Source organism: Amorphoplanes digitatis (assembly GCF_014205335.1).
Classification (GTDB): domain Bacteria; phylum Actinomycetota; class Actinomycetes; order Mycobacteriales; family Micromonosporaceae; genus Actinoplanes; species Actinoplanes digitatus.
Genome location: NZ_JACHNH010000001.1, coordinates 8,868,638 through 8,926,308, shown reverse-complemented (window position 1 = coordinate 8,926,308; position 57,671 = coordinate 8,868,638). Strand labels below are relative to the sequence as shown.

The 57,671-nt window shown below is 71.5% G+C and carries 45 protein-coding genes (2 of these 45 running past the window's edge); 22 read left to right on the top strand and 23 right to left on the bottom strand.

Annotated features, from left to right (window positions below; all coding sequences use genetic code 11):
• Positions 1–305, bottom strand: partial view of a dimethylargininase gene (gene ddaH, locus BJ971_RS39480; RefSeq protein ID WP_184998366.1) — the start only. 523 nt of this gene lie to the left of the window's left edge; 305 of the gene's 828 nt are visible here — the first part of the coding sequence; the start codon lies at positions 303–305; its stop codon lies beyond the left edge, outside the window.
• Positions 306–372: 67 nt separating this feature from the next.
• Between ddaH and BJ971_RS39475 the strand changes: the two genes are divergently transcribed.
• Positions 373–831 (top strand): Lrp/AsnC family transcriptional regulator, encoded by a 459-nt coding sequence (locus BJ971_RS39475; RefSeq protein ID WP_184998365.1) that lies wholly within the window; start codon positions 373–375, stop codon positions 829–831.
• Positions 832–868: 37 nt separating this feature from the next.
• Entirely contained in the window at positions 869–2,764 is a 1,896-nt protein-coding gene (locus BJ971_RS39470) for a beta-propeller domain-containing protein (RefSeq protein WP_239087761.1), read from the top strand.
• Positions 2,765–2,770: 6 nt separating this feature from the next.
• On the opposite strand, the gene BJ971_RS39465 is transcribed toward BJ971_RS39470, so the two are convergent.
• From BJ971_RS39465 to mobA, 3 genes are read right to left on the bottom strand one after another with little or no spacing between them, the layout of a single operon-like run.
• Positions 2,771–3,859 carry a T3SS (YopN, CesT) and YbjN peptide-binding chaperone 1 gene (locus BJ971_RS39465; RefSeq protein WP_184998364.1) on the bottom strand — a complete coding sequence of 363 codons (1,089 nt, stop codon included), beginning with the start codon at positions 3,857–3,859 and terminating at the stop codon, positions 2,771–2,773.
• Between the two features lie 59 nt (positions 3,860–3,918).
• Positions 3,919–4,161: a DUF6457 domain-containing protein gene (locus tag BJ971_RS39460; RefSeq protein ID WP_239087762.1), complete on the bottom strand. Its 243-nt coding sequence runs from the start codon at positions 4,159–4,161 to the stop codon at positions 3,919–3,921.
• Positions 4,158–4,757: a molybdenum cofactor guanylyltransferase gene (gene mobA / locus BJ971_RS39455; protein WP_275411403.1), complete on the bottom strand. Its 600-nt coding sequence runs from the start codon at positions 4,755–4,757 to the stop codon at positions 4,158–4,160. Before mobA ends, BJ971_RS39460 begins: the two co-directional genes overlap by 4 nt.
• A 402-nt stretch (positions 4,758–5,159) precedes the next feature.
• Here mobA and fdhD point away from each other — a divergent pair, with 402 nt between their 5' ends.
• Together fdhD and BJ971_RS39445 are read left to right on the top strand one after the other, a co-directional pair.
• The gene (gene fdhD / locus BJ971_RS39450) at positions 5,160–5,987 is read left to right on the top strand and encodes a formate dehydrogenase accessory sulfurtransferase FdhD (RefSeq protein WP_184998362.1); all 828 of its coding nucleotides are present in this window, start codon (positions 5,160–5,162) and stop codon (positions 5,985–5,987) included.
• Between the two features lie 104 nt (positions 5,988–6,091).
• Positions 6,092–7,753: an alkaline phosphatase D family protein gene (locus BJ971_RS39445; protein ID WP_184998361.1), complete on the top strand. Its 1,662-nt coding sequence runs from the start codon at positions 6,092–6,094 to the stop codon at positions 7,751–7,753.
• A 66-nt stretch (positions 7,754–7,819) separates the two neighbouring features.
• On the opposite strand, the gene BJ971_RS39440 is transcribed toward BJ971_RS39445, so the two are convergent.
• Together BJ971_RS39440 and BJ971_RS39435 are read right to left on the bottom strand one after the other, a co-directional pair.
• Positions 7,820–9,493 carry a DUF4192 domain-containing protein gene (locus BJ971_RS39440; RefSeq protein WP_184998360.1) on the bottom strand — a complete coding sequence of 558 codons (1,674 nt, stop codon included), beginning with the start codon at positions 9,491–9,493 and terminating at the stop codon, positions 7,820–7,822.
• Between the two features lie 97 nt (positions 9,494–9,590).
• Positions 9,591–10,094: a GNAT family N-acetyltransferase gene (locus BJ971_RS39435; protein WP_184998359.1), complete on the bottom strand. Its 504-nt coding sequence runs from the start codon at positions 10,092–10,094 to the stop codon at positions 9,591–9,593.
• 56 nt (positions 10,095–10,150) lie between these two features.
• Between BJ971_RS39435 and BJ971_RS39430 the strand changes: the two genes are divergently transcribed.
• The 5 genes from BJ971_RS39430 to BJ971_RS39410 all read left to right on the top strand — a co-directional run bounded on the left by BJ971_RS39430 (position 10,151) and on the right by BJ971_RS39410 (position 17,817).
• Positions 10,151–11,032 (top strand): fructosamine kinase family protein, encoded by an 882-nt coding sequence (locus tag BJ971_RS39430; RefSeq protein WP_184998358.1) that lies wholly within the window; start codon positions 10,151–10,153, stop codon positions 11,030–11,032.
• Positions 11,033–11,505: 473 nt separating this feature from the next.
• A complete protein-coding gene (moaA, locus tag BJ971_RS39425) occupies positions 11,506–12,513 on the top strand; it encodes a GTP 3',8-cyclase MoaA (protein ID WP_239087903.1) in 1,008 nt (335 codons plus the stop codon).
• A gap of 354 nt (positions 12,514–12,867) precedes the next feature.
• Positions 12,868–13,116 carry a MoaD/ThiS family protein gene (locus BJ971_RS39420; protein WP_184998356.1) on the top strand — a complete coding sequence of 83 codons (249 nt, stop codon included), beginning with the start codon at positions 12,868–12,870 and terminating at the stop codon, positions 13,114–13,116.
• Positions 13,117–13,184: 68 nt separating this feature from the next.
• Complete coding sequence (locus BJ971_RS39415; protein WP_417281807.1) at positions 13,185–14,531, top strand: metallophosphoesterase; 1,347 nt, start codon at positions 13,185–13,187, stop codon at positions 14,529–14,531.
• Between the two features lie 67 nt (positions 14,532–14,598).
• Positions 14,599–17,817 carry a UvrD-helicase domain-containing protein gene (locus BJ971_RS39410; protein WP_184998354.1) on the top strand — a complete coding sequence of 1,073 codons (3,219 nt, stop codon included), beginning with the start codon at positions 14,599–14,601 and terminating at the stop codon, positions 17,815–17,817.
• On the opposite strand, the gene BJ971_RS39405 is transcribed toward BJ971_RS39410, so the two are convergent.
• Positions 17,814–18,464: a prepilin peptidase gene (locus BJ971_RS39405; RefSeq protein WP_239087906.1), complete on the bottom strand. Its 651-nt coding sequence runs from the start codon at positions 18,462–18,464 to the stop codon at positions 17,814–17,816. The genes BJ971_RS39410 and BJ971_RS39405 overlap by 4 nt on opposite strands.
• 323 nt (positions 18,465–18,787) lie before the next feature.
• On the opposite strand from BJ971_RS39405, the gene BJ971_RS40785 reads away from it, so the two are divergent.
• Entirely contained in the window at positions 18,788–19,315 is a 528-nt protein-coding gene (locus tag BJ971_RS40785) for an LppU/SCO3897 family protein (RefSeq protein WP_239087907.1), read from the top strand.
• A 91-nt stretch (positions 19,316–19,406) separates the two neighbouring features.
• Entirely contained in the window at positions 19,407–20,609 is a 1,203-nt protein-coding gene (locus tag BJ971_RS39395; protein ID WP_184998353.1) for an ATP-binding protein, read from the top strand.
• Positions 20,610–20,618: 9 nt separating this feature from the next.
• Here the strand turns inward: BJ971_RS39395 and BJ971_RS39390 are convergent, their stop codons facing one another.
• On the bottom strand, positions 20,619–21,107 hold the full coding sequence (locus BJ971_RS39390) for a GNAT family N-acetyltransferase (protein ID WP_184998352.1): 489 nt from the start codon (positions 21,105–21,107) through the stop codon (positions 20,619–20,621).
• Positions 21,108–21,141: 34 nt separating this feature from the next.
• On the opposite strand from BJ971_RS39390, the gene BJ971_RS39385 reads away from it, so the two are divergent.
• Positions 21,142–21,684, top strand: a complete 543-nt coding sequence (locus tag BJ971_RS39385; protein ID WP_184998351.1) for a DoxX family membrane protein — start codon at positions 21,142–21,144, stop codon at positions 21,682–21,684.
• Between the two features lie 126 nt (positions 21,685–21,810).
• On the top strand, positions 21,811–23,250 hold the full coding sequence (locus BJ971_RS39380; protein WP_184998350.1) for a glycosyltransferase 87 family protein: 1,440 nt from the start codon (positions 21,811–21,813) through the stop codon (positions 23,248–23,250).
• 22 nt (positions 23,251–23,272) lie between these two features.
• On the opposite strand, the gene BJ971_RS39375 is transcribed toward BJ971_RS39380, so the two are convergent.
• The 4 genes from BJ971_RS39375 to moaC are packed head-to-tail and all read right to left on the bottom strand — an operon-like array spanning position 23,273 to position 25,879.
• Complete coding sequence (locus BJ971_RS39375; protein ID WP_184998349.1) at positions 23,273–23,704, bottom strand: molybdenum cofactor biosynthesis protein MoaE; 432 nt, start codon at positions 23,702–23,704, stop codon at positions 23,273–23,275.
• On the bottom strand, positions 23,701–24,882 hold the full coding sequence (locus tag BJ971_RS39370) for a molybdopterin molybdotransferase MoeA (RefSeq protein ID WP_184999342.1): 1,182 nt from the start codon (positions 24,880–24,882) through the stop codon (positions 23,701–23,703). The genes BJ971_RS39375 and BJ971_RS39370 overlap by 4 nt, the downstream gene beginning before the upstream one ends.
• 41 nt (positions 24,883–24,923) lie before the next feature.
• Positions 24,924–25,433: a MogA/MoaB family molybdenum cofactor biosynthesis protein gene (locus tag BJ971_RS39365; protein WP_184998348.1), complete on the bottom strand. Its 510-nt coding sequence runs from the start codon at positions 25,431–25,433 to the stop codon at positions 24,924–24,926.
• The gene (gene moaC / locus BJ971_RS39360) at positions 25,406–25,879 is read right to left on the bottom strand and encodes a cyclic pyranopterin monophosphate synthase MoaC (RefSeq protein WP_221478944.1); all 474 of its coding nucleotides are present in this window, start codon (positions 25,877–25,879) and stop codon (positions 25,406–25,408) included. The genes BJ971_RS39365 and moaC overlap by 28 nt, the downstream gene beginning before the upstream one ends.
• A gap of 605 nt (positions 25,880–26,484) precedes the next feature.
• Between moaC and BJ971_RS39355 the strand changes: the two genes are divergently transcribed.
• Genes BJ971_RS39355 through BJ971_RS39345 form a run of 3 tightly spaced genes read left to right on the top strand, consistent with a single transcriptional unit; the run spans position 26,485 to position 30,663 of the window.
• Positions 26,485–29,001, top strand: coding sequence for a putative bifunctional diguanylate cyclase/phosphodiesterase (locus tag BJ971_RS39355; RefSeq protein WP_184998346.1), 2,517 nt, complete (start codon positions 26,485–26,487; stop codon positions 28,999–29,001).
• Positions 28,998–30,257, top strand: coding sequence for a glycosyltransferase 87 family protein (locus BJ971_RS39350; RefSeq protein WP_239087897.1), 1,260 nt, complete (start codon positions 28,998–29,000; stop codon positions 30,255–30,257). Before BJ971_RS39355 ends, BJ971_RS39350 begins: the two co-directional genes overlap by 4 nt.
• A gap of 1 nt (position 30,258) precedes the next feature.
• Positions 30,259–30,663, top strand: coding sequence for a TFIIB-type zinc ribbon-containing protein (locus BJ971_RS39345; RefSeq protein ID WP_377885068.1), 405 nt, complete (start codon positions 30,259–30,261; stop codon positions 30,661–30,663).
• 100 nt (positions 30,664–30,763) lie between these two features.
• Here BJ971_RS39345 and BJ971_RS39340 read toward each other — a convergent pair whose 3' ends face one another.
• Positions 30,764–31,996, bottom strand: a complete 1,233-nt coding sequence (locus tag BJ971_RS39340) for an SUKH-3 domain-containing protein (protein WP_184998345.1) — start codon at positions 31,994–31,996, stop codon at positions 30,764–30,766.
• Between the two features lie 123 nt (positions 31,997–32,119).
• Here BJ971_RS39340 and BJ971_RS39335 point away from each other — a divergent pair, with 123 nt between their 5' ends.
• From BJ971_RS39335 to BJ971_RS39325, 3 genes are read left to right on the top strand one after another with little or no spacing between them, the layout of a single operon-like run.
• A complete protein-coding gene (locus tag BJ971_RS39335; RefSeq protein ID WP_307837435.1) occupies positions 32,120–32,533 on the top strand; it encodes a YbaB/EbfC family nucleoid-associated protein in 414 nt (137 codons plus the stop codon).
• Positions 32,526–32,861 carry a hypothetical protein gene (locus BJ971_RS39330; RefSeq protein WP_184998343.1) on the top strand — a complete coding sequence of 112 codons (336 nt, stop codon included), beginning with the start codon at positions 32,526–32,528 and terminating at the stop codon, positions 32,859–32,861. The genes BJ971_RS39335 and BJ971_RS39330 overlap by 8 nt, the downstream gene beginning before the upstream one ends.
• Positions 32,858–40,390 carry a toxin glutamine deamidase domain-containing protein gene (locus BJ971_RS39325; RefSeq protein ID WP_184998342.1) on the top strand — a complete coding sequence of 2,511 codons (7,533 nt, stop codon included), beginning with the start codon at positions 32,858–32,860 and terminating at the stop codon, positions 40,388–40,390. The genes BJ971_RS39330 and BJ971_RS39325 overlap by 4 nt, the downstream gene beginning before the upstream one ends.
• Before the next feature lie 151 nt (positions 40,391–40,541).
• Here BJ971_RS39325 and dnaB read toward each other — a convergent pair whose 3' ends face one another.
• Complete coding sequence (gene dnaB / locus BJ971_RS39320) at positions 40,542–41,981, bottom strand: replicative DNA helicase (RefSeq protein WP_184998341.1); 1,440 nt, start codon at positions 41,979–41,981, stop codon at positions 40,542–40,544.
• Positions 41,982–42,552: 571 nt separating this feature from the next.
• On the opposite strand from dnaB, the gene BJ971_RS39315 reads away from it, so the two are divergent.
• A complete protein-coding gene (locus BJ971_RS39315; protein ID WP_184998340.1) occupies positions 42,553–46,884 on the top strand; it encodes a hypothetical protein in 4,332 nt (1,443 codons plus the stop codon).
• Positions 46,885–46,953: 69 nt separating this feature from the next.
• Here BJ971_RS39315 and rplI read toward each other — a convergent pair whose 3' ends face one another.
• The 5 genes from rplI to BJ971_RS39290 all read right to left on the bottom strand — a co-directional run bounded on the left by rplI (position 46,954) and on the right by BJ971_RS39290 (position 49,874).
• Positions 46,954–47,403, bottom strand: a complete 450-nt coding sequence (gene rplI, locus BJ971_RS39310) for a 50S ribosomal protein L9 (RefSeq protein WP_184998339.1) — start codon at positions 47,401–47,403, stop codon at positions 46,954–46,956.
• Between the two features lie 14 nt (positions 47,404–47,417).
• A complete protein-coding gene (gene rpsR / locus BJ971_RS39305) occupies positions 47,418–47,657 on the bottom strand; it encodes a 30S ribosomal protein S18 (protein WP_007073789.1) in 240 nt (79 codons plus the stop codon).
• 35 nt (positions 47,658–47,692) lie between these two features.
• Positions 47,693–48,256 carry a single-stranded DNA-binding protein gene (locus BJ971_RS39300; RefSeq protein ID WP_184998338.1) on the bottom strand — a complete coding sequence of 188 codons (564 nt, stop codon included), beginning with the start codon at positions 48,254–48,256 and terminating at the stop codon, positions 47,693–47,695.
• A 68-nt stretch (positions 48,257–48,324) separates the two neighbouring features.
• The gene (gene rpsF / locus BJ971_RS39295; protein WP_023563150.1) at positions 48,325–48,615 is read right to left on the bottom strand and encodes a 30S ribosomal protein S6; all 291 of its coding nucleotides are present in this window, start codon (positions 48,613–48,615) and stop codon (positions 48,325–48,327) included.
• Between the two features lie 287 nt (positions 48,616–48,902).
• On the bottom strand, positions 48,903–49,874 hold the full coding sequence (locus BJ971_RS39290; RefSeq protein ID WP_184998337.1) for a hypothetical protein: 972 nt from the start codon (positions 49,872–49,874) through the stop codon (positions 48,903–48,905).
• Between the two features lie 149 nt (positions 49,875–50,023).
• Between BJ971_RS39290 and BJ971_RS39285 the strand changes: the two genes are divergently transcribed.
• Together BJ971_RS39285 and BJ971_RS39280 are read left to right on the top strand one after the other, a co-directional pair.
• The gene (locus BJ971_RS39285; protein ID WP_184998336.1) at positions 50,024–50,800 is read left to right on the top strand and encodes a deoxyribonuclease IV; all 777 of its coding nucleotides are present in this window, start codon (positions 50,024–50,026) and stop codon (positions 50,798–50,800) included.
• Between the two features lie 810 nt (positions 50,801–51,610).
• Positions 51,611–53,821, top strand: a complete 2,211-nt coding sequence (locus BJ971_RS39280) for an NADH-quinone oxidoreductase subunit E (protein WP_184998335.1) — start codon at positions 51,611–51,613, stop codon at positions 53,819–53,821.
• Between the two features lie 173 nt (positions 53,822–53,994).
• Here the strand turns inward: BJ971_RS39280 and BJ971_RS39275 are convergent, their stop codons facing one another.
• The 4 genes from BJ971_RS39275 to BJ971_RS39260 all read right to left on the bottom strand — a co-directional run.
• On the bottom strand, positions 53,995–54,492 hold the full coding sequence (locus tag BJ971_RS39275; RefSeq protein ID WP_239087867.1) for a hypothetical protein: 498 nt from the start codon (positions 54,490–54,492) through the stop codon (positions 53,995–53,997).
• Complete coding sequence (locus BJ971_RS39270) at positions 54,489–54,920, bottom strand: MarR family winged helix-turn-helix transcriptional regulator (RefSeq protein ID WP_184998334.1); 432 nt, start codon at positions 54,918–54,920, stop codon at positions 54,489–54,491. Before BJ971_RS39270 ends, BJ971_RS39275 begins: the two co-directional genes overlap by 4 nt.
• 72 nt (positions 54,921–54,992) lie before the next feature.
• On the bottom strand, positions 54,993–56,528 hold the full coding sequence (locus BJ971_RS39265) for a glycosyltransferase family 87 protein (RefSeq protein ID WP_184998333.1): 1,536 nt from the start codon (positions 56,526–56,528) through the stop codon (positions 54,993–54,995).
• A gap of 129 nt (positions 56,529–56,657) precedes the next feature.
• Positions 56,658–57,671: the 3' portion of a transglycosylase domain-containing protein gene (locus BJ971_RS39260; protein ID WP_184998332.1), read on the bottom strand. The gene runs 1,785 nt beyond the window's last position; the window shows 1,014 of its 2,799 coding nt (coding positions 1,786–2,799); its start codon lies off the right edge, out of view — the gene reads right to left on this strand; its stop codon occupies positions 56,658–56,660.

The window sequence follows — 57,671 nt, the reverse complement described above, 5'->3', positions numbered from 1 at the left end:
GCGATCGCCTCGGCGGCGCGCTCCGGGTGCTTGAAGCGGGCGCCGTACACCGTGCCGTCGACGGAGAAGGCGCCGTTGGCCGCGTACACCATGTCGGGGAGGCCGGGGCGCGCGTCCAGGACGTGGACCGTGTGGCCGAGGTCCGTCAGGGTGTTCCGGAGCAGTTCCCACTGCTTGAGCGCGAGAGCCGGATCGACCGGGACGGTCGTGTCCATCCAGGGGTTGATCGCGTATTCAACCGTGAAGTGCTCAGGCGGACACATCAGATATGTCCTGATACGCGGCAAGCGCTCCGTGTAGCTCATGAGGTAAAGGGTAGGTAGGCTGGAACGACCGAAACAGCTCGAAGTCTTGCTCGTCGGAGGCGAATCGTTGCAGATAGACGCCGTTGACCAGCGAATCATTGCGTTGCTCATCGCGGACGCCCGGACCTCGTACGCCGAGATCGGCGCCAAGGTCTCCCTCAGCGCACCGGCCGTGAAGAGGCGCGTCGATCGCCTGCGCTCCAGCGGGGTGATCAAGGGATTCACGACCGTCATCGAGCCCGCCGCGGTGGGCTGGACCACCGAGGCCTTCGTCGAGCTCTTCTGCACCGGCCGGACCACCCCCGCGCAGATCACCGTCGCCACCCGCCGCCACCCCGAGGTCGTCGGGGCCTACACGGTGTCCGGGCAGGCCGACGCGCTCGTGCACCTGCGCGCCGCCGACATCGGGCACCTGGAGCAGGCGCTGGAGCGGCTGCGCGCCGAGCCGTTCGTGACCTCCACCCGCAGCATGGTGGTGCTCTCGCGGCTGGTCGAGGTGCCGACGCCGGTGCCCGCCCCGAATTAGCAAGGAACCGTAGACGGGATCCGGGCGTCCCACCCCCATGTCGCGCCGCCCGCTCATCTGCGCCGTCCTGGCCCTCACGCTCCCGCTCGCCGCCTGCACCTCGGACCCCGGCCCGAGGGTGCCGCCGGCCGTACCGCCCGCCACCGCCGGCGGTAACCCCGTGGCGATGCGGCTCGTCGCGTTCGACTCATGCGAGCAACTCATCACCGACCTGCGCAAGGCCGCGAAGGCCAACGTCGGGCCGTACGGCTTCGGCGGCGGGATGGGCATGCCGGAGGCCTTCCTCCGTGACGGCGCCCGGACGGCGGCCGACTCGGCGTCGGCCAAGGGTGCGGTGGCCGGGGCCGCCGCACCGCAGCAGTACTCGGGCACCAACGTGCACGAGCAGGGCGCCGACGAGCCCGACCTGGTCAAGACCGACGGGCGGCGGATCGTCACCATCAGCCAGGGCTACCTGCGCGTCGTCGACGCCGCCAGCCGCCGGGAGACCGGCCGGCTCGACCTGGACGTGCAGGGCCAGCTCCAGCTGCTGCTCTCCGGCGACCGGGCCCTCGTGCTGGTGCCGGCGGGATACCTGCACCGGCGCTTCATCGACAAGCGGGCGGCGGTGCTAGAGGGGCCACAGGTGCTGCTCGTCGACCTGAGTGGGGCGCCGAAGATCGTCAGCCGCTACCGGGGCGAGGGCAACCTGGTCGACGCCCGGATGACCGGCAGCACCGCGCGGATCGTGCTCCGCACCACACCCCGGATCAAGTTCCCCGAATCGCCGACGGTCTCGGACGAGAAGAAGCGCCTCGCCGCGAACCGGCGCGCCATCGACGCCGCACCCGGCTCCGCGTGGCTGCCCGGCTGGGAGGTCACCGACGGCACGCAGACCACCAAGGGCAACGTCGACTGCGGCCGGGTCAGCCGGCCGACGGACTACTCGGGCGGCTCCCTCGTCAGCATCGTGACCTTCGACCTGGCCCGGCCCGCCCTCGGCAGCGGCGACCCCGTCACTATCGTCGCCGACGGCGACACCGTCTACGGCACCCCGGACAGCCTCTACCTGGCCAGCGACCAGCGCTGGCGGCTCGACCGCTTCTTCGGCCGCGCGGCCGTGCCCGTGCGCGAGGAGACCGACCTCTACAAATTCACGATCCAGGGCAACCAGCCGCCCGTGTACCGGGCCGCCGGGTCCGTGCCGGGCTTCCTGATCAACCAGTACGCGCTGTCCGAATGGGACGGGCACCTGCGCGCCGCCACCACCAACTCCAAGACCGAGCGGTCGGCCGTCCGGGTGCTGGCCGAGCAGGACGGCAAGCTCGTGCAGACGGGGATCGTCGACGGTCTCGGCAAGGGCGAACGGATCTACTCCGTCCGCTTCATCGGCGCCCGCGGCTACGTCGTCACGTTCAAGCAGACCGACCCGCTCTACAGCCTCGACCTGAGCAACCCGGCCAAGCCCGCGGTCACCGGCGAGCTGAAGATCACCGGCTACTCGGCGCACCTGCAACCGGTCGGCGAGAACCGGCTGATCGGTATCGGCCAGGAGGCCGACGCCAACGGGCGTACGCAGGGCACCCAGATCTCGCTCTTCGACGTCTCGGACCCGGCGCGACCGAAGCGGCTCGCCCGCTACCACCTGCCGCAGGCCTACTCCGACGCCGAGTACGACCCGCACGCGCTGCTCTGGTGGCCGGCCACGAACCTGCTGGTCGTGCCGGTGAACACCTGGACCGGGCTCGGCGCGGACAGCGAGGCGCTCGCGCTGCGGGTGACGGACGGCATCGCACTCACCGACCGGGTCACCCAGCCGAAGAGCGCCGCATACCCGCCGATGATCCAGCGCTCGCTGGTCGTCGGTGACGTGCTCTGGACGCTGTCGGAATCGGGCATGCAGGCGACCGACATGTCCACCATGGACCGCCTGAGCTGGCTGCCCAGCGACTGACGCGCCTTACAGGTACATCCCCGTACGGTGGTCGTCGCCTTCCTTCGTGCCCTTCGGAGGCACCGGCTTGTCGCCCTCGCCGAAGAAGCGCTTGCCGCCGAACTCGCCGTGCAGCCGGTCGTCCAGCTCGTCGGCGAGGCCGGTCATCACCTGCACGGCGAGCATGAGGTGGGTGGCCTGGAAGTTGCGGCCGAAGACGGGGATGGACGCCCAGACGGTGTCCTGCGCGCAGTAGAGCCGGCCGATCGGCATCCTGTTCGTCAGCTCGGAGAGCTTCATGTACAGCTGCTCGGTCGGCTCGACCTCGGTCAGGATCGGCGAGAAGACGTCGACAAGCGGCGGGTTGTCGCGAACCCGCACGAAGACCATGGCGGAACCGGCCCGGATGCCGATGTCGCCGTCGTTGTCGACCTGAAGCTGGTCGACAGTGGTCTTCGACATGGTCGCGACCACCGTGCGTACCCGCTCCTCCAGCGGGATGACCTCGTCGGCGGCGCTGGCGAGCGCCTCGGAGAGCACGCCGTCCTCGTCGAGGTCGTCGAGGCTCAGCTCGCCGGAGATGCTCGGCTCGTGCCGGGCCGTGCCCAGCGGCGCGGTCTCGATCGGCTCGTCCGCGCCGTCGTGCACGAGGTAGACCAGGAACGCGGGGTGCGGCGCGCCATACACGTCGCGCAGGGTGCGGGAGACGATCGCACCGACCTGCTTCGCGGCGGCGGTGTTCGAGCGCAGGCCGAACGAGTCGCCCGAATCGGGCAGCACGCCGGGCGGCGACCAGCCCAGCGCCACCAGGTCGGCGACCGACGAGCGGTTCATCCGGTAGCCCTCGGGCAGCCCCGCGTTGCCGACCGCGAGCGCCTCGACGACGCCGTCGGCCAGGACCCGCATGCTCACCGAGTACACGGCCGTGCCGGTGCCCGACGCCGTCGGATCGAGCGTGATGTCGACGTGCGCGCCGTCGGGCAGCGTGGGCAGCAGCGCGCCCAGCGCCCCGGCGAACTCCCGCCAGGCCTCGGTCACCTTCGCCCGCAGGTCGGCAGTGGTCGGGTCGTCGAGCAGGACGCTGTCCGACTGGTCAGCCGTGTTCTCCGCCATCATGATCGTTACCTCCGCCCCGTCACCCTATCGAGCGAGCGGCCGGCCCATAGGGCCGCGTCTCATTCCTGACCGTCGGCGGCCCAGCCGACCGCAAGGGCGGTGAGCCGCGCGGCCACGTCGGCCGGGTCCGCCCCGCGCCCCACCGCGATCCCCATCAGGTACGCCGTCACGGGCGCACCGGGCCGCAGAACGTTGTGCGCGACATCGCGGGCCACGTCGAGCACCGCCACCGTGTCGACATCCGCCGGTACGAGGTCCAGCTCGGCACAGGCGGCACGGATCCAGGCATCAAGCACGTTCACCGGGCCCATTCCTCCGCGGTCCGAAGGTCGTCGTCGGTGTCACAGTCGAACCACGGCGGCGGCCCCGGGCGCCGCCACGACACCTCTATGAAGCGCAGATGCTCCATGAGGTTCTGCATCGAGGCGCCGTGCAGGCCGCCACGTTCCTCGGCCACCTGGTCGAGGGCCTCGCGCAGCGCCGCCGTACGCCAGACCCCGCAGAGCGACTGACGACGGCCCTCCGCGTCCCGGTAGACCGCACCCTGCATCGGCGCCGACTCGACCGTGAGCCGAAGCACGTCGATGGCCTCGCCCGTGAGCAGCGGCAGATCGGCCGCGAGCAAAGCGGTGAAACTGACGTCGCTGGGAACGAGCTTGAGACCGGCCGCGGTGGCCGCCACCGGGCCGCCGCCGGGCGGCTGCTCGCTGGTGGAGGAGACCGGGACGGGCAGGTCCGGAGGGACCCGGCCGACCACTACCTGCGGGTCGGCGTCATGCACCGCGGCCAGGACACGCGTCAGCATCGACTGCCCGGCAACCGGGATGGTGGGCTTGTCAGCACCACCCATCCGACGCGCCGCACCGCCGGCCAACACCACCGCCGCGAATCCCCCCACGTACGTACCGTATCCCGTTGGCCGCACGAGCGTGACTGTGCGGACGCCTTTGCGCTCCCGGACGGGCTCCCCAGCCCCGCCGACCCCACAGCCCCACCAGCTCCGCGGTCCCATCAGCTCCGCGATCCCACCAGCTCCGCGATCCCCCGAAACCCCGCGACCTCGCCAGCTTCGGGACCCTGCCGGCTCCGTGACCTGAGTTCCGCGACCCCACCAGCTTCGCGACCCCGCCGACCCCCCGACCCCGCGAGCTCAACGACCCCAACCCGCTTCACGACCCTGCTGGCCCCGTGGCCGGGTCGGGCGGTGTTCCGGGGGTGGGCTTCGCCTACCGGGCGACTCTCGTCCGTGTCGCTTTGCGCGTCGGGCGGTCCGGGTGCCGGGCGGAATACGCTCGTCGTCATGGCGCGCACGACGAACCGGCGACCGGTGTTGAAGATCAACCTGGCTACGGACGCCGAGCCGCGGCGGCGGCCCGACGAACTGGCCGCCGAGGAACCGCTGGAGATCCGGCTCCGGCAGGCGGCGCTCGCCGTGACCATGCGGACCCCGGGCCAGGACATCGACCTCGCCATGGGCTTCCTGCTGACCGAGGGCATCATCCGTACGGCCTCGGACGTCATCACGGCCCAGCTGTGCGCGGGCACGGACACGCCGAACACGTACAACGTGGTCGATGTGGTGCTGGGCGCCGACGTGCCGCCGCCCGTCGTCGACCCGAGCCGGAACTTCTACACGACCAGTTCGTGCGGCGTGTGCGGGAAGGCGAGCATCGACGCCGTGCGTACCCGCTCGCAGTTCGACATCGCCGCGGACGCCTGCACGGTGCCCGCGCGGGTCCTCGCGGAACTGCCCGGCCGGCTGAGGGCCGCGCAGCGCACCTTCGACCGTACGGGTGGGCTGCACGCGGCCGGCCTGTTCACCGCCGAGGGCGAGCTGCTGGCGCTGCGCGAGGACGTCGGACGGCACAACGCGGTCGACAAGGTCATCGGCTGGGCCCTGCGTGAGGGACGGCTTCCGCTGGCCGGGCACGTGCTGCTCGTCTCCGGGCGGGCCAGCTTCGAACTGACACAGAAGGCCTGGATGGCCGGCATCCCGCTGCTCGCCGCGGTGTCCGCGCCGAGCACCCTGGCGGCGGAGCTGGCCGACGAGGCGGGTATGACGCTCGTCGGGTTCCTGCGAGGACCGTCGATGAACGTCTATGCCGGAACACAGCGCGTCATTGTCTGAGTTCATCCGGTCTTCGGCGGGCGGCAATCGCTTCCACGTAGCCGAGACATTCACCTTCATGAGGCTTTCCAACCTCCGATCACCGCAAGTGCTGGGAGCCTCGCATGACAGTCTCACGACGTACCCTCCTGCTCGGCGGCGCCGCGGCCGGCGCAGTCGGCGCGGTCGCCACCTGGCCGTCGGCGGCCGCGGCGACGGCACCGCCGCCGCCCTACCTGGGTTCGCTGCGCAGCGACCCGTTCACCCTCGGAGTCGCGTCGGGCGACCCTGAGCACGACGGGTTCGTGCTCTGGACCCGGCTGGCACCGAATCCGCTGGCCGAGGACGGCCTCGGCGGTATGCCGTCCCGCGACGTGCCCGTGCAGTGGGAACTGGCCGCCGACCCCAGATTTCGCAGAGTCGTACGCGCCGGCGTAGCCGTGGCCCGAGCCGGCGCCGCGCACACCGTCCACATCGAGCTGCACGGCCTGCTGCCCGCGCGCGAATACTTCTACCGTTTCAGGGCCGAGCGGTACATGTCCCCGGCCGGCCGGACCCGCACGGCACCGCTGCCGTGGGCGAGCGGCGGCACCCTGGCGATGTCGTTCGCGTCGTGCTCGCAGTTCGAACACGGCTACTTCACCGCGTACCGGCGGATGGCCGAGGACGAACCGGACCTCATCCTGCACCTGGGCGACTACCAGTACGAGTACGCGCCCGACACGTACAACATCCCCGGCGGCAACCCGCGCGATCACGCCGGCCCGGAGACGGTGACGCTGGCGAACTACCGGCAGCGGCACGCGCAGTACAAGACCGACCCGGACCTGCAGGCGGCGCACGCCATCGCACCCTGGGCCGTCGTCTTCGACGACCACGAAGTCGAGAACAACTGGGCGGACGAGGTACCGGAGCAGCCGGACCCCCTGTTCCTCGCCCGGCGCGCGGCCGCGTTCCAGGCCTACTACGAGAACATGCCACTGCGCCGAACCTCGATCCCCCGCGGCATCGACATGCGGCTCTACCGACGGCTGCACTGGGGCCGGCTGGCCACGTTCCACATGCTCGACACCCGCCAATTCCGCGACGACCAGGGCTGCGGCGACGGCTACAAGGACTGCCCGGCCGCGCTCGACCCGGCCCGCTCGATCACCGGCGCCAAGCAGGAGGCCTGGCTGCTCGACGGCTTCCACCGCTCGTCGGCCCGCTGGGACATCCTGGGCCAGCAGGTCTTCTTCGGCCAGCGCGACAACGACTCTGGTCCGGCGACGGTGGTCAGCATGGACGCGTGGGACGGCTACGCGGCCTCCCGCGACCGGATCACCCGCGGTTGGGTGGACGCGGGCGTACGCAATCCGGTGGTACTGACGGGCGACGTACACGCGCACTGGGCGGACGAGCTGAAGCTGGACTACGCCGACCCGACGTCACGAACCGTGGGTACGGAGTTGGTGTGCTCATCGATCACCTCCGGCGGGGACGGTGCTGACGTGGTGGGTGGCACGCACCCGTGGTCCTCCTGGAACCCGCACCTGCGCTTCTACAACAGCCAGCGCGGCTATGTCCGAACGACGATCACCAAAGACGCGCTGACCGCGGACTTCCAGGTGTTGCCCTATGTGACCCAGGCCGGGGCGCCGGTACACACGCGGGCAACGTTCGTGATCGAGGACCGTGTGCCGGGCTTGCACCAGGTCGCCGACAACCCGACGCCCGGTGGTAGCCCGGAGTTGCGGGCCGGTGACCTGGGGGCGGAGACGGTCCGGCAGGAGACCTCGCGACCCTGAGACCGCCGCCGTAACGCTCGGCCCCGGCAGCGCTCCCCCTTCAGCAGCGTTCAGCCACAGCAGCGTTCAGCCACGGTGACGGGTGGCCCGGCGGGCAATTCGCGGCCGGGCCACCCGCTTGGCGGGTCGGCCCATCACCCCGGCATCGTCATCACGATCAGGGTGACCCGCCCGCTCCGCACGAGTCACCCGCCCAGCACGGTTGGGCTGCTCAGCACGGGCGGGCTGCTCAGCACGGGCGGACTGCTCAGCACGGGCGGACTGCTCAGCACGGGCGGACTGCTCAGCACGGGCGGACTGCTCAGCACGGGCGGACTGCTCAGCGTGAGCCGCACGCTCCAAGGGCTCAGCCCGCTCCGGGTGCCCTGCCGACTCCACCCGCCCAACCGACTCCGCGCGGCCTGGGGCCTCCGGGTGGTCAGCTGGTTCCGGATGAACCGGGGTTTCGCAGTCGGGCTGTGCGTGCGGGCCTGGGCCGTCGTCGGGGTCTTCGCCGGGGTAGTGAGGGACGTCGGGCGCGCCGACGGCTGCGGGCCAGCCGTCCAGTATCGCCGGGTGCACCCCGTTGACCAGGGCCTGGTGGACCAGCATGGCGAGCGAGTAGTCCCGCTGCTCGTTGAGCGCCCGTTCCACGGCGACGCTTGCCAGCACGCCCGCTCCGGAACGCCAGGCCACGAAGGCGAGCAGCGAGGCCGGTGCCGGGGTGTATGCGGGCTCTACCCGGCGCACGACGTCCGACCAGAGCGCCAGCTCCCACGCCTCGGTGCGCGTCCTGGTCCAGGCGTAGTCGCGGACCGGCACGTGAAGGAGCAGCAGTCCCAGCCACGCGACCTCGTCGTCGGACAAGCGCCCGCCCGAGCGATAGCTGCGCTCGGCCTCCCGCACCGCTTTCCGGCCTGCCCGCCGCACCAGCTGAAAGAAGCGCGTCTCGTCCGGCAGGAACGGAACCTCGTCCTTCGCCCGGTTCGGCCCCTGCTCCGGTGCTTCGCGCTCTGGACCTGGCATCGGGACCGCAGGCCGGGCCGTCCGAGCCGGCTCGGTGTCATCCGGGCAGGTGGCGACTCCTACCGGCCCCGATTGGGTCGCCTCAGGCACGGTCGCCTCAGGCACGGTCCCCGCGAGCGCGATGCCCGCCGGCGCCGTCCCCGTGGGCGCCGCCGGTGCGTGGTCCACGGCGGCGAGGGTCGCCAGGCGGAGGACCGCGCGGGCGGTTGCCGCCGTCATCGCCTCGCGGTCGTCGCCGGTTGCCGGTGCCAGCTGCGCCGCGAACATCTCGCGGCTTGGCAGGGCCACCGCACCCGCGAACGTCGCCTCGGCCGCCACCACGCTGTCCGGCGGTTCGCACGGCAGTCCCTGCGGAGGGCAGCAGGTCGGATCCGAGCACAGGAATGACCAGTACCGCCCGTCCTCGACCCGCAGTTCCTCGATGATCACGAGGCCGACCTTGCGGAAGACGTCGGAAATGCGGAGGACGGCGGGCGTCACACGCTGCTTGTCGCCGTATCCGATGATCGCGACGGCCTGGACCTGCTGCCTGATGACCACGGACGCCAGGTGGAGTACCGCCGCCTTCGCCTCCTCGGCCGGCGCGTCCAGCTCGGGCAGGTCGGCCCTTACCGCGAAGGCGATCTCGGGGCCGAGCATCGCCACGACCGTGAGGCTGTCTGCCGGGTGGAAGCCGATCAGGAACGGCACAGCGGAGATGAGTTCGGCGGGAGAACTGACCTTCAGCTTCGTCATGGCGAGCAGAATGGCGGAGTCGGCGCGTCCGCCGAGTGCCGAAGATCGAGCCTGTGGATAACCCGGTTATCCACAGGGGGCGAGCGCGGAAACGCCCTCAGGAACGAAACTGCAACTCATGCAACTCCAGCCCGTCCTGCTGCCACTCGTGGGCATGCCGGTCCAGGTCCATGGTCAACTCGATCGACGACACCACGTCGTATCCGGCGGCGTGCAGGCTGCGGATCGCATCGACGTTGCGCGACGACGGCGAGATCGTCAGCGACAACATCCCGCGCTTCTTGGCCTCCGCCGCGACGTGTCGCAGCAGCTTGCGGCCGACACCCTTGTGCCGGTGCGAGCCGGTGACGACTACCGGCTCCACCTCGCCGGCGCGGCCCCGCATGATGAGGCCGACCAGCCCGATCACTCCGTCGTCCGCGTGGTCGGCGACCCACAGGCCGCTGAGGTCCAGCCGGGTCAGATACTCCTCGAAGCCGGCACCACCGTCGTCCGCGGAATCGCCGTACATCTGGTTGTGCTGATAGGTCAGCTCCGACCACAGACGGCGACCAGCGCCGTGATCGCTCGGCCGGTACGGACGCACCGCGACAGGTGTCATGCCGACATTTTGACTCCGAATCGGGCACGCCGTAACCCGAAGTGGAAGATAAGGCGGTGGATCTGGCGTACCTGCGCGCGCACCCCCAGCACCTCCCGACATTTCTCACGCATCAGCGGATACGGGAGACCCCCGTCGGAGGGGGTGATGTGTGCGCCGCATCCCGGTTGACCTTGGACGACGGCACGTCGCTGTTCACGAAGACCTGGCCCTCCGGAAGCGCCCCCGAGCACTTCTTCGCCACCGAGGCGGCCGGGCTGGAATGGCTCCGGGAGGCGGGCACCGCGCCGGTCCCGGAGGTCGTGGTCTCGCTTCCGGAGATGCTCGCGCTCGAATGGATCGATGCCGGTCCCGCGTCGCCACAGGCCGCCGAGCGGTTCGGACGAGACCTGGCCGGGATGCACCGCAAGGGCGCCGAGGCGTTCGGCGCCGGCTGGACGGGATTCATCGGCCCGTTGAGCCAGGACAACACGCCCTCCGCCGGACCCTGGGGTCCGTGGTTCGCGGAACGGCGACTGCGCCCCTACCTGAGGATCTCGGTCGACACCGACGCGCTTTCGGCGGCGGACGCCGCGGTCGTGGAACGGGTCATCTCGAAGATCGAGACCTTCGGCGGGGAGGAGCCACCCGCCCGCATCCACGGAGATCTGTGGCCGGGGAACGTGCTCTGGGCTGCCGACGGGCGGGCATGGCTTGTCGACCCCGCCGCGCACGGTGGCCATCGGGAGACCGACCTAGCTCAGCTCGCGCTGTTCGGCGGGGCCCCGCACCTGGAGACGATCTTCTCCGCTTACCAGGAGCTGTGGCCGCTGGCGGACGGTTGGCGGGAGCGAGTGCCGCTGCATCAGCTGCACCTTTTACTAGTGCACACGGCGGCGTTCGGGGGTGCATACCGGGCTTCGGCCCGCGCCGCCGCGGACGCGATGCTGGGCAGCTGAGGCCTGGACACGACTCCGGCAGACCCGACGCTGGGCAGTTCAGACCCGGGGGCGCGACCCCCACAGACCCACGCTAGGCAGCTCACGCCCGGGACACGACCCCCACAGACCCACGCTAGGCACCTCAGGCCCGGGACCCTGCAGACCCACGCGCTGGGCAGCTGAGGCCTCAGGACACGACCCCCGCAGGCTCACGCTGGGCAGCTCACGCCCAGGACACGACCCCCGCAGGCTCACGCTGGGCAGCTCACGCCCAGAACACGCATCCGTTGATCTCTTCGTTATCGGGGAGTCGGCGTTCCTGGATGTCGGCGCGGCCCCAGGACCGGCGGTGGGCTGCATCCCACCGGTTAGCGGGTACGGGCGAATGTCGTACCCAAGAGCTAGGTTCGACCAGTGAGCAACGTCGACGGGTCGTGCGGGTGGCTCCTGATTTCCGCGGGCGTGGGTGCCTGGCGAGGCCGGGGGCCGACGTGAGCGTGCTCGCCGACCGGTTTGGTCGGGTGGCGACCGATCTGAGGGTGTCGCTGACCGACCGGTGCAACCTGCGCTGCACCTACTGCATGCCCGAGGAAGGGCTTGCATGGATGCCGCAGGAGCAGCAGCTCACCGACGACGAGGTTGGACGGCTGATTCGCATCGCCGTCGAGCGGCTGGGCGTGACCGACGTGCGGTTCACCGGCGGCGAGCCGTTGATTCGGCGCGGGCTGGTGGGCATCATCTCCGCTGCTGCCGCGCTCAGTCCCCGGCCCAAGCTGTCCGTCACCACAAACGGCATCGGTCTCGAGCGGATGGCCGTGCCGCTGCTCGAGGCGGGGCTGGACCGGGTCAACGTCTCGCTGGACACGCTCTCGCCCGAGCGCTTCCGCGAGCTCACCCACCGCGACCGGCATGCCGACGTGCTGAAAGGCCTGGCCGGCGCGGCGCGGGCCGGGCTGACGCCCGTGAAGATCAATACAGTGCTGATGCGCGGGGTCAACGACGACGAGGCGCCGGAACTGCTCCTCTTCGCGCTGAACCATGGATACGAGCTGAGGTTCATCGAGCAGATGCCGCTCGACGCCCAGCACAAGTGGGACCGGCACGAGATGGTCACCGCCGAGGCGATCCTGGCGTCGCTGGAACCGTTCGGGCTCCAGCCCGATCCGGTTTCACGTGGAACGGCGCCGGCCGAAACCTGGATCGTGCCGGGCTACCGCGACGCGGCCGGCAACCCGGCCCGGGTGGGCGTGATCGGCAGCGTGACCAGGCCTTTCTGCGGCGATTGCGATCGCACCCGGCTTACGGCCGACGGTCAGGTCCGCAACTGCCTCTTCGCCACCGACGAGTCCGACCTGCGTGGCCTGCTACGTGCCGGCGCGTCCGACGAAGAGATCATGACGGCCTGGCAGGCCGCGATGTGGGGCAAGCGCGCGGGCCACGGCATCGACGACCCGTCGTTCCTGCAGCCCGCCCGCCCGATGTCGGCGATCGGCGGCTGAAATGTCTCCGACCGAACTGACGCCCGCCACCCAACTGACGCTCGGCACACAGCTGACATCCAATGCCCAACTGGCGCCCGGGACAGAACTAGCGCCCGGGACCGAACAGACACTCGCCACCCAATTGACACTCGGGACCGAACAGACGTCCGCCACCCAGCTGACGTCCGCCACCCAGCTGACATCCGCCACCCAGCTGACATCCGCCACCCAGCTGACATCCGCCACCCAGCTGGCACCTGCCACCCAAACGACGCCCGGGACCGAACAGGCGCCGGGGACCGAGCGGACACTCGGGGCCACTTCGTCGGCGCCTGGCGATGATCGTGGGGCTCGACGGTCGGGGGCCAGAGGATGAGCGGGATGATCGAGGTTCGTTACTTCGCCGGGGCTCGGGCCGCCGCTGGGACGCCGGCCGAGCGCGTCGCCGCCGCCTCCGTCGATGATCTGACGAGCGTCCTGACCGCGCGGCACGGAGAACGGCTCGCCGTGGTGCTCAAGGCCGCTAGTTTCCTGGTCGACGGCCTAGCCTGTCATGATCGACAGGCGGTGTTGCCCGTCGGCGCGACGGTGGATGTCCTGCCGCCGTTCGCTGGGGGTTGAGCTTGTTCGTGTTCCTTGGGCTGATCATCATCGTGATCGGCCTGATCCACTTTTACCTGTGGAAGCGGCTGGTTCGCGACCCGCTGCGGCCGGGCCGGCTGCGGAAGCTCGGCGGCTGGGCGGCGGTCCTGCTCGCCCTGCTGGTCCCGGCGACGCTGATCGGCACGCGACTCGGCCTTGAGTGGCTGGCTTGGCCGGGGTTCCTCTGGATCGCGCTGATGTTCTACCTGCTGGTGACGCTGGCGGCCCTTGAGATCCCCCGCCTGATCATCAACCGGTGGATCAGCGCATCCGAGAAACGCAAGTCAAACAGCTCGGAAGCAGCCCATCTCGTCGGAGCCACAGCCACAGCCGCCACCCAGGACGGCACCGCCACCCGGGACAGCACCACCGCCCGAGACGACGCCACCGCCCGAGACGACGCCACCGCCCGAGACAGCACGACCGCCCAGGACAGCACGACCGCCCGAGACGACGCCGCCACCCGGGACAGCAGCACCGCTCGGGACAGTGCTGCCGCTCGGGGCGCCGCTAGCCGGGGTAGCGCCGACGCGGCGGGTGTTGGTGGGGCTGAGGTGCCGGGTCAGCAGGCTGGGATCGAGCGTCGGCTGCTGCTCGCCCGTGGTGCCGCGATCTTCGCCGGTCTCACCGCCGCCAGCATTACCGGCTACGGGGTCAAGACCGCTCTTGGGCCGCCGCAGCTTGACCGGGTTCTGTTCCCCCTGGCCAAGCTCCCCCGCGCCATGGACGGAACCCGGCTCGCCGTTGTCTCCGACATCCACCTCGGGCCGCTCACCAGCCTCCGGCACACCACCCGCATCGTCGAGCTGATCAACTCCGTCAACGCCGACATCGTCTGCATCGTCGGCGACCTGGTCGACGGCAGCGTCGCGGAGCTGGGCAGGTTCGCCGCGCCGCTGGCCGGGATCCGGTCCCGGCGTGGCGCCTACTTCGTCACCGGGAACCACGAGTACTACTCCGGGCACCAGGAGTGGATCGCCGAGGTAGCGCGGCTCGGCGTACGGCCGCTGCGTAACGAGCGACTTGAGCTCGGCGGCCTCGACCTCGCCGGCGTCAACGACCTGGGTGGCGTGGACTTCGGGGACGGGCCCGACCTCCAGCGCGCCCTCGGTGACCGCGACCCCGCCCGCCCCGTCGTGCTCATGGCGCATCAGCCGGTCGTCGCGTACGACGCCGCGCCGTTCGGGGTGGACCTTCAGGTCTCCGGGCACACGCACGGCGGGCAGATGGCGCCGTTCAACCTGCTCGTGCCGTTGCAGCAACCCGTCGTGAGCGGGCTCGGCGACGTCGACGGCGTACCCGTCTACGTGACAAACGGCGCCGGATTCTGGGGGCCGCCGGTCCGGGTCGGTGCCCCGCCACAGGTCACGGTCATCGAACTGCGTACCCCGTAGAAGTGAATCTTCGGTGTTCTGCTGAGCCACGGCACGGATCTCCACAGGATTCAATCGTGGATCGGTTATGTCACTTCGCGCGTGGCGGCTCGTGGCGCGCCCGGCGGCCGTGACAGGATGCGGCGTGCCCTCGGTTAGCGAAGGGTCCTCGGTTGCCGCGGACACATACGTCGCGGATCTGCACATCCACTCCAAGTATTCGCGCGCCTGCAGCCGTGACCTCACCCTGCCGAACCTCGCCTGGTGGGCCCGCCGCAAGGGCATCGCGGTGCTCGGCACCGGCGACTTCACGCATCCGGCCTGGTTCGACCACCTCCGCGAGAACCTGCATCCCGCCGACGAGCCGGGCCTGTTCCGGCTGAGCGCGGACGCGGAGCAGGAGGTCAGCCGGCGGCTCCCGCCCATCCTCCAGGGCACCGACAGTGCGCGGTTCATGCTCAGTGTCGAGATCTCCACGATCTACAAGCGGGACGACCGGACCCGCAAGGTGCACCACCTGATCTACCTGCCGGACCTCGACGCCGCCGCCCGGTTCAACACCGCGCTCGGCCGGATCGGCAACCTCACCGCGGACGGACGGCCGATCCTCGGCCTCGACTCCCGCGACCTGCTCGAGATCGTGCTCGAGGCCAGCCCCGACGGCTATCTCGTGCCCGCGCACATCTGGACGCCCTGGTTCTCCGCGCTCGGCTCGAAGTCCGGCTTCGACGCGATCGCCGACTGCTACGCCGACCTCGCCGACCACATCACCGCGGTCGAGACCGGCCTCTCCTCCGACCCGGAGATGAACTGGCGGGTCTCGAGCCTCGACCGCTACCGCCTGGTGTCCAATTCGGACGCGCACTCGCCGGCGGCGCTGGCCCGCGAGGCGACGCTGTTCACCGGCGCACCAGACTACTTCGCGATCAAGGACGGACACACCCTCGCGGGGACCCTGGAGTTCTTCCCGGAAGAGGGCAAGTACCACGCCGACGGTCACCGCGCCTGCGGCGTCAACTGGTCGCCGCGGCAGACCAGGGAGCATGGCGGCCGCTGCCCGGAGTGTGACAAGCCGCTGACGGTCGGCGTGCTCAGCCGCGTCGAGGAACTCGCGGACCGGACCGGCGGCGGCGAACGGCCGCAGCAGGTGGTCCACCTGATCCAGCTCGCGGAGATCCTTGGCGAGATCAACGGCGTCGGCCCGAAGTCCAAGACCGTGGACGGGCAGCTCAACCACCTGGTCGCCGGGCTCGGCGCCGAGCTGGACATCCTGCGGAAGGTCCCGCTCGACGAGATCGGCCAGACCGGCGGCGAGCAGCTGCGGGAGGCGATCGGCCGGCTGCGCCGCGGCGACGTGCGCCGGCTTTCCGGGTACGACGGCGAGTACGGCGTCATCACGCTCTTCGAGCCCGGCGAGTTGCGGAACAAGCAGAACGCACCGCAGGCCGAGACCCTGTTCGACCTGATGCCCGTGCCGGTGCCGCAGCAGCGCAAGGCCGAGCCGGCGGTCGGGCGCGCGCCCGTGCCGAAGGCGACCAAGGAGCCGAAGAAGAAGGCACCGCCGCTGCCGCCGCCGGCCAGCCCGCACGAGCCGTTCGAGCCGATGCTGGCCGGCATGGAGGAGGTCGGCACCGGCCTGCTGGACCGCCTCGACGCCATGCAGCGCGTCGCCGCCTCCGCGCCCGGCGGCCCGCTGCTGATCGTGGCCGGGCCGGGCACCGGCAAGACACGCACGCTGACACACCGGATCGCCTATCTCTGCGCCGAGCTGGGCGTCTTCCCGGAGCGCTGCCTGGCGATCACCTTCACCCGGCGCGCGGCCGAGGAGATGCGGCACCGCCTCGACGCCCTGATGGGCGACGTGGCCGAGGACATCACGGTCGGCACGTTCCACTCTGTCGGGCTGACCATCCTGAAGGAGAACGCCAAGTCCGCGGGGCTGGGCGCCAACTGGCGCATCGCCGACGACGCCGAGCGCGCCGCCGCCCGCGAGCAGGCCGGCGACGACGATCTGGCGTACACGAAGCTGCTGCGCCAGCAGGACCTGGTCGACCTGGACGACCTGCTCACGATGCCCGTCGCGCTGCTGCGCGACGAGCCGGAGCTGGTCGAGCGCTACCGCAAGCGCTGGCAGTGGGTCTTCGTCGACGAGTACCAGGACGTCGACGACGTGCAGTACGAGCTGCTGCGCCTGCTCACGCCGGCGAACGGGAACCTGTGCGCGATCGGCGACCCGGACCAGGCGATCTACTCGTTCCGGGGCGCCGACGTCGGCTACTTCCTGCGGTTCTCCCGCGACTTCACCGACGCCCGCCTGGTCCGGCTGACCCGCAACTACCGCTCGTCGGCGCCGATCCTGGCCGCGGCCGTGCAGGCGATCGCACCGACCACCCTGGTCAACGGCCGCCGCCTCGACCCGGCCCGGGTGAACCCGGAGTCCCCGCTGGTCGGCCGCTACTTCGCGGCGAGCGTCGCGGACGAGGCCGACTTCGTGGTCCGCACGATCGACGAGCTCGTCGGCGGGCTCTCGCACCGGTCCCTGGACTCGGGCCGGGTCGACTCCCGGGCGGTCGCGCCCGGAACGCTGTCGTTCTCGGACGTCGCCGTCCTCTATCGCACCGACTCCCAGGCTCAGGTCGTGGTGGACGCGCTGTCACGCGCCGGCGTACCCGTGCAGAAGCGGTCACACAATCGCCTGCGGGACCGGCCGGGGGTGCAGGTGATCGCCCGGGAGTTGCGCCACGCGGACGGCATCTCCGGGTCGCCGGCGGCGCGGGTCAAGCTGACGGCCCAGGTCCTGGCGCAGCGCTACGCGGCGCCGACGCTGGACGCCGAGCAGCTGGCGCCGGAGGACATCTGGACGGCGGCCGAGCTGCTGATGCCGCTCGCACACCGGATCGGCACGGACCTGACCCGCTTCCTGCAGGAGATCGCCACGGGCGCGGAGGTCGACGCCCTCGACCGGCGCGCGGAGGCGGTCAACCTGCTGACCCTGCACGCGGCGAAGGGCCTGGAGTTCCCGGTGGTCTTCCTGGTCGGCTGCGAGGACGGGCTGCTGCCGCTGCGCTGGCCCGGCGCGAAGCCGACCGACGACGAGACCGCCGAGGAGCGCCGCCTGTTCTTCGTCGGCCTGACCCGGGCGCAGGACCGGCTCTACGTGAGCCACGCGGCGCGCCGCTTCCGGCACGGCACGGAGCGCGAGCAGTCACCGACGCCGTTCCTGGACGCGATCGACGTGGGGCTCTTCGAGCGGATGGGCGACAAGGTGCCGTCGCGCCCCAAGGACAGACAGCTCAGACTGCTCTAGCGGGTGGCGATCACGGCGACCAGGGCGCCGGCCAGCAGCGCCGGGCCAAGGGGTAGCGGCGTGCGGCGTTCCGCCCTGCGGGTCAGCAGCAGGGACAGCGCGACCGGGCCGTTGATCAGGTGCGGGGCGAGCAGGCCGATCGCGACCGCCGGCCAGCCGGCGTCGCCGAGGGTGAAGGCCAGGACCGCCGCCAGCTTCACGTCGCCCAGCCCGAGGCCGCCGCCCGGTAGCAGGGCGACCAGCAGGTAGATCACGCCGATCAGGGCCGCGGCCAGCAGCGCGCGGGCCAGGCGGCCGGGCTCCCCGATCACCAGCGCGCCCAGGGACAGCGGAACGATCGTCACCGCCGCGAACAGCGCCACCAGCGGATCGGGCAGGCGCAGGCAGCGCAGGTCGATCACCGCCAGCAGGACGCCGAGCACCGCCGCCGGGAGCAGCACGACCAGCAGCGGCGCCGGGCCTATCGCCGCGCCGAGCAGGCCCGCCGTCAGGGCACCCGCCGCGACCGTCCACATCGGTCGCGGTGCGCGGCGACAGGCCGCGTACGACGTCCCCGGCGGGATCGCCATGCGGTGGGCGATGCGGGGGATGAAGGCCGACGCCGCGCCGCCGAAGGTGGCGGCGAAAAGGGCGACCGGGAGCGACATGGGCTTGAACGGTAGTGGTCCGGCGGGTGCCGCGTGGGTCGCCTTGCCGACACATGTGGCGATTGGCCCTGTTGTCACCGAGTTGAGCCCAGGACGGCGCGATTCCGGGAGGGAACGCGTCAGGGGTGCACGCTACGGTGGCGTACAGCGAACCCGCGCCTGGAGGAACCCCGATGTCGCAGAACGGCCCCTACCCCGGCCAAGGCTGGTCGGCCGGTGGTTCGTCTGGTTCCGACGAACCGTATACGGAGCCGGCCGATCCCTGGGGTGACGCCGCCACCCAATCCTCGCCCGCGCCCGAGGTCGCCTGGGGTGGCCAGCCGATGTCGGTGCCCCCGGCGATGGAGAACTCGTCCGCCTATGGCTACCAGGGCGCGCCGGGGTGGCAGCCGCCGCACGGCGCCCCGCCGCCGGTGCGGCGCCGCAACAGCCCGATCATCGCCCTGGTGATCGTGCTGGGCCTGCTCATCTGTGGTGGCCTCGGCACCGCCGGCTGGCTCCTGCAAAAGGACGACAAGCCGGACGCCGGCGGCCCCGGGCAGTCGACCGCGCCGACCACCACCACCGGCACCGTGCCCGATCCGCAGAGCAGCGAGGACGCGCGGTTCGTGGGCAAGGGCCAGTGCGTCCGCAACGAGGGCTCGGCCGACGACAGCCCCGACCTCAAGATCGTGTCGTGTGCGAGCGGCACCTACGAGGTGCTCAAGCGGGTCGACGGCCGCACCACCGGCGAGGCCGACGCCGAGTCGAAGTGCAGCAAGGTCGCGAAGTACACGAAGTGGTATTTCTACGACAGCGAGCTGGACAGCCTCGACTTCGTGCTGTGCCTCAGGGAGTATGACGTCGACTAGCGCTCTCTAGCAGGGATGCTAGAAAGCCGTAGAGAGCGTTCGAATCCCCATCTCTAGCTTTTCGGCTAGAGAGCCCGATACGGTGCTATCCGTGGATCCGGTTCGGAATCCGTACGCGCCCGGCGCCGGCCAACGCCCGCCCGAGCTGGCCGGACGTGGCCGCGAGCTGGACGCCTTCGACGTGGTTCTCGAGCGCGTCGCCCGCGGCCGCCCCGAACGCAGCCTCGTCCTGACCGGCCTGCGTGGCGTCGGCAAGACCGTGCTGCTGAACACCCTGCGCTCGGCCGCGATCGGCCGGCTCTGGGGCACCGGCAAGATCGAGGCCCGGCCGGACCAGTCGCTGCGGCGGCCGGTGTCCGCCGCACTGCACATGGCGATCCGCGAGCTGGCGCCGCACCACCGCAACCCCGAGCGGGTCGACGAGGTGCTGGCGGTGCTCAAGGCGTTCGCCCTGCGCGCCAACGACGCCTCCGCCAAGCTGCGCGACCGGTGGACCCCCGGCATCGACGTCCCACCGGCACGGGGGCGGGCTGACTCCGGCGACATCGAGATCGACCTGGTCGAGCTCTTCACCGACGCGGCCTCGCTCGCCACGGACGTGGGTACCGGAATCGCCCTGTTCATCGACGAGATGCAGGACCTGGGCCCGGCCGACGTCTCCGCGCTGTGCGCCGCCTGCCACGAGCTGTCGCAGCTGGGCGCGCCGCTCATCGTCGTCGGCGCCGGGCTGCCGCACCTGCCGGCGGTGCTCTCCGCGGCGAAGTCGTACTCGGAGCGCCTCTTCCGGTATCAGCGCATCGACCGGCTCGACCGGATCGCCGCCGACCTGGCCTTGTGCGCGCCGGCCGCGCGCGAGGACGTCGAGTACGAGGCCAAGGCGCTGGACCTGCTCTACGAGAAGTCTGGCGGATACCCGTACTTCGTGCAGGCATACGGGAAGGCGACCTGGGACCACGCGCCGAGCTCGCCGGTGACCGTCGAGGATGTCCGGGTGGCCTCGCCGGAGGCCGAGGCCGAGCTGGCCGTCGGCTTCTTCGGGTCGCGCTTCGAGCGGGCGACGCCGGCCGAGCGCGAATACATGCGGTCGATGGCGTCGCTCTCGGGTGACTCGGAGAACGACATGGACGCGGCGGTGCCGACGGCGGACATCGCGGCCGCGCTGTCGCGGCGCCCGGCCAGCCTGTCCCCGGCCCGGGACGCCCTGATCAAGAAGGGCCTGATCTATTCGGGAGAGCGCGGCACGGTGGCGTTCACCGTGCCGCACTTCGGTCGCTACCTGCGGACCCAGCCGTAGGCGCTGCGCCTACAGGTCGTGCCAGGGAGCGGGGTAGCGGGCCTCGACCGTGCCGAGGGCGAGCACCTGCCAGGCGTCGCCGAAGGAGGACCATTCGCTGGTGATCCCGTACGGCGCGGCCGGCACGAAGCCGAAGCGGCCGTAGTACGCGGGATCGCCGAGCACGAGGACCAGCCGCTCACCGGCGTCCGCGGCGCGGCGCAGGGCCTCCCGGATGACCGCGGCGCCCAGGCCACGCTTCTGCAGGTCCGGGAGGACGGCGACCGGGCCCAGCGCAAGTCCGGCGTCATCGCCGACGGTGATCCGGCTGAGCAGGGCGTACGCGGCGACGGCGCCGTCGTGTTCCGCGACGACGCTGAGGTCGGGCAGGAACGCGTCGCTGCGCCGCAGCGCCTCCACCAGCCGCGCCTCGCCGTCGGTCTCGAACGCGGCAAGCAGCACCTGCCGAACGGCGTCGAAGTCTTCCGCGCGCTCAGGCCGTACGGTTTCGATGTTCATGGAGTGACCTTCGCGATCCGGGTATAAACAGGCTATGAAGCCTGTGCGTACCACAGCCCGCGCCATGCTCGGTGCGATCTTCGTGGTCAGCGGAGTTCGTATCGTCCTCAATCCCGACTCCAAGGTCGAGGCCGCCAAGCGGGTCACCGACCGGGTCGGGCCGATGCTCGAGCGGGTCGACCCACGGCTGCCCAGCGACGCACGCACCCTGGTGCGGCTGAAGGCCGGCACCGACCTGATCGCCGGGCTCCTGCTGGCCACCGGCCGTTTCACCCGACCGGCCGCCGCGGTGCTCGCCGCCAACCTGGTACCCACGACCGTCGCGGGGCATCCGTTCTGGACCATGTCCGGGCCCGAGCGGGCGCAGCACGAGGGGCACTTCCTGAAGAATCTCGGGCTGCTCGGCGGCCTGCTGCTCGCCGCCGCCGACACGCAGGGCAAGCCCGGCATCGGCTACCGGACCAGCCATGCCGTCGAGCGCTCACAGCGCTCGATGCGGCGCGCCGTCCGGACCGCCCGGCGGGAGGCGAAGATCGCCCGGCGTTCGGCCGCGGCCGCCCGGCGGCTCCCTGGGTAAATCACCAAACGGGCTTTACCGGCGTTAAGTGGACGAAGCGCTCTCGACGGCGCCGCCGGTCGAGCTACGGGAGGTCGCGCCATGCCCGCGAGGCGGACTGCGCGTCCCGCTACGGCCGGATCCGTCGTGGTCGCGCTCTCCTTCATCGGCATCCTGGCCGCGATCACCACGATCGCTCAGCGGTACGGGTTCAGCGGCCTCGCCGTGAGCCGCGCGGCGGTGCAGAGCTGGTTCGCGGGCGACGGCCTGTACGCGTACCGCGCGGCGTCGAGCCAGCTCGGCACCGAGCTCACGCCCCCGGCGTTGTTCCTCGTGGCGCCGGCCGTGCTGATGCCGCTCCGGCTGGCCGGGTGGCTGACCGCGCTGGCCGGGGTCGCCGCGCTCGGCCTCTCCCTGGTCGCGCTGGTGGGGCCGGTCGCCCGCCGTTACGGGCGGCGGCGGTGGCCGGTCGTGCTCGCGGCGGGCGCGCTCGCCCTGACCGTCGAGCCGGTGCGGGCCACGCTCGGGCTCGGCTCCTTCGACCTGCTGGTGTTCGGGCTGATCACGGCCGACATCGTCGCGCTGCGGCGCGGCGCCTGGGCGCGCAGCCGGGCCGCCTGGTGGCCGGGTCGTCCCGCCTCCGCGCCGCCGCAGGGGCGGACGGTCGGTGACTGTCTGCGGCGCGGCTGGGCCACCGGCGCCTGGGCGGGCCTGGGCACCGGGATCGCCGTGGCCCTGACGGTCACCCCCGCCTTCTTCGTCGCGTACCTGGCCGTCACCCGGCAGTGGCGGGCCGCGTTCACCGCCGCCTGCACGGCCTCGGTCGCCGCGGTCGGCGCGCTGATGATCACGCCGCGCGAGACCGCGGCCTGGTTCGGCGAGGTGCTGTGGCGCATCGACCGGACCGGGCCGGTCGACGCCGTCGGCAACCAGTCGCTCGCCGGGGTGCTGGCCCGAATCTACGACTCGGCGACCACGCCGGTGCTGCTCTGGCTCTCGTTCTCGCTGCTGCTCGTCGCGGTCGGGTTCATCCGGGCCCGGGCGGCGCACGCGGACGGCGACGAGATCGCGGCGTTCACGCTCGTCGGCCTCACCGCGGCGATCGTCGGCCCGGTCACCTACACGCGCGAGCTGGTCTGGGTGCTGCCGGCGACGCTGATCCTGATCGACGCGGCCGCCCGGCGGCGGGTGAACCCCGGCCGCGCGCTGCCGGGACGCAACCGGCGGCCCGGGCTGGGCTTCGCGGTCGCGGCCGGGACGACGTATCTGCTGTTCGTGCTGGCCCCGATGTGGAGCGGGCACGACACGTTCTCCCGGAACTCGTACGCGTTGGCGGCGATTTTGCTGGTCAACGCCCTGCCGTGGCGGCCGGGCGTGGCTCCGGCCTTCCCGGTCAACCGCTGGCTGGGTCGTCCGTCCCCGCGGCGGGGCAAGGGCCGGCGTACCCGAACCGGAAGTTTCACGCACGAGCCCAGCGCCGCGCGGTCCGCGAACGGGGACCGGACGGCCGGCATCGGCCGGGCCGGCGCCGCGGGTGGGCCGCTGCCCGCCGCCACCATCCCGCCGCCCCGCGATCCGGGCCGCTGATCGCCGACCCGGCCGCCCCGGCTCAGGGGCAGTTGACCCACTCCTCGGTGCCGTCGGTGAAGACCTGACGCTTCCAGATCGGCAGGCGGGCCTTCGCCTCGTCGACAAGGCGCGCGCACGCCGCGAACGCCGCCGCCCGGTGCGCGGTGCTCACCGACGCCACCAGCGCCACGTCGCCGATCCGCAGGACGCCGACCCGGTGCGACACGGCGACCGCGTACACGTCCGGGTCCGCGGCGATCTCCTGCGCCACCTCGCGCAGCACCGCCGCGGCGGTGGGATGCCCCTCGTATTCGAGCAGGGTCACGCCGCGGTCGTCGTCGTGATCGCGGACCACGCCCTGGAACGACACGACCGCACCGGCCCGGGTATCCGCGACCGCCCGCTCGTGCGCGGCCAGGTCCAGCGCGGAGTCGAGGACCTCGGCGATCCGTACCGTCTCGATGGTGTTCATGGGCGTTCTCCGGCGTAGAGCGGAAGGGGCAGGAACGGGACCAGTTCGCCGGCATCGGCCTGGGTGTCCGGCCGGACCACGACGAAGCCGTGTGCGCCGGCCAGCCCGCGCAGCATCGCCGAGCCGACGTGCCCGACCGGCGTCGCCGTGCGGCCGTCGCGGTCCAGGGCGGCCAGCGCGAGGTGGGTGAAGCCGCCCCGGCCCGGCACCGGCGCCGACAGCTCGACCCGGGGCAGCACGGGCAGCTCGCGGCCGTGCAGTCCGGCCAGCAGCGGCGCGACCAGCGAGATCAGCGCGATCACCGCCGACTGCGGGTTGCCGGGCAGGCCGGCGAGGAAGCGGGGCCGGCCGTCCGGGCCGGGCACCCGGGCCAGCAGCATCGGGAAGCCGGGACGCACCGCGACCGTGTTCATGACGTACTCGGCGCCCAGCTCGGCCAGGGCCGGGTGCAGGTGGTCGACGGGCCCGTTCATCGTGCCGCCGGTCGTGCAGACCACGTCCGCGTCCGCGAGCGCCTCCCGGATCGCCGCGACGTGCGCCTCGAGGGTGTCCCGCACCGGGCCTCGCACGGCCGCGGGGTCGACCGTCGCGCCGTAGCGGCGCAGCCACGCGGGAACGAGCGGGCTCAGGGAGTCGCGGACCCGGCCCGCGCCCGGCGGGCCGCTGGTCAGGAGTTCGTCGCCGAAGACCAGCAGCGCCGCGCGGGGCAGCGGCCGGACGGCGATCATGTCGTAGCCGCAGGTCGCGGCCATGCCGAGCACGGCGGGGTCGACCGGCGTGCCGGCGGGAAGCAGCTCTTCACCGCGGTGCGCCTCGTCACCCGGCAGCCGCCACTCGGGCACCGGCCGCGGCTCGCCGCTGACCCGGCCCTCGGCGTCGCGGGTCGAATCCTCGACGCGGATCAGCGCCTGCGTGCCCTCCGGGACCATCGCGCCGGTCGCGATCTCGACGCAGGTGCCGTCCGCGGTCAGGGGCTCGGCCGTGCCGCCGGCCAGCACCCGGCCCGCCGGGCGCCACGGCGCCGGGCCGCGGACCGCCCAGCCGTCGATGCTCGAGGTCGGGAACGCCGGCAGGTCGGTGAGGGTGACAAGCGGCTCGGCGAGCGTGCGGCCGTCGGCGCCGGCGAGCGGCACGGTCTCGGCGGCGCGGACGGCGGCGCGCCCGGCCTCGTATGCCATGGTGCGGGCCTTGTCCCAGTCGACCGGGATGCTCTCTGCGCTCACGAGGAGAGCCTATGGTCGCCGCCGCCGATCTGCTCCACCGTGTGGACGAGGATCGGGCCGAGCACCGCGATGCCGTCCCTCGCGCCGCCCGTCGAGCCGGGCAGGTTCACCACGAGCGTGCTTCCGGCGACACCGGCGAGGCCGCGGGAGAGCGCGGCCGCCGGCACCTTGCCCCTGCTGTACGCGCGGATCGCCTCGGCGATGCCGGGCACCTCGAAATCGAGCAGCGGCCGGGTCGCCTCGGGCGTGCGATCGGTCGGGGTGACACCGGTGCCTCCGCTGGTGACGACCACGTCGATCCCCTCGGCGACCGCGGCACGCAGCGCCTCGGCCACCGGCTCACCGTCCGGCACGACGACCGGCTCCGGGTCCACCTCGCAGCCCAGGTCACGAAGTCCGGCGACGAGCAGCGGGCCGCTGGTGTCGGCGTACACGCCCGCCGCGGCGCGGTTCGAGGCGACGATCACCCGGGCACGGATCACGAGCGGTCCTCGGGGCGTACCCATTCGCCGGTCTTGCCGCCCTCCTTGCGCAGGACGCGGACGGCCTCGATGCTCGCCGCGGGGTCCACCGCCTTGACCATGTCGATCAGGGTGAGCCCGGCGGTGGCCACCGCCGTCAGCGCCTCCATCTCGACGCCGGTGCGGTCCGCGGTCCTGGTCGTCGCGGTGATGTCGACGCCGGTGCCGGTGATACGCAGGTCGACGGTGACGCCGTGCAGCCCGATCGGGTGACACAGGGGCACCAGATCCGGGGTGCGCTTGGCGCCCATGATGCCGGCGATCCGGGCCACCGCGAGGGCGTCGCCCTTCGGCAGGCCGTCGCCGCGCAGCAGCGCGACCACCTCCGCGGTGGTGACCAGCCGGCCGGCGGCAACGGCGCGCCGGACGGTGATCTCCTTGGCCGACACGTCGACCATCCGAGCTGCGCCTTCGGCGTCGACATGAGTCATTTTCGCTGCGTTCGTCACGTGTCACAGCTTATCCACTTGCGCAGTCGGTCTTGGAAATTCCCGGCGCGTTGGCGGCGGAAAGTCAGTGATCCTCCACTTTCCGTAGCCATTTCAGATGGCAATCCGTTCTACGCATTGAATTGATCCAGAGAACGCTTATCCGTAGCACACATCAATGCGATCGGACGTACATTGCAGTTTGGCCCCGAGACCCGTCCACAGCAGGGCGTTTGCCGCCGTTTTGGGCAACGTTGATGGTCAGGCAGTCTCGATAGCCGAATAGTCGCGGAGCGTTGTTATTCCGTCACTCATTCGGCATAAAGCCGTCAGATACTCGCATTTCGTGAAACGAGCGACAAATTATTCTTCCCCACAACCTGTCCTCTTCCTACGCTGTTGTCGTCAAAGGGAAGCGGAACGGCGGGGGATCTGTCGCGCAGGTTGACCTTCGGTTTGAGGTCGCCATTTTCAGAGATGGGAGACGCGCCATGCGAGAGAACGACTGGGTCTGAGTGCTGGCACCGAAACCTCGACTACTCCGAGACCATGAGGCATTGACAGCCTGTACCGGCAGCGGGTCACCATGGAGTCATGGGACGTCCGCGGTGAACGACGCGAAGACCGACAAGCAGCTCCGGCTGTATGTCGGTCTAGTCGCTTCTGGTGGGTTCCTCTGCCTGCTCTGGGCCGGGATCTCCGTGACCGCGGTGTCGCCCGGCAAGCTCCTCTACCTCGCGACCCTGACCGTGATCATTGCCGCGGCCAACGGTCCGCTGATCGTGCTGCGGATCCGCTCGGAAAGCCGCTCGTTCTCCTCCACGTCGGGCGCCATCCTCATCGCCGCGGCCACCGTGCCGCTTCCGTGGGTGATCCTGTGCACCGCCGTCGGCGTGCTGGCCTCGAAAATCTTTCTCCGCGACAAGCTGAAGATCACATTCAACGTCGCGAAGGACACGATGGCCGCCACGGCCGGCGCAACCGTCGCCTACCTGCTGCACGTGCGACCGGACGCCGACCTCTCCCTGACGGTGCCGTCCGTGCCGCGGCTCGTCGCCGGCCTCGCCCTGGCGGCCGTCGCCTACGCCATCGTCGACGATCTGCTCGGCAACACCGTGATGGCGCTGGCCACCCGCACCTCCTGGCTGCAGGCCGCGCGGCGGAACTGGGACGTGGTGGTCACCGTTCGGGTGATCAACGTTGGCCTCGCCGTGCTCATCGCGCTGGTGGTGGCGCAGGAAGAGCTGCTCATCGTGGCCATGGTGCCCGCGGTGTTCGCACTTCAGTTCGCGACGAAAAACCAGATCCGCCAGCGCGCCGACCAGGAGGCCTGGGCCCGGCTCGCCTCCAGCACCGATCGCCTCAACGTCACCGAGCTCACCTCGGTGCTGCACGCCGCGGTCACCCGCGCTCCCGGACTGTTCTCCGCGGACGAGGCGGAGGTCGAGCTCCGGGACCTGCGGCCGCCCCAGCTGGTCCGCGGCTCGGCCGGTCGCGTCGGCTACGAGGGCCCGGCCGAAACCGCACCAGCCCGCGCGGGCTCCTTCATCGAGGCGCCGCTCGAAGGCCCCGACGCGGAGGCGGCCGGCGTGCTGCGCCTGCACTTCCGCAAGCCGGTCAAGCTCAGCGACTCCGAGCACAACAAGCTGAGGATCTTCGCCTCGTCGCTGTACACGGCCATCCGCAACGCCCGGGCATACGCGGAGCTGACGCGGATCAGCGCCGAGAACGCCTACGCGGCCGCGCACGATCCGCTCACCGGCCTCGCCAACCGCCGCGAACTGCTGGAGCAGGCAACCGAGATCTTCCGGGCCCGGAAGGCCGACGGCATGTGCGCGATGCTGCTGATCGACCTCAACCACTTCAAGGAGGTCAACGACACCCTCGGACACGGCGCGGGCGACGAGGTCCTGCGCGAGGTGGCGAATCGCCTCGAGGCATCGGCGAGCCCCGGCGACCTGGTCGCCCGCCTCGGCGGCGACGAGTTCGCGGTGCTCTTCACCGGCCTGCCGGCCCCCGCGGTCGCCACCCACCGGGCCGAGGCGATGCTCGCCGATCTGGAACGCAACATCGTGGTCGACGGCATGCAGCTCACCGTCGAGGCCGCCGGCGGCATCGCGATGGCCCCGGCGAGCGGCGGCGTGCAGGAGCTGATGCGCCGCGCCGACGTGGCCATGTACCAGGCGAAACGCAGCGGTCAGCGCACCGCGGTCTACGCGCACGCCCGCGACACCGCGGACGTCGGCCGGCTGATGCTCGGCGGCGAGTTGTCCCGCGCCGTCGCCGAGCACGAGTTCGTGGTCGACTTCCAGCCCATCGTCGACCTCGGCAGCGGAGAGGTGATCTCCGCCGAGGCGCTGGCCCGCTGGCACCACCCGGAGCACGGCAGCCTCAGCCCGATGCAGTTCCTCGAGACCGTCGAGCGGTCCGGTCAGCTGCCCGCGTTCGCCGACGCGGTGCTGGAGCAGTCGCTCACCGCGTACCGGATGTGGCGCGAAGCGGGTTTTGATCTGCCCGTCGCCGTCAATGTTTCGCCGCGCAGCCTGCTGGATGAGACGTTCCCGAGCGCCGTGCTGTCCCGGCTCGCCGGGCACGGCGTCGCGGCGGACCGGCTGGTGCTGGAGCTCGCCGAGACGCTCACGCTCAGTCAGCTCGAGGTCGTCGACCGGGCGCTGAGCGAGCTGCGGAACGCCGGCGTCCGGCTGGCCCTCGACGACTTCGGCACCGGGGTGTCGTCGCTGTCGGTGCTGTCCCGCGTCCCGGTGCATCAGCTCAAGATCGATCGCGAGTTCGTCACCGCGGTCGAGACCTCGTCCGAGGCCGCCGCCGTCATCCGCTCGACCGTCGACCTCGCGCGCAGCCTGCACCTGACCGTCGTCGCCGAGGGCGTCGAGAGCGAGCCGCAGCGGCACGCGCTCTGGGAGCTCGGCTGCGTCGCCGGCCAGGGCCACCTCTTCGCGCGGCCGATGTCCTCCGGGCGGCTGCTCGCCTCCCTGCAACGCGGCTCGGGCGGGCGCCCGGGTGCGCTCGCCGATGTTCTGCACAACGCGGGTTCGGTCGTCCGGATGCCGCACCGCAGGTCACCGGGGCACGGCAGATCCGCTCTGCCACACTTGCCCGCGTGACCTTGCTACGGCGCCTCGACCAGGCCCTCGATGGCCTCGCCGCCGACGCCGCGCTGTACGGCCTCGCCGCGGCCTTCGCCCTCGTCACCGCGCTGACCTCGACCCTGCCGTCGCATCGCGCCTGGGGCGCCTGGGCGGTGTGGGCCTATCTCGCCGCGTTCTCGGTCGTCGTGATCCAGCTCGTGCTGCGGCGGCCGCGGTGGCGGATGGGGCTGACCTGGGCGACGTGGTGCGGCGCCGTGCTCCTCCCGTTGATCGTCCAGGCGGTGCAGCGCGCCGCCGGGCACGCCGGCCGGGCCCAGGAGGAGGTGCTCGTCGTCGAGCACATGGGTGAGCGGCTGGCGCGCACCGGGACGCCGTACCTCGGGCCGGACGCGATCGCCGCGCTGCCGGCGGACGAGCGGCTGCTGGGCTACGCGCCGTACCAGCCCGGCATGGCCGTCTTCGGCCTGCCGAGAGCGGCCTTCGGCGACGCCTGGTTCACCGACGCGCGGATCTGGTTCGCGGTCGCGACGGTCGCGACCCTGGTGGCGGCCGGATGGCTGCTCGCCGGCCGCGGCCGACCGGCCCCCGCGAGCCTGGTCCGGGCGATGCAGTTCGCCACCGTGCTGCCCGTCTGCGCGCTGACCCTGGCCACCGGTGGCGACGACCTCCCGGTCCTCACCCTGACGCTGCTCGCACTGGCCTGCTGCGCGACCGGCCGCTACGGCGCCGCGGGCCTCGCCGTCGGCGCGGCCGCCGCGCTCAAGCTGTTCGCCCTGCCGGTCGTCGTCGTCCTCGCGGTGTGCGCGATCGTCACCGGCAACGGCCGCCGCTTCCTGCCGGGCGCGCTCGGCCTGCCCGTGCTCGCGCTCCTGCCGGCCTTCCTGGTCGACGCCGACGCGTTCGTCGAGAACGTGATCCGCTTCCCCCTCGGCCACGGCCTCGTGACCAGCCCGGCCCAGTCGCCGTTCCCCGGTTACCTGATCTCCCAGGCGGTGCCGGGCGGCCGGTACGTCGCGCTCGCGCTGCTGGTCGCGGTCGCCCTCGCGATCGCCGTCCGGCTCGTCCGCCGTCCGCCGCGCACGGCCGCGACCGCGGCGCTCTTCTGCGGGTACGGCCTGCTGGCCGCGATCCTGCTGATGCCGACCACCCGCTTCGGCTACCTGCTGTACCCGCTCGCGCTGCTGGTCTGGGCGCCCGCGCTCGCCGAGGCACTCAGCAGATCCACAGGAACAGCGGCACCGCGAAGTGACCCGGCCTTGTACCGTTTGTGACATGCAGATGACCTGTCCGAAGTGTCACGGCGAGATGCGGGTTTACGAGCGCAGCGGCGTCACGGTCGACCAGTGCACCGAGTGCCGCGGGATCTTCCTCGACCGCGGTGAGCTGGAGAAGCTCTTCGAGGCCGAGGCCAACTGGAACAGCCGGCAGGCGCCGCCCGCGGCACCGCGCCCGGCTCAGGCCCCGCAGCCCGGCGGCTATGCCGCCCCGCCCCCGCCGCCCGCGCACGGCGGTGGCTACGCGGCCCCGCCGCCGCCCGGTTACGGCCAGCCGGTCTACCCGGCCGCCGCGCCGTACGGCGCGCACCAGACGCACGGCTATCACGGCCACTACCGTCAGCACGGCCACCACGGCCACTACCGCCGGAAGAAGAGCTTCCTGAACGAACTGTTCGACTAGGTCCTGTTTCGGAGCGGGGGCCGGCCCCCGGTCCGAAACAGAGGGCCTGAGCGCACCGCGACCCACCCCGGGACCACAGCGTCCCGGGTGGGTCAGCGTGCTACCAGGTGCCGTCGTCCCGGACCCGCTCCGCCGGCCCGTCGCCGGTCAGCAGGCTCAGCACCGCCTGGTCCAGGGTCTCGCCGAGGAACCACTCGCCGCCCTGGTCCAGCGCGAAGACCCGGCCGCGCTCGTCGATAGCCACGATCGCGTCGCCCTTGGCCTCGACACCGAGAGGGAACAGCGAGGCGCCGATCACCTCGGCGAACTCGCCCAGCACGTCCGCCGAGTGCGCCGCCGCGGCCGGCTCCAGGTTCAGCCAGCGGACCCACCGGCGCACGCCCGGACCCCGCAGCCCGCAGAAGATCCCCGGGAACGCCATGATCGCCTCCCGCGCCGCCGGGAACGCGCGGTGCCGGAAACGCCGGCCGGGGACGCTCACGACGTCGTCGATCAGGCCGTCGGCAAGCACCTCGGCGACCACCTGCTGCATCGGCCGCCAGCCGGCGTCCGCGAGCGCGCCGGCCACGTGATCGGGGAAGCGGCCCGGCTGCGCGATGTTCTCCGAGTACGGCCGGAACGGCTCCACGAACGCGAGCTGCGACCACGGCAGCAGCGCGAAGTCGACAAGGATCGTGATGCACGATTCGCACGGCCGCGCCGCCGTCCCGCCCAGGGGATCACCCTGGTCACGGACGAGGAAGGCCTCGAATTCGCCCGTACGCAGCCAGGTGCGCGCCTCGTCCAGCGTCATCGGCTCGGCGCGCCGGCGATCCGCCTCGTACAGCGCGTCCGAGAGCACGATCAGCTCGGCGTGGCGCTCGGTGCCGCGTACCGTTTCGGCCGGGTCGAGAGCGGCCAGCCGGGCCGCGACCAGCGGATGATGGTCGATCTCCTGATCGCCCTTGGCGCCCCGGGCGATGAAGAGGTGCCCGTCGGCGGTCAGATGCGCGGCCGTGGTCGGCGCCGGCCGGCGCCGCGCGTTGCGCCGCAACTCGACCTCGGGATCGACCGTCCGGCGCCGCGCGGCCACCGCGGCCCGGTGCGTCCGGTACAGCTCGGCGATCACATTCGCCGGCACACCCGGGTACGTGGACAGCGCGCCGGTCGCGCGGTCGATGACCGTCCGGGCACCGTCGCCCGGTATAGGCAGCACCGTCGACGGCTGCCTCGTCCACACCACGAACCCGAGGTCGAACTCGGAGACGACGGGCGTGCACTCGTACCCCCGGCGCTCGGATTCGCCCCGCGCCCAGTCGGCTGCGATCTCCTCGGCGTCCTCCAGCGTGATCATCAGACCCCCTGTCAACGCGATCTGGTTGCGCGCTGAAACTACCGGACCACGCCGCGTGGCGCCGCCCGGTAGTGTCACCACGATCGATGGGTAGGTTGCCAGGGAAGGACGACCATGGCGGACATGGCGGACCGCGATGCCAACCACGCGCTGCGAGCGCGCCTCGACGACGTGTACGGCCAGTACCACCGGCTGCGGTCCGGAATGGACGACATGCAGCGCCAACTCGCCGAGCTGCGGGTCAGCGCCGAGTCCGACGACGGCCTGATCCGCGCGACCGTCGGCCCCCGCGGCGAGCTCCTGGACCTGCGCCTGGACCCGCGCGTCTACCGCGACATGGACGCCGACGGGCTCGCCCGCAAGATCGTCGCGACGGTCGAGCGCGCGGCCGCGAAGACGTCCGCGCAGGTCGAGGAGCTGGTCGCCGGCTGCCTGCCGGCGGATTCGGGCCCCATGCGGTACGTCCGGGACAACGACTTCGGATCGCTGCTCCGCCGCCAGGACGCGATCATGCGCGAGGCGGACGGCGATGCCTGACCCGGACCTCTGGCTCGACCCCGACCGTGCGGCGGGCGGCGGGCGCGACCTGGCCGCGGCCGGCAAGCACCTCACCCGGCAGCGGACCGGGCCCGGCGCCGAACTCGCCGCGCTCAGCGCCGCCCGCCCGTGGGGCACCGACGACATCGGCCAGGCCTTCGAGAACAACTACCGCCCGATCGAGCAGCAGGTGCTCGAGGCCTGGGAGAAGCTCGGCGGCTACGTCGAAGGCCTTGGCGACGCGGTGGCCGAGGCCGTCCGCGAGGCCACGCAAACGGATCACCATGCATCCGTACGGGTGGAACGGGCGTACAGGAAACGCTCGTGACCGTCCTGCCCAGCCCGATACCGCACCCGCTGGACTACTGCCCGTTCGACGTGCCGCAGTGGGCGTACGAGGCGCTCGAGTGGGTGGTGGGCTTCGACTGGCCGGAGGGCGACGAGAAGGCCACCTGGGACGTCGCCGACCGCTGGTACGCGATCGCCGGCCGGCTGGCGGAGCCCCGCGGCGAGGCGCACGACGCCGCCGCCCAGGTGCTGTCGGCCTACGGCGGCACCGGCGCGCAGGCGTTCAGCGGCGCGTGGCAGCGGGTCGCCGGCGACGACGACGCGCCGCTCAACTCGCTGCTCGCGATCGCCGACGAGCTGGGAAGACTCGTCGAGGAGTGCGGCTGCGACATCGAGGGGGCCAAGCTCGAGGCCTGGATCGAGATCGGACTGTTCCTGATCGAGCTGATCGGCATGGCCGTCGCGGTGGCCCTGACGCTGGGCGCGGCGTCGCCGGCGGCGGGCGGGCTCATCGCGGCCACCCGGATCGCGATCCAGCAGATCTTCAAGCGCCTGATCGAGCAGATGAGCAAGAAGGCGATCAAGAAGACGCTGAAGGAGGCGGGCGAGCGGGCGACCCGGCAGCTCACCAGCAGGGCCGGCCTGACGAAGCTCGGCCGGGAGGGGCTGCGGGAAGGGCTTGACGAGGCCCGGGAGGAGTTCGCGACCAGCGGTGGAATCCAGCTCTATCAGAACTCGACCGGGCGTGCCGACGGGATCGACGCCCGCGATCTGGGCATGTCCGCGGCCGGCGGATTCGCCGGGGGAGCCGCGGCCGGCGGGGCCGGGATCGGGCGTGGGCAGCACCATGGCGGGGTGGCCCGGGGTGTCGGCGCCGAGGTGCTGGGGGAGTTCGGTGGGGCCGCGGTCAGTGGTGATCTGCCGGATCTCGAGAGCGTGGCGAAGTCGGCCAGCTCGGGGGCCGGCGGGGCGGTACTGGGCGGGGCATCGACGAGCTTCACCGGCGGGCTGGCCGATCGGGTCGGCGATCTGAAGGTGCCCGGTTCGTCCACTGTGCCGGCTGGACTCGCCGGGCCTGAGGCTGGGCCGGTGGAGTCCGGCGCCGGGGCGGTGCCCGTTTCGGCAGATGCTGCGGTTCCTGGGTCCGGGGCGTCGTCAATTTCTTCAGATCCCGCGTCGCGTGCGCTGCCGGACTCTTCGGGTGGGCCGGCGGGCGGGAACCTCGCCGGGGCCGGCTTCTCGGCGGTGGGCGCTGACGGGTCCGGCCTGTCGGGGTCGGCGCAGGACTCCGGCGCCGGGCTCTCCTCGGGGTCGGCCGGGACCTCGGGGTCCGCCGGGACCTCGACGTCCGCCGATGGCCCGACGACCTCTGTCCTCTCGGTCGCTGAAACGGTGCGTGCCGACCCCTCCACTGCCGCCGGATCTTCGCCGTCCGGACCGACCGTCGCTGGAACGGTGTCCGCCGACCCCACCGCTGCCGCCGGACCTTCGCCGTCCGGACCGACCATTGCCGGAACGGTGTCCGCCGAGCCAACCACCGTCGGATCTCTGCCGCCTGGGCCCGCCGTCGCCGGGACGGTGCCTGCCGAGCCCTCCGCCGCCGGATCCTTGCCGCCCGGGCCGACCGTCGCCGGATCCGCTCCGGCCGGACCCGCCGTCGCCGGGCCTGCGGGATCTGGGCTGTTCGGTCTCGGAAATTCGGGAGCGGCGCTCAGTCCTTGGTCGCCGTTCGGGACCGACCACACATCGCCCGGGACCGGGCCGACGCCCGCTCCTCCCGGCGCCGGGCCAAGCCTCGTCGCCCCAGCAACCGGGCCGACCCACACACCTCCCACGACCGGGTCTACCCACACTCCTCCCACGACCGGGCCGACCCACACTCCTCCCAGGGCTGGGCCGAACCCGGCTGCTCCCGGGACCGGGCCGAACCCCATCGCCCCGGCGGCTGGGCCGAATCTCGCTACTCCCGAGACTCGGCCGGATCTCGCTACCCCCGGGACCAGGCCAGACCTGACTAGCCCTGGGACCAGGCCAGACCCCACTAGTCCCGGGACCAGGCCAAACCCCACTGACTTTGGAACCAGGCCGAACCCCACTGACCTCGGGACCAGGCCCGCTGTCACTCCGGGCGGGTCCGGAACGGGCCTTACCCCGTCGGATACCGACGCAGCCCGAACCACGCCGCCGGCCGAGAGTCTCGCCGCGCCGGGTCCGGGCGGGGCCGGAACGTCGGCCGGGTTCGTGCGCGGCGGGGTGCCTCCTGCCAGCCTCTTCGATACCGGGGTGCCCGCGGTCGGCGGGCTTGGCGCCGGCATGGTTCCGGTGCGGGCCGAACCCGGTGGTGCCGCTCCCCCGCGACCGCCACACGGTGGGGCGCCCGGTGGGGACGGCGGGCCTCGGGACGGTGCTGCGGACGTACCGTCATCGGGGGTTGACCCGGCGGTTCTCCTCGCCGGGCCGCCCGGTGGAAGGGTGTCCGCGCCGGAGGCCGCGGGGGTTTCGCCCGAGGTGGACGGTTATATCCGGCATGCGCGGGAACTACGCCTGGCCCACGCGCGGGCGCGGCGAACCGATGCCCTGGAGTACTTCGAGGGGAAAGCGGAGAGTGCGCGGCAACGGGCTCGAAGGGCGCGGCGATCCGCCCGGGTCGCACGGTTCCTGAAGCTCGACCCGGGCATGGCGGCCTACTTCAGGGCCGGTGTCGACCTGGCGATCGCGGATGCCGAACGGGCTGACGCGCAGGCCGCGGCCCTGAGGGACCCGAACTGGGTGCCGCCGCCCGGTTCGTCGGTCGAGATCGCACCGCACGAGTGGCACCGCGCCAACGAGGATCGCGGGCACCTCGCGCTGGGCGGCCTGTCGGCCGGCGACCGGTCGATGCTCACCGACAGCGACCATCCGCCGTCCATCGACCGGACCAGACGGTACGGGTCCTGGGCCGGCCTGCGCCCGCCCCTCGCCCGGCACCAGGCCGAGCTCGAAGACGCCATGCCACGGGACCGAAACGGTGGTCCGGTGCGGCTCGCGGATCCGCGGGCACCGTACTTCCGGCTGGTGAACGACGGCGGGGCGCAGGCCGATCCGACGCGCGGCATCAATTGTCAGGATTGCGTGCTGTCGTTCTTCGACACCTACATGCACGGGCGGCCACGGGTCTCCGCGCCGCGGACCTTCGACGCCTACAGCGAGGGAGACCCGCAAAGGCCGATGTACGGCGAGGAGATCGGGCTGGAGCGGGTCGAACACGCGACCGGCGGACGGCTCCAGTCGCTGTGCCCGATGGTCGCCGGCGAGGAACCCGCCGAGGCGCGGCGGCGGGTCGACCGGGCGCTGGCGGACGTGTCGGCCCAGCTGCTGGCCGGCGGCCACGGTTCGTTCGCGTTCCTGGTGAACGCGTGGGAGGGCGGTTCGGCGCACTCCTGGGCGGCGGTGAACCAGAACGGCGAGATCCTGTTCGTCGACCCGCAGTCGGGCCTGGTGACCGAGTCGCAGCCGCTGTACGGCCACCGCGGATGGCCGGATCCCGGCAACGTGGTGGCCATGGACGCGCTGGTCGTGAGCGGCCAGGGCATCCCGATGCCGTTCCTGGACCGCCCGGACGGGACCTGGCGGCCACGGCAGACGACGCTGCCGCCTCCGCCGCCGCGGCCGACGCCGATCTACTACTCGGCGGCGTACCGGGACGGGCCGGACGTCGGCCCGGAGCGGCTATCGGACTCTTCGCCGACCGACCGGCGGACCCACGCCGAGCGTCCCGAGCCACACCCGCCGCCCGAGCCGACGCCACCCGAGCCGAACCCGCGGCCCGAGCCCGCGCCCCGCCCCGACCCGATCCCGCCGAGGCCGGAGCCGGCTCCCCGGCCCCGCCCGATTCCGTCGCCGCGGCAGCCGGTCGACCGGATCGCGGAGGCCCTCGAGCCCAGGCCGGCCCCGGTCGACCGCATCGCCGAGGCGCTCGCGCCCCGTGACGGGTCCTCGGTGTCCTCGGGGATCGCGCGGGAGGCCGCCGCATCCGAGACCGCGTTCGACCAGGCCTTCGGATCCGGGCCCTCGGTGCGGGCGGAGCGGCTGCGGCGGGCCGGGCTCGACGCCCGGGAACGCCGCTCGTACCGCGGGTACCTGGAGCACGCCAGGACGACCCACGAGGAGAACCGGCGCGCCGACTACGCCGACTACCTGATGCGGATCGCCGACGACCGGCGCGCCAGGGTGCTCGAACTCGGCCGGCAGGCGGACACCGCCCTGGCCGCCGGCGCCACCCTCCGGGGCGATCATCTGCGCGCCGAGGCACGACTCACCAGCGAGGACGCCGCGTCACTGGAGACCCGGGCCGAGTCGGTGCTCGCCGGGGACCTCGCGCCCGCCCGGGTCGAGATCGAGCCCGCCGACTGGTTCCGGATCAACGACGACGTCGGCACCATGGCGGTCGGCGCGGTGGAAACCGGCGACCGGTCGGCGCTGTCCGGCACCGACATCCCGCCGCCGGTCGAGCACGGCCGGCCGTACGGCCGGCGGGGCGGCCTGCGTGCGCCGCTGGCCGTACACCAGCGTGACCTGGAAAACGCCATGCCGCGAGACGCAAACGGCAGGGTGTCGCGACTGGCCGATCCGCGGATCGGCGAGTGGTTCGGACTGGCGAACGACGGCGGACCGCAGGCGGACCCCACCCGCGGGATCAACTGCGTCGACGGCGTGCTCGCGCTGTTCGACACATACCTGCATGGCCGCCCCCGCGTTTCGGCGCCACGAACCTTCGACTCGTACGCACAGGGCGACCCGACCAGGCCGCTGGGCGCGGAGGTCGACGGGCTCACGCGGATCGAAGACACGATGGGCGCCGAGTTCCAGGGGCTGTGCCCGTACGTCGGTGGCCTGAACCATCCGCAGGCCAAGCAGGCGGTCGACAAGGCGATGACCAACCTGCACAACCACCTGTACAACTCGGGCCACGGCGCGTTCGCCGTCATCGTCACGGACTCCGAAGGCGGAACGGCACACGCCTGGGCGGCGGTCAACCAGGGCGGCACGATCCTGTTCCTGGATCCCCAGACCGGCCGCCTGTCACAGGACACCCCCCTCTACACCCACACCGGCCGAACCAACGACGGCAACGTCGTGTCGATGGACGCGGTCGTCGTCAACGGCCGGGGCGAACCGGCACCCCTGCCCTACCACCAGCCGGGCCTGTGGAGCCGCGCGTCCCTGGCCCCGACCGGCACCGGCCCGGCAATTCCCCCCGAGGATCGCCAGGCCATCGAGGCGGCCGTTCACGCGGTGGAGCCCGTGGCGGAGCGCATCTCCGCTCAGCTTCACCAGGTCGTCGCGGAGTTGAACGCCGGCGGCGGTCAGCCGGCTATGGAAGTGGTGCGCGAAGAGCATCGGGTCAAGACGGCCGACTCCCTGGCGCGCACCTTCGCCGTCGAGTCGGAGTTCGAGGTCCTCGACGTTTCCGAGTTCCTGCAAGGGGTGAAGGACCGCGTCCGGTTCTCCGTGCGGTTGAGCGAGGAGGGATATGTCGACGCCGTCGAATCGGTGCTCGGCAGGCTCGGGGAACTGGGCTTTCAGACGGACCGCATCGTCAACTTCTGGGGTGGCGGAGGCCGCCACAACGGACTGAACGTCACGTTGCGGGATGCCGCGGGCTTCGTGTTCGAGCTGCAATTTCCGACCGCGCTATCGCTGAGCATCGGCGATGACACCCACCCTGACTACGAGACCCTGCGCCTGAAGCGCGAGCCGGCCCGTCTGCGCGTGGACGCCTTCCTGCGGATGCTGGCGTTGAACAAGGAGAGGGATGTCGCGGCGCACCAGCCGGAAGGGCTGGACCGGCTGCCGATAGACAAGACGGTGGACACCACCCTCGAACGATTCATCGCCGACGAACCCGCCGCCTGGGGAACGTATGCTCGGGATCTCGATCGGCGGGGCATGTCCGTCGAGGAGGCGCTCGACCAATACGGCCTGACCCTTGACGAAGTACTCCCTGGCACCAGATCGGATGACGGAGATGGCCGACGAGAAATTCGACTATCAGGCGGTTCTGAAGTCCGACCAGTCGGGCGCGATAACCAGCCTGATCGCCTACCAGGCCCGGCTGGACGAGCCGTTCCAGGCGGTGATCTGGAGCGCACCCCGGAAGGCCTGGATCTACGCCCCGGCGCTGGCGGTCCCGATGCTGTACGACGACAAGTACCAGGACCGGACGCAGGTGATCGATCGGGCGGCGGCGGAACGGATCGCCCGGGAGACGCTGGGCACGGAACTGCCGAACGAGGCGACCCTGCGGAAGATGTGCGAGGAGGGCGAGCAGATGGGCTGGCAGTTCGGCCCACCCCGGGCGGCCTCACCACATCCCTGACCGTCGACGACTTCGATCTTAAAACCGCCGAACGGCGCATGCTGGATCGGCTTCCGCCCCACGAGACGGCCAGGATCGCGGCCTCGGTCGAAGACGCTCGGATTGTCGCGGCGCGGGTGCTTGTCGATCTGCGCGGCATCGAGAACGAGCTGGCCGACGCTGTTCCGCCGCCGAAGCTTGTGGGCACCGAGCACTCCTGCAAGACCTGGGAGTCCCTCGGACGTGCATACCTGGAGCAGGTCGAGACGGAAGGGTCCGATCTGGACGAGTTCCTGGCCGGCGCCAAGGATCGGGTCCGGTTCTCGTTCCAGATATCCGACGCCGAATACACAGCCACCGTCCAGGCGATCTTCGATGCGCTCCGGGGTTTGGGCTACCGACCGGGCAGGATGGTCAACTTCTGGCAGGGCGGCGGCCGGCACAACGGCCTTAACGTGACGGTGACCGACCCGTCCGGCGCCAAATTCGAGCTCCAGTTCCCAACAGCACTTTCGTGGGAAATCGGAAAGAAAACACATCGACTGTACGAGGTGATTCGGTTTCCGCTGGCCCCGTTTGAGTCCCGGGTCGACGCCTTCCTGCGGGTGCTAGCGGTCAACAAACGCGCCGAAATTGCTACCCATCAGCCCACCGATGTCGAGCGGCTCGGGCCGATGAAAACTGTCGACACCAGCTTCGGGACATGGATTGCGAAGCATTCGGACGAGTGGAATCGGCTGGCCTCGAGTCGAGTACCCTTCCAGGAGATTCTGGACAGACATGCGCTCACTCAGGACGACGTCTTCGGCACCAGTAGATCGGAACTGGATGATGACCGGCACGGAGTTCGCCTATCGGACGATCCTGAAGTCGGACGAGTCGGGCACGATAACGAGCATGGTGGCCCACCACATCGACGTGGCTCGCCCTCTCCAGGCGGTCCTGTGGAGCGTCCCCCGGAAGGCATGGATTTACGCACCGGGCCTGGCGGTTCGCTTCATCTACGACGACCAGCTACAGGACCGGGTCCAGGTGATCGACCGTCCGACGGCGGAAGAGATCGCACGGGACGTGCTGCGGGCCGACCTTCCGACCGAGGCGAGCCTGATGAGGCTGTGCGAGGAGGGCGAACGGATGGGCTGGACGTACGGCCCGCCCCGGGCGTAACGCCGCCGGCGGAGGGACGCGATTCCCGGCCGGGCGAGGACCCTCCAGACGCCGGCCACGAGTAGGCCGGACTCGCCTGTCAGGCGTTCCTGAAGTCGAAGGACTCGGCAGAGGTGACCCGCCGAGGCGTTTCTCGATACCGGTGAGCAGCCGCAAATCTAACGGCTGCTCACCGATCTCGCGTGCAACGCCGGGCCTGAGCCCGGCCGGACATCGCTAGACGATCGCCATGTCGACGAAGCGGGACAGGTGTAGCTGGGCCGCCACCGTCACCGTGTCCGTCGGGCCGTTTCGGTGCTTGGCCACGATGAAGTCCGCCTCGCCCGCCCGCGGTGACTCCTTGTCGTAGTAGTCGTCGCGGTGCAGCAGGATCACCACGTCGGCGTCCTGCTCGATCGAGCCGGACTCACGCAGGTCGGACAGCTGAGGGCGCTTGTCCGTGCGTTGTTCCGGGCCACGGTTCAGCTGGCTGACCGCGATCACCGGGCACTCGACCTCCTTGGCCAGCAGCTTCAGGCCTCGGGACAGCTCCGCGACCTCCTGCTGGCGGCTCTCCGTCTTTTTCGGCGAGGACATCAGCTGGAGGTAGTCGACCACGATCAGCTTCAGGTTGTGGCGTTGCTTGAGGCGGCGGGCCTTCGCCCGGATCTCCATCAGGTTCATGCTGGGGGTGTCGTCGACGAAGATCGGGGCCTCGCTGATCTCGCCCATCCGGCGGGCCAGCTTGGTCCAGTCGTCGTCGGAGAGCTGGCCCGAGCGCAGGACGTGCAGCGGGACGCGGGCCTCGGCCGACAGGAGCCGCATCACGATCTCGATCTTGCTCATTTCCAGGGAGAAGATGGCGCTGGCGCAGTTGGACCGGATGGCCGCGTTGCGGGCGAAGTCCATCGACGCCGTCGACTTGCCGAGGCCGGGTCGGCCGGCCACGATGATCAGCTGGCCGGCGTGCAGGCCGTTGAGCAGGCGGTCCAGGTCGGAGAAGCCCGTCGGGACGCCGGTCATCATGCCGTTGGTGGCGCCGACCGCCTCGATCTCGTCCAGCGTCGGCTGAAGCATGTCGGCCAGGACCGCGAAGTCCTCGCTGACCCGCCGCTCGGTCACGTCGTAGACGGCCTGCTGTGCCAGGTCGACGATGTCGTCGACGTCCATGCCGCCGTTGCCGCCCGTGCCGTAGCCGAGCTGGGTGATCCTGGTGCCCGCCTCGACGAGGCGGCGCAGCACGGCGCGCTCGGAGACGATGCGGGCGTAGTAGGCGGCGTTGGCCGCGGTCGGCACGCTCTCGATGAGGGTGTGCAGGTAGGGCACGCCGCCGATGCGTTGCAGGTCGCCCGAGTCGGAGAGCGCCGCCGCCACGGTGACGCCGTCGGCCGGCTCGCCTCGCCCGTAGAGCTCGAGGATCGTGTCGAAGACGGTGGCGTGGACCGGGCGATAGAAGTCGTGCGACTTGAGGATCTCGACGACATCGGCGATGGCGTCCTTGGAAAGCAGCATGCCGCCGAGCACGCTCTGCTCGGCCGCGATGTCCTGCGGTGGGGACTTGTCGAAGCCGCCGGTATGCGGCGGACCGCCTGCGCCGGGCGGGCGGCCACCTGGGGCCTTGTCCCCTGGCGATGACTGCGGCCGGGACTCCGGTCGTGCGTCGTCGGTGATCGACATGCCGACCTAACCCTTCATCGTCGTTCTGCCGTGATCGAACAGTCCGGGTACGACACTTTCGGGTGATCCCCGCCCTCGCTCGGGTGACCGGGACCACAAATTCGCAAAAAATTTCGGCACGTGCCCGGACGAGGACATGATCCGGCGCGGGTAACCATACGAAGCCGCACGTCACAGACCCAAGAGCGCCGGTGGACGAGCCTCGGGACAACCTGTGGACAAGTAGCCCAGGCCTGTGCGCGGCCCTGTGCACAGCCTGTGTACAACGCCTGGGGATGCCGCCGGACGCGCCTTGGCTACCTGCAGATTTGTCGTCCCCAGCGTGTGGAGAGATAAAAAGCTGGGCTCCGTGACCAAGCCGTCGCTCCAGGGCGTTGCAGATCGGTCGGATGCACGTCACGCTTTTCCCGTGGACCAACGGGATTGGGACTACGGCGCCCGCCTGCCGCGCGAAAGGAGCGCGCCGGGGTCCTGGACACCCACAGACCGCCCGGATGATCCCGATTCGTCCGAGATTGCGAGGCCTGGGGCCACCGTCTGGGGCACCGGATCGCCCGCCGACACTGGCAGCATGCAGCCGATTCCCGAGGCGGTCGCCTGGTCGTTGCGCGCGGACGCCTGGGCACAAAACCCCGAAACTTCGTCGGGTGAGCAGTCCGGAACGCTGAGTCGCTGGTCCGATGTCGCGGCGACCGGCCGGCCCGTTCTGCCCGCGGACGGCGTCGGCTGGCGCACGCAGACCTCCGAGTGGCGCGCCACTACGGAGAGTGCCCGCTGGCGGCAGACCACCGAGTGGCGTTCCGCGTCGGGCTCGCACGGCTGGCGTACGACGACCGAGGCATGGCAGGGCGACGACGCCGACAGCCTCCCGCCGCAGACCGAGGCGCCCACGCGGCTGCCGGCCATCTCCAGCACCGCCTGGCCGACCCCGCAGACCGACGACCAGACCTCCAACGGCACGCCGACCTGGCAGCCGGCGGACGCCACGCCGTCCTGGCAGCAGCCGCCCGCGGACGCCACCCCGTCCTGGCAGCAGCGGCCGGCCGACGCGGCGCCGTCCTGGCAGCAGCGGCCCGCGGATTCGTGGCAGAGCGGTCCGCCGAGCACGACCCCGCCGTGGGAGGCGCCGCGCACCGAGGACCGGCCGACCTGGCAGCAGTTCACCGATCCGACCACGACCTGGCAGCCCGCCGACGCACCGCGGCAGCGCGAGCCCGAGCGCCGCCCGTCCTGGGACAGCCGCCCGAGCTGGCAGCAGTTCACCGAGACCACCCGCCCCGGCCCCGAGGCGCCGGGGCAGAGCCGGCCGGCGGCGCCGGCCACGCCGTACCAGGGAAGCTGGTCGACGCCGATCGACGACGGCCGCCACCTCGTCCGCGAGGACGACCGCGCGGCGTGGCGCCGCGAGTCGGCCGCCGGCCAGGCGGGCCTGGGCGACGGCACGGCGCAGGGCGGGCGCCGTCGCGCGCCCGACGTCGGATCCCGGACCAGCGGGGGTACGGGCTGGAGCGGCCGGACGGAAGCCGACAACTGGGCGGGTCACACCGACACCGGCAGCATGCCCGCCTTCCAGGATCCGGGTTCGACCGAGCCGAGCTGGCGACGGAGCACCCCGGAGCCGCCGGCCACCGACGGCTGGCGCACGAGCACGACGACGAACAGCTGGCAGAGCAGCCCGCCGGCGACGAACGGCTGGCGCAGCGGCGACGAGGCACGCCCCGACCAGCGCACCGACAGCTGGCGCAGTTCCTCGCCCGCCGAGGGCTGGCGCAGCGGCGACGAGGCGCGGGCCGGCGAGGCACGCGCCGACGGCTGGCGTGACACCGGCTCGTGGCGACGCGATCCCGAGCCCGGTCCGCCGGTGGACCCGTGGGCGCAGAGCGCCGCGGAGACCGGCGTCATCCCGCTGCCCCTGCAACCTCGCGACCGCGATGCGGCCGGTTGGCAGAGCCGCTCCGACACCAGCAGCTGGCAGCGCGAGAGCGGCGCGAGCAACGGGGACCGGCCGGGCCGCGGTGACACGGGCTCCTGGCAGCGCGAACCCGAGGTCGGCGGCCGTCAGCGGCGGATCGACACCGGCTCCCGGCAGAACGGGCAGGAGAACGGCGGGCGCCTCCAGATCGGCGGACGGCCCGAGATCGAGAGCCGGCCGGCCGGCCGGACCGACACGGGCTCATGGCAGCGCGAGCCCGAACCAGGCGGACGGCCCAACGGCCGCACGGACACCGGCTCATGGCAGCGCGAGGCCGAACCCGGCGCCCGACGCGACACAGGCTCATGGCAGCGCGAGCCCGAACCAGGCGGACGGCCCAACGGCCGGACCGACACCGGCTCGTGGCAGCGCGAACCCGAACCAGGCGGACGGCCCAACGGCCGCACGGACACCGGCTCATGGCAACGCGAACCCGAACCAGGCGGACGACGCGACACAGGCTCATGGCAGCGCGAGCCCGAACCAGGCGGACGGCCCAACGGCCGGACCGACACCGGCTCGTGGCAGCGCGAACCCGAACCAGGCGGACGGCCCAACGGCCGCACGGACACCGGCTCATGGCAACGCGAACCCGAACCCGGCGGACGATCCGGTAGCCGCACGGACACCGGCTCGTGGCAACGCGAACCCGAACCCGGCGGACGATCCGGTAACCGCACGGACACCGGCTCATGGCAGCGCGAACCCGAACCCGGCGGACGGCCCAACGGCCGCACGGACACCGGCTCATGGCAGCGCGACGAGGAGACCCGGCCGATCAGCCGGTCCGGCGGCGGCTCGCGGCAGCGCGACGCCGACCCGCGGCCGCCGGACGGGTACCCCGGCCAGGAGCCCCGGCGCGGCGGCGAGCTGGAGCGTTGGCCCGGCGCGCAGCGCGGCGCGGAACCCCGCCGCGACCCCGAGGCGTTCCGCGGCCCGGAGCCCCGGCGTGGCGCCGCACCCCGGCGCGGCGCGGAACCGCGCGACGTCGAGGCGCCGCCGCAGCGCGGCGGGGAGGGCCGGCGTGGCGGGAGCATGCCGCGTGGCCCCGAACCGCGGCGCAGCGTCGAAGGGCAGCGCAGCGGTGGCATGCCGCGCGGCCTGGATGCCCAGCGCGGCCCCGGAGGGCCCCGCAGGCCGGAGTTCGACCGTGGTCCGGATACCCAGCGCGACTACGGCGGCCGGCGCGGCCAGCGCGACACCAGCTGGAAGGGTGAGCTGGAGTCCGGCCAGTGGCACCGCGACCCGGAGTCGGACGTCTGGCTGCGGGACAGCGACACCGGCCAGTGGCATCGCGAAGAGCTCGAGGACGACGACGACGAGGACGACGACCGAGACCCTCGTCCCCGCGGAGGTGGCGGCGGGCGACGCGCTGCCATCGAGAGCAGCGAAGCGGTCGCACGACGCGACGAGTCTGCGCGGCGGCGCGGCGAGCAGTCCGCCGCGAACGGCGGCGGGCGTCGGAGCGCGGCGGAGCCGGGTCGTGCGCGACTCCAGTTGACGGCCGGCGGCGAGCCGCCGCTCGATCCCGAGGTCTGGCGGCTCGACGGCGACGGGCCGACCCGGCCGGTCTCCCGCCAGCGTGAAGCGAACATGCCGATCTCGGCCCAGCCGTCGACCTGGGAGTCCGAGGCGGACGAGCCCGTCTCGGCCCAGCCCGAGCCACGGTCGCGCGACGCGGTCAGGCCCGTTTCGGCGCTGCCGGACGACCGGCGCGGCGACACCGCCCGATCCGCGCCCGCCCGGCCGCCGGCCCGCCGGGAGCTCGACGACCGCCCCGCGGCCGCACGATCGGCCGGCCGACAGCGCGACGACCAGCCGACGGCCGCACGATCGGCCGGCTGGCAGCGCGAGGACGATCGGCCTGAAGCGGCGCGGCCGGACGACCGGTGGAGTGACGATGACCGGCCGATCTCGGCGCAACCGGGCGGGTGGCGGCAGGACGCCGACGCGCCCGCATCGGCGCCGCCCGCGCCGGCGACTCAGTCGCCGACCCGGCCGGTCTCGGCCAAGCCCGGTGCCTGGCGCGCCGAGGCGCAGGCCGAGGCCCGTTCCGCCGACTGGCGCAGCCAGCTCCGCGCCGAACAGGGCGAACCGCCGCTGCCCGCCAACGGTATCGACCCGTTCGGGCAGCAGACCGAGCCCGCAGACTGGCGCAGCCAGCTCCGCGCCGAACAGGGCGAACCGCCGCTGCCCGCCAACGGTATCGACCCGTTCGGGCAACGGACCGAGCCCGCACCCTGGCAGCAGGCCGGGCGCGAGGACACGTCGACCGGCTCGGCGTCCTATCGCGAGGGCAACACCGGTGACTGGCGGCGCGAGCTCCAGTCCGGCGGCGATCTGGCCGACGGCGAGTCGCGGCGGATCAGCACATCCGGCTTCGTGCCGTTCAAGGGCGGCGTCGCGGCGTCGGTCAAGGTGCCCGCCGCCAACTCGGCGTCCGAGGGCGCCACGGAGATCATTCAACGCACCGGGGCTCGCTGGCAGGATCCGCCGGACACGACCTGGCCGCCGCGCGGCGTGGTCTCTCCGGCCGCCGGCACCTACGAGCGACGCCCGGTCAGCACGCTGCTGTCGCCCGCGGCGCGGCAGAACGATCTTCTCGAGCCCGACGAGGACGTGGAGGAGGACACCGGCGGTCCGCTCGCCGCGGTGGGTTACACCGCCGCCTGGTACGGCGTGCCGGTCGTGCTCGTGGTCCTCTACATGCTGGTGCTCAACCGCGGTCAGCAGGCACACGCCCTGGATACCCTGCTCGACGGCGCACCGCTGTTCGGGCTGTCGCTGGTGCTGAGCATGCTCGTCGCGGTGGGTCTGCGGCGGGCAAGCGGCTCGTGGAAGGCCGCCAGCGTCGGTCTCGCGGCGGCCGTGATGGGCGGCGGCCTTGCCACCGTCCTTAACTCGGCCATCACCGGTCAGTCGCTCAGCTGACGAGCAAATCCCCCGACAAACGAAGAAGCGCGCCGGCCCTGGGGGCCGGCGCGCTTCTCGTGAGCCGTGTTACTTGGAGCCGACGACGTTCACCGGGAACGTCGCGGTCACCTCGGGGTGCAGCTTGACCTGGACCTTGTAAGCGCCCGTGGTCTTGATGTGGCCCGGCAGCTCGAGGCGGCGCCGGTCCAGGGACGGACCGCCCGCGGACTTCACCGCGTCGACGATCTCGGCCGGGGTGATCGACCCGAACAGGCGGCCGCCGTTGCCGGAACGCGCCGTCAGGGTGACCTTGAGGCCCTCGAGCTGGCCCTTGACCTCGTTGGCCTGGCCCAGGTCGCGGATCTCGCGGGCGTTGCGGGCCCGCTTGATGACCGTGACCTGCTTCTCGGCGCCCTTGGTCCACGGAATCGCGAAGCCCTGCGGAAGCAGGTAGTTGCGGCCGTAGCCGTTCTTGACCTCGACGATGTCGCCGGGGGTGCCGAGGCCCGACACCTCCTGAGTGAGGATGATCTTCATTTCGGTGCCTCCCCTCAGCGCGCCGTGGCCGTGTACGGCAGGAGCGCCATCTCACGGGCGTTCTTGACCGCGCGGGCGATCTGCCGCTGCTGCTGGGAGGTCACGCCGGTGACCCGCCGAGCGCGGATCTTGCCGCGGTCCGAGATGAACTTCCGCAGCAGCGCGGTGTCCTTGTAGTCGATGTAGGTGATCCCGTCCTTGTCGAGCGGGTTCACCTTCTTCTTCGGCTTGCGAAGTGCCGCAGCCTTAGCCATAGCTCTTACTCCTGAAATCAAGAAGCCCGTCGGGCTCAGAAAGGTGGCTCGTCGTCGAACGAGGAGTTGTTGCCGGCGCCGCCCGAACGGGCACCGCCAGTGGAGGCCGGGGCCGCCGTCGCCCAGGGGTCGTCGAAGTTGTTGCCGCCTCCGCCGCCGCTGTTGTTGCTGGGCTGCCGGTTGCCACCACCGCCGCCGGAGGCGCCGAAGCCGCCCCCACCGCCTCCTCCGGACCGGGACATCTTCTGCACCTTCGCCGTGGCGTAGCGCAGGGATGGGCCGATCTCGTCGACCTCGAGCTCATAGACGGTGCGCTTCTCGCCCTCGCGGGTCTCGTAAGACCGCTGGCGCAGCCGACCCTGCACGATCACCCGAGCGCCACGCTGCAGCGACTCGGCGACGTGCTCGGCGGCGTCACGCCAGACGTTGCACGCAAGGAAGAGTGGCTCGCCGTCTTTCCATTCGCCCGACTGCCGGTCCATCGTCCGCGGCGTCGAAGCGATGCGGAACTTGGCGACCGCCGCCCCCGAAGGGGTGAAGCGAAGCTCAGGGTCGTCGGTCAAATTGCCGACGACCGTGATGGTGGTTTCTCCTGCCATGATCTTCTCCTCGCCGCTTCATGCGTTTCTGTAAGGAGGCTCCCAGAGCCCCCTGACAAAAACGACTGTCAGCGGGTCTCCGGCCGGATGACCTTGGTACGCAGGATCGACTCGTTGAGCCGGAGCTGACGGTCCAGCTCAGCCACGGCCTCCGGCGTCGCCTGCAGATCGACGACGGCGTAGATGCCCTCGGCCTTCTTGTTGATCTCGAAGGAGAGCCGGCGACGACCCCACACATCGAGCTTCTCGACCGAACCACCCGCGGTGCGGATCACGTTCAGGTACGTGTCGAGCGACGGGGCTACGGTGCGCTCCTCGAGACTGGGGTCGAGGATCACCATGAGTTCGTAATGACGCAAGACGTTCTCACCTCCTGTGGGCTTAGCGGCCACGGTCTCTCCGTGGCAGGAGGTCTTGTGTCGCTCGCAGCAGAAGACCGTGGGCGTCGCCCACGGTCGGCACACTGCGAACCGAGCCAGCATACCCGCGCGCGAGGGGACGCCAAAAAGGGCCCCATCCGTGAACGAGGCCCTTCGAGGTGGAAGCCGCGGGGCGTCCGGTCCGCTTTCGCTGGGTGGGACCTGGGGAGGAACGACCACACCGATGAGGTTGGAACGGGCGCCCCGCGGAGCATCTGTCGAGAAGTCTACGCGACAGATGCCCGAGATGCACGTTGCGACACAATTGCCCGGATTGCGCCTGCGGCGACCCCCGCCACACACACCGTCGCGATGACGGCGAGCAGCCCGATCTGCCGCGACGGCCACATCGGCCGCACCGTCGCGACCGGCTCCGCCGCTACGGCGTACGCCGGCGGCAGGTCCAGGGCCTGCCCGCTCTGATACTCCGGCGAGGCCGAATCGAGCGCCGGTACGCCGCGGGAAGTCGCCTCCTCGCCCCCGGGCGGCATACCCGAAGACGTCGGTGCGGCGACCGCTCCCGCCGTACCGTTGCGGTCGGCTTTGTCCTTGGTTTTCGCGGCAGCGGCATCCTGCGGCGCAGCCTGCGCGGCGCCGTCGGCCCGGGAGGCGCTGTGCCGGTCCTCGGCCGGCCGGTCGGCGCGGGTGGTCGACTGGCGCTGCGGCCGCGAGGCGGACGTGACCGAATCGGGCAAGGACGAGTTGCCGTCCGCGGCCGCGGGCGTGCCGGTGCGCGACGGCGCGGACGGTGACTCGGAGGTCTCCGAGCCGATCGGCGCCGGGATCGGATCGGGCTTGGCCGCCTGCGACGGCGACGCCGTGACCAGTACGGGCGTGGCCTGATCGTTCAGCGCGCAGTCCGGATCGAGGGTGACCGCGGTGGTACCGCGACGGAAGACGACCTCGGTCGCGCCGTTCTCCGGCACCGGGCCGCTGGGCGCGCCGTTGAGCAGCAACTTCGCGCCGTGACCGGTTCGGTTCACCACACGCACCGTGCCTTCCGCCGGCACGATCATGGACTCGACGGACGGCGTGGACTGGCAGGAGATGCCGAGCACCCCTCCGCCCCCGAAGACCACCTGCCAGCCGCCACCTTCGACCTGGTCGGCGTTAGCCGTTCCGGTCGTCAGCAGCGCGGCGCCGAGCAGAAGCCCACCCAGAGCCACCGCCGTAACACGGTGTCGGACTTGCCGAGACATGCACCATCTCCCTGCTCGGACCGATTTAGACCGGTTCGTAGGTATGTGTGATCTCCTCGATTAACGACGCGCCGACAAGCCCGGTGACGCGTATAGGTGTGGACCACGACGCCGGGTAACCGTCGTACCGACGTCGTAGGCTCGGACCCATGCGCATCGGAGCCCATGTCGATCCCGCCGAACCCCTCGCCGAGGCCGCCGCTCGCGGAGCCGACGTTGTCCAGTTCTTCCTGGCCGATCCACAGGACTGGAAGACGCCGGCGGCCCGCGCGGACGCGGACGCGCTCAAGGCGTCCGACGTGGACATTTACATCCACGCGCCATACGTGATCAATGTGGCCACGCTCAACAACCGGATCCGCATCCCCAGCCGCAAGCTGCTGCTCGCCCACGCCCGCGCGGCGGCCGAGGTTGGTGCGAAGGGGTTGATCGTGCACGGCGGTCACGTCAACGCCGGTGACGACATGGCAGTCGGATTCGACAATTGGCGCAAAACCTTTGCCTACCTGGAGAAGGAAGGTGGGCTGCCGCTGCCGGTTCTGATCGAGAACACTGCGGGCGGTAACCACGCGATGGCCCGCCGCTTCGACAATCTGGCCCGGCTGTGGGACGCGGTCGGCGAGTTCGGGGCGGGATTCTGCCTGGACACCTGCCATGCGCACGCCGGCGGCGAAGAGCTTCTCGACATCGTGGACAGGGTCAAGTCCATCACCGGCCGCGTCGACCTGATCCACGCGAACGACTCGAAGGACGGCTTCGATTCCGGTCGGGACCGACACGACAACCTCGGCAGTGGCAAGATCGACCCGGACTTGGTAGTAGCGGCGATCCGCGCCGCGGGCGCCCCGGCGATCGTCGAGACGCCGGGCGGAGCGGACGGCCAGGCCGCCGACATCGCTCTCTTGCGCGAGAGGGCGGGTAGCTAGCCAGCCTCACGAGGGAGCAGCATGACGACCGAGCGGCCGCAGGCCGGCGCCGATCCCGCCGCGCCCGGAAACGCCGCGCCCGGAAACGCCGCGCCTGATCCCTCCGCACCCGGAAACGCCGCGCCCGGTCCCACTGCACCTGATCCCACCACGCCCGGTCCCACCGCGCCCGGTCCCACCGCGCCCGGTCCCACCGCGCCCGGGGACGCGACTGGAGACGCGACTGGAGACGCGACCGGCGAGCCAGCTCTCGCCGTCGAACCCACGGAGTCTGCGCCGCCTAGCAAGTCCGCACCGCCCACCGGGACTGCGCCGCCGACCGGAACAGCACCATCCATTGAGTCAGGGTCGCCTGCCGCAGCCACACCACCCACCAAACCGGCGACACCCGCCGCGGCCACACCGCCCATCGGAACCTCGCCGCTCGGCGAGCCTGAACCGCCCGCTGGAGCGCCGGCCGCTGGAGCGCCGGCCGCTGGAGCGCCGGTGGCTGGGGCGTCCGAGGGTGGCGCCCCGGTGCCGAAGCGGGTCCGGCGATGGGCAGGCCTTCGAAGGGGATTCGGCGCCAAGACCGAATCTGCGGCTGCCAGCGTTCTGCGGCCTGCGGTTCCGCCACCCGCGGACCCGGCTGCACCGGCACGGCTGTCCACCTTGGCGGGTGCCGCGCAGGCCGATCTCGAATTTCCCGCAAACGGCTCGACGCCGGCCCCGGCCCCGGCCACAGACGCCAGGCCCGGAGCCCAGCCCGGCCCGGCGACCGGCGCCGGCGCGACGGCCGCTACAGAGTCGGCCCTCAAGACCGCCGCCGGAATGACAGCGGGCCACGAGACCAAGCCCGGAAAACCCACGACCAGCGAGACCAAGGCCGGCAGCACAGCAACCGGGGAGTCCAAGGTCCGCGTGACCAAGGCTGGGGAGACCACGGTCGGCGAGGCCGCAGTCGGCGAGGTCAGGGCTGACGAGACCGCGACCGAGGCGACGAAGGCCGGCGAGACCAAGGTCGGCAAGCCCGCGCCCGAGGCCAGGTCTGCCGAGGTCCCCGGACAGGGCGCCGTCCCGGGCGATGCCCCAGGCGAGGCTAAAGCGACCGGCGCGACCCCGGACGCGGAGACCGCGACCGGCGGGAAGGACGACGCCGAGCCCAAGCCTGGTGACAAGTCCAAGGCCGGAACACAAGACGCCACCGGGAGCGCGACCGGTACCCGCCGGCGCAAGCCGAAGCTGCCGTCGCTGCGTCCGCCGGGCGCCCCGCCGGACCCCTGGACCGCGTTCGCGCAGACCTCCGAGCGAGGGCCGGGCCGGATCCGCCGCGCCGCCCGTGCCGTCGGCCGCGGCCTGACCCACGAATACGCGCTGGTCATCTACGGTTCGCTGCTGCTCGCCGTGCTCGTAACCTGGCCGGCCCTGCGCTACCCCCTGCACACCTTCCCGCACGACATCTGGGATCCCTCCCGGCAGGCATGGCAGGTCTCCTGGGCGGGCCACATCCTGATCACCGAACCGGCCCGGCTCTGGCAGGCGAACGCCTATTTCCCCGAGCCGTACAGCTTCGCGTTCGGTGATCATCTGCTCGGCTACGCGCCCGCCGGCATGCTCGGCGAGGGACCGCTCGCGGCCGTCCTGCGCTACAACATCCTCTTCGTGCTCGCACACGCCCTGCTCACCATCGGCGGCTACGCCCTGATCCGGCAACTCGGCGCCGGACGCACGGGGGCGATCGTCGGCGCCGCCGCGTTCGCCTACGCGCCGTGGCGGCTGGCCCAGGAGGGGCACCTCGACATCATCTCGGCGGGCGGCATCCCGCTGGCCCTGGCGATGCTCGCCCGCGGGCACGGCTGGTCCATGCGGTACGGCTTCCGTCCGGATCGGCGGCACGTGGGCTGGGCCGCGGCGGGCTGGCTCGTCGCGATCTGGCAGCTCGGTCTCGGCTTCTCGCTCGGCCTGCCGTTCGCGTACGTGCTCGCCCTCATCTTCGTGATCGTCGCGGCCGCGGTTCTGGTCCGTCGCCTGCGCCGCCGGTCGCCGCGGCCGGTGCTGGGCTGGCGGCTGCTGGTCACCGACGGGCTGGGCATGCTGATCTTCGTCGGCGTGGGCGCCATCATCGCGCTGCCCTACCTGCGGGTGCCGGACTACGGTCCCGCGGCGACGGAGATCCGGTTCTTCTCGCCGCCCCTCCGCAGCCTGCTGATCGGCCCGGCCGAATCACGGATCTGGGGAGCCCCGCACGCCGTGGCCCGGGAGTCGCTCGGCTGGCCGCCCGAGATGACGCTGCTGCCGGGGTTCGTCCTCTATGCGCTCGCGCTTGTCGGCCTGGTCTTCTCCATCTGGCGCATCTGGCAGCGGCTGCTCCTGCTCACCGCCGTCGTGGTCGGCGTGATCTTCACGCTGGGTTCCACGTTCTTCGAGGGCCGCTGGACCTATCTGCCGCTCTTCGGTCACCTACCCGCTTCGTTCGGCGTGCGGATCCCCGGCCGGTTGATGTTCTGGGTGACACTGCTGCTGGCGATTCTGGCCGCCGGGGCCGTCGCCGAGTTCGTCCGGCGGGCCGAGCACTTGGCCGCGCACCGGATGCCGCCGTGGCCGGGGCCGTGGCTGCGCCTGGCGACCTTCGTTCCGCTGCTGCTCGTGCTGGTCGAGTCCTGGAGCGCGGTCGCGCACCCGGTCGTGCCGGAACAGCCACCGGCGATGCGGACGATCACCGGGCCGATGCTGGTCCTGCCGACCGCGGCCCTGACCGACCAGACCGTCATGCTCTGGTCCAGCACCCGCTTCCAGCAGATCGCGAACGGCAGCGGCGGCTTCGCCCCGCAGCGCCAGTCCGAGCTGCGCCGCTCGGTCGCGACGTTCCCGGACGCGGCCAGCGTCCAGTACCTCCGCACACAGCAGGTCACCACGGTGCTGCTGCTGCGCAAGCAGGTCGCCGGCACCCCATGGGAACGCGCGGGCGACGTTCCGGTGGACGCCCTCGGCATCCGCCGCGAAGACCTCGACAACGACACCGTGGTCTTCCGCCTGAACTGAGAGCGGGCGAGGCGGCCTGCCCGGGCTGTGGTCGTTGTGGGCTTGGTGGGTGGTGGCGGGCGAGCCTGCCCGGGCTGTGGTCGTCACCGAGAGCCCTCCGGCGTATGCCTAGCGGTCCTCTTGAACGCTGGTCGACCGGAACCGGTGGACAGGGTCGAAGAGTCGACCCTGTCTCAACTGGCGGCTTGCTGCCAGGGGAAGGGAGCGAGGTCCGGCTCGACCCAGCCGTGCCTGGCCAGATCGCTTGCCAGCGTCGAGGACCGGTAGAAGCGGGTGAGCAGCTTCTTGTCGAACAATGCGGGGTTCCGGTCGGCGAACGCGTTGAAGTCGACGGTGTCCGACCGCCCGGCGTGGTGGCCCACCACTTCGACCCAGGCCCGGCTGACGGTGGCGTTGTACTTCTGCGGAGCACCCGCATAGCGCGCGGTCCGCTGGATGCCGTCGCTGACCAGATCGACCGCCGCACTGGTCCCGTACCGTCGGACGGCCAGCCAGGTCAGCTGGATGTGCTGGCGGTGACCGAACCGCTCGGCGGTCGCCATCACCTCTCCCATCAGCTCGGCGAACGGCGAGGCGCCGGCGTGCAGCTTCCCCGCCGGAACGCTCAGCGCCTCGAGCCCGTGAAGATGCGCCCCCTGCCCAGCACCCGGACTGTGGTCATGCCCGGTCATGCCCCGTCCTTCACCAACGCGTCCAGAACGGCGTAGAAGCCGACGACCGCCCCGGCAGGCAACCCGGCCAGCGCGCGGTTCTCGATATCGGTAAGCGTCCGGACGATGACCGCGGCCGCCGCCCGCCCGGAGTCGGTGAGTTCGATGAGCACAGACCGCCGGTCTCCGGCACGCGTGCCGCGGGTGATGTGGCCACGCCGCTCCAGCCGGTCCAGCACGCTGGTCAGCGTCGTAGGCCGGGCACCGACCGCGGCACCCAGCTGGGACACCGTGCGGCCCTGCCCGTCGGCGAGGTTGGCCAGCGCATTGATCTCAGAGGCGGTCAGATCGAGGTCGACGAGCTCAGCAGCGATCAACTGCAAGGTGGCGTGGGTCGCGCGCTGGAGAGCCAGCAACGCCGACCCCACTGGCACGGATTCGGACTTCACGATTTCGGATATTACGATATCGGATTACATGCCCGCAAGGGCGCCGACCGGCACCAGGAAGGGCTACGGCGGTCAGCCCACCGGAGCAGGCGTCGACGGCGGAGGCGGCGGAGCGTGCTCCGGCAGGGACACCGGTTCGGAAGGCCGTGGCTCCAGCCAGAGCCGCTGCCGCAGCGACGACACCCAACCCGCATCCGGCGCCCCGTCGAACACCCCGCCATCCGGGTCGTCGGCATAGGTCCGCCGAACCGGGTCGAGCTCCGGCCGCCAGATCTCCCGGATCACCAAACCGCACAGGACCGCCACCGTGATCAGCCGCAGGCTCGAGGCGAGCACGAACGTCCCCTCCGGGATCACCGGCTTAGTGCCGGCGCCCAGCAACTCCGCATAGAACGCCGTGAAGTAGCCGATCTCCGCCACCGTCCAGGCGATGATCGCCCCCCAACGCGGACGGGCCAGCACGATCAGCGGCAACAGCCAGAGCACGTACTGCTGCGACCAGACCTTGCTGAAGATCAGGAATACCGCGACCACCAGGAACGCGACCTGGGCGAGCCGGGGACGGCGCGGCGCGAGCAGGCAGAGCACCCCGATCGCCGCGCAGGCCAGGATCGTCAGCCCGTACGTGAGGTTGTTGAGGACCGGGATGTGGTCGCTGAGCCATTGGAACGGGCCCTGATCGCCGACCGCCCCGGTGTTCCACTTCGTGTCCAGGTAGCGGCCGATGTACCAGAAGGTGCCCCAGTCGATCGCCCGTTCATCGTTGAGGTGGAAGAACCTGAGCCAGCTGTCCCGGTACATCAGGGCGATCGGCAGGTTGACCGCCACCACGGTCACGACCGCCGAGGCCGCCGTGAGCAGGGCCGGCGGCAGCCGCTTCGAGCGTAGGGCGAGCACCACCAGCGGCCCCAGGATGAACAGCGGCCAGAGCTTCGCCGCGCCGCCGAGGCCCAGCAGGATGCCGGCGAGCACGGGCCATCGTCTGGCCCAGGCGTAGAGGCCGAAGATAGCCAGGGCGATGGCGAGGAAGTCCCAGTTGACGGTCGCCGTGACGAGCAGGATCGGTGACAGCGCGAAGATCGCGGCGTCCCAGGGCCTGCGGCGGCGCAGGGCCAGGATCATCGCCACGGTGGCCACCGCGAGCACCGACAGGACCAGGGCGTTGGCGTTGTAGAACCACTTACCCTGGTTGATCTCCGGGTACTTCTGCCCGAGCGCGTGCACGGGCAGGCCCAGCGCGCCCATGAAGTAGCCCGTGACGACCGGGTACTCCACCGGATGGTCCTTGTACGGCACCTTGCCCTCGTTGAGCCCCTCGGCGTAGTAGAGGGCGAGCACGTCGGTGTAGCAGAACCGGGTGTACTGGATGTTCTTCTGCCAGTCGCCGTCCTGGCAGGGCGACTTCTGCACCCAGCTGAACGCCAGCATCAGGCAGGTCAGCGCGAGGATGATCCGCTGTGCGTTCCAGAACCGGCCGGGCCGGGCACCCGGGCGTACGGCATGGTCGCCGAGTGGCCCGCCGATCGCCTGCGACAGCCCTCGGACGAAGCCGTCCGATTCGGCGGGCAGGTCTTGCCGGTCGGTCTCCGGAGACGAAGGCGCGCTCATGCTTTGGCATCATGCCGCATCATCCGGGCGGACAGGCGCCGCCCTCCGGCACAGTCCGGCTACAAGGGCACGAAACGCCGACGGCGCCCGTCTCCGTGAGGAGAGGGGCGCCGTCGGTATGCCTACGGCTCAGTTGCCGTCGTCGGCGTCGTCCTGGCCGCCGCCGGTTCCGGTGTCGTTACCGGGGAACGTCGGGAAGCCCGGGAGGGTCGGCGTGTTGTTGCCGTTGTTCCCGTTCCCGTTGCCGGGGCCGCTGTTCCCGTTGTTGCCGTTGTTGCCGTCCTGGCACTGCTGCGGGAACACCAGGCAGGCCGGGTTGTCCGGCAGCTCGAGCTTGGGCGGCGGCGGGATGCCGTTGCCCTTCTTGCTCGAGTCGACGAACGCGGTCGAGTTCGGCAGGAAGGGCTTCACGTCGCCCTTGAGCTCCTTCGACGCCGAGTCCAGGAACATCTTCCAGATGTCGCCGGGGATCGAGCCGCCGTTCATGGGCTTGCCGCCGGGCTTGTAGATCGGCAGCAGGTCCATCTGCTTGGTCTTCTTGTTCACCTTCTCGCGGCCGACCCAGACCGCCGCCGCGAGTTCTCTGGTGCCGCCGACCATCCAGGCGTCGCCGTTGTCGCCGCTCTTGCCGCCCTTACCGGTGAACTCCCAGGTGCCGGTCTTGCCGATCGCCTTGCGGCCGTTGTCGAGGCTGATGCCGTTGATGCCGGGGATCTTCTGCATGACGTCCTGCACGGCCGCCGCGACGTCCGGGCTGAACGCCGTGATGCCCTTGAGCTTCTCGCCCTTGCCCTTGATCGCCGCGAACTTCCCGGTCTTCGCGTCGCGCTCGGCGACCGACCGGACGAAGTGCGCCTTGTGGTAGACGCCGTTGTTGGCGATCGTGGCGACGCCGCTGGCGTGGTCGAGCGCGGTGATCGCGTACTGGCCGAAGCCGACCTCGCGGCCGTAGCCCTTCTTCTTGAGGTCCGACTCGCTCAGCTTGTTGAGGTCGTAGCGGGCGGTGGTCTCCGGGTCGCCGATCAGCTGGATGCCGGCCTTGTGCGCGACCTCGATGACCTTCTCCGGGCCGAGCGCGTCGGCGAGCCAGTAGAAGGTGAAGTTGTAGGACTGCTCGACCGAGGTCTCGAGATCACACGCCTT

Coding starts and splice junctions, on each gene's coding strand:
- BJ971_RS39470 (WP_239087761.1), top strand. CDS start 869: ATGTCGCGCCGCCCGCTCATCTGCGCCGTCCTGGCCCTCACGCTCCCG.
- BJ971_RS39465 (WP_184998364.1), bottom strand. CDS start 3,859: ATGATGGCGGAGAACACGGCTGACCAGTCGGACAGCGTCCTGCTCGAC.
- fdhD (WP_184998362.1), top strand. CDS start 5,160: ATGGCGCGCACGACGAACCGGCGACCGGTGTTGAAGATCAACCTGGCT.
- BJ971_RS39445 (WP_184998361.1), top strand. CDS start 6,092: ATGACAGTCTCACGACGTACCCTCCTGCTCGGCGGCGCCGCGGCCGGC.
- BJ971_RS39440 (WP_184998360.1), bottom strand. CDS start 9,493: ATGACGAAGCTGAAGGTCAGTTCTCCCGCCGAACTCATCTCCGCTGTG.
- BJ971_RS39435 (WP_184998359.1), bottom strand. CDS start 10,094: ATGACACCTGTCGCGGTGCGTCCGTACCGGCCGAGCGATCACGGCGCT.
- BJ971_RS39420 (WP_184998356.1), top strand. CDS start 12,868: ATGAGCGGGATGATCGAGGTTCGTTACTTCGCCGGGGCTCGGGCCGCC.
- BJ971_RS39410 (WP_184998354.1), top strand. CDS start 14,599: ATGTCACTTCGCGCGTGGCGGCTCGTGGCGCGCCCGGCGGCCGTGACA.
- BJ971_RS39405 (WP_239087906.1), bottom strand. CDS start 18,464: ATGTCGCTCCCGGTCGCCCTTTTCGCCGCCACCTTCGGCGGCGCGGCG.
- BJ971_RS40785 (WP_239087907.1), top strand. CDS start 18,788: ATGTCGGTGCCCCCGGCGATGGAGAACTCGTCCGCCTATGGCTACCAG.
- BJ971_RS39390 (WP_184998352.1), bottom strand. CDS start 21,107: ATGAACATCGAAACCGTACGGCCTGAGCGCGCGGAAGACTTCGACGCC.
- BJ971_RS39385 (WP_184998351.1), top strand. CDS start 21,142: ATGAAGCCTGTGCGTACCACAGCCCGCGCCATGCTCGGTGCGATCTTC.
- BJ971_RS39375 (WP_184998349.1), bottom strand. CDS start 23,704: ATGAACACCATCGAGACGGTACGGATCGCCGAGGTCCTCGACTCCGCG.
- BJ971_RS39370 (WP_184999342.1), bottom strand. CDS start 24,882: ATGGCATACGAGGCCGGGCGCGCCGCCGTCCGCGCCGCCGAGACCGTG.
- BJ971_RS39365 (WP_184998348.1), bottom strand. CDS start 25,433: ATGGGTACGCCCCGAGGACCGCTCGTGATCCGTGCCCGGGTGATCGTC.
- moaC (WP_221478944.1), bottom strand. CDS start 25,879: ATGACTCATGTCGACGCCGAAGGCGCAGCTCGGATGGTCGACGTGTCG.
- BJ971_RS39345 (WP_377885068.1), top strand. CDS start 30,259: ATGCAGATGACCTGTCCGAAGTGTCACGGCGAGATGCGGGTTTACGAG.
- BJ971_RS39340 (WP_184998345.1), bottom strand. CDS start 31,996: ATGATCACGCTGGAGGACGCCGAGGAGATCGCAGCCGACTGGGCGCGG.
- BJ971_RS39335 (WP_307837435.1), top strand. CDS start 32,120: ATGGCGGACCGCGATGCCAACCACGCGCTGCGAGCGCGCCTCGACGAC.
- BJ971_RS39330 (WP_184998343.1), top strand. CDS start 32,526: ATGCCTGACCCGGACCTCTGGCTCGACCCCGACCGTGCGGCGGGCGGC.
- dnaB (WP_184998341.1), bottom strand. CDS start 41,981: ATGTCGATCACCGACGACGCACGACCGGAGTCCCGGCCGCAGTCATCG.
- BJ971_RS39315 (WP_184998340.1), top strand. CDS start 42,553: ATGCAGCCGATTCCCGAGGCGGTCGCCTGGTCGTTGCGCGCGGACGCC.
- rplI (WP_184998339.1), bottom strand. CDS start 47,403: ATGAAGATCATCCTCACTCAGGAGGTGTCGGGCCTCGGCACCCCCGGC.
- rpsR (WP_007073789.1), bottom strand. CDS start 47,657: ATGGCTAAGGCTGCGGCACTTCGCAAGCCGAAGAAGAAGGTGAACCCG.
- BJ971_RS39300 (WP_184998338.1), bottom strand. CDS start 48,256: ATGGCAGGAGAAACCACCATCACGGTCGTCGGCAATTTGACCGACGAC.
- BJ971_RS39290 (WP_184998337.1), bottom strand. CDS start 49,874: ATGTCTCGGCAAGTCCGACACCGTGTTACGGCGGTGGCTCTGGGTGGG.
- BJ971_RS39285 (WP_184998336.1), top strand. CDS start 50,024: ATGCGCATCGGAGCCCATGTCGATCCCGCCGAACCCCTCGCCGAGGCC.
- BJ971_RS39280 (WP_184998335.1), top strand. CDS start 51,611: ATGACAGCGGGCCACGAGACCAAGCCCGGAAAACCCACGACCAGCGAG.
- BJ971_RS39275 (WP_239087867.1), bottom strand. CDS start 54,492: ATGACCGGGCATGACCACAGTCCGGGTGCTGGGCAGGGGGCGCATCTT.
- BJ971_RS39265 (WP_184998333.1), bottom strand. CDS start 56,528: ATGAGCGCGCCTTCGTCTCCGGAGACCGACCGGCAAGACCTGCCCGCC.